This window comes from Sphingomonas sp. M1A8_2b, assembly GCF_053345535.1.
Window position 1 is genome coordinate 731130 of the sequence record NZ_JBKFAH010000001.1, and the last position, 57671, is coordinate 788800.

At 64.3% G+C, this 57671-nt stretch carries 43 protein-coding genes, 1 tRNA gene and 2 pseudogenes (2 of these 46 cut by a window edge); 29 read left to right on the top strand and 17 right to left on the bottom strand.

Features of this window, described 5'->3' with window-relative positions; genetic code table 11:
* Together ACLBWL_RS03520 and ACLBWL_RS03525 are read left to right on the top strand one after the other, a co-directional pair.
* On the top strand, nucleotides 1–4 hold the 3' end of the coding sequence (locus ACLBWL_RS03520) for a glutaminase (RefSeq protein WP_447791975.1). Its footprint begins 113 nt before the window's first position; the window shows 4 of its 117 coding nt (coding positions 114–117); its start codon lies beyond the left edge, outside the window; it ends in the stop codon at nucleotides 2–4.
* A gap of 69 nt (nucleotides 5–73) precedes the next feature.
* Complete coding sequence (locus ACLBWL_RS03525) at nucleotides 74–1105, top strand: hypothetical protein (protein ID WP_447790273.1); 1032 nt, start codon at nucleotides 74–76, stop codon at nucleotides 1103–1105.
* Nucleotides 1106–1131: 26 nt separating this feature from the next.
* Here ACLBWL_RS03525 and ACLBWL_RS03530 read toward each other — a convergent pair whose 3' ends face one another.
* The 4 genes from ACLBWL_RS03530 to ACLBWL_RS03545 form a co-directional block, all read right to left on the bottom strand.
* A complete protein-coding gene (locus ACLBWL_RS03530; RefSeq protein WP_447790275.1) occupies nucleotides 1132–1833 on the bottom strand; it encodes an HAD family hydrolase in 702 nt (233 codons plus the stop codon).
* Between the two features lie 863 nt (nucleotides 1834–2696).
* Nucleotides 2697–2942, bottom strand: a complete 246-nt coding sequence (locus ACLBWL_RS03535; protein WP_447790277.1) for a hypothetical protein — start codon at nucleotides 2940–2942, stop codon at nucleotides 2697–2699.
* Between the two features lie 46 nt (nucleotides 2943–2988).
* Nucleotides 2989–3393: a cyclic-phosphate processing receiver domain-containing protein gene (locus ACLBWL_RS03540; RefSeq protein WP_447790279.1), complete on the bottom strand. Its 405-nt coding sequence runs from the start codon at nucleotides 3391–3393 to the stop codon at nucleotides 2989–2991.
* Between the two features lie 26 nt (nucleotides 3394–3419).
* Nucleotides 3420–5177 (bottom strand): DUF262 domain-containing protein, encoded by a 1758-nt coding sequence (locus ACLBWL_RS03545; RefSeq protein WP_447790281.1) that lies wholly within the window; start codon nucleotides 5175–5177, stop codon nucleotides 3420–3422.
* Between the two features lie 519 nt (nucleotides 5178–5696).
* Between ACLBWL_RS03545 and ACLBWL_RS03550 the strand changes: the two genes are divergently transcribed.
* Nucleotides 5697–11258 carry a DUF3320 domain-containing protein gene (locus ACLBWL_RS03550; protein ID WP_447791977.1) on the top strand — a complete coding sequence of 1854 codons (5562 nt, stop codon included), beginning with the start codon at nucleotides 5697–5699 and terminating at the stop codon, nucleotides 11256–11258.
* 115 nt (nucleotides 11259–11373) lie between these two features.
* Here the strand turns inward: ACLBWL_RS03550 and ACLBWL_RS03555 are convergent, their stop codons facing one another.
* From ACLBWL_RS03555 to hsdR, 3 genes are read right to left on the bottom strand one after another with little or no spacing between them, the layout of a single operon-like run.
* The gene (locus ACLBWL_RS03555) at nucleotides 11374–13062 is read right to left on the bottom strand and encodes a restriction endonuclease subunit S (protein ID WP_447790283.1); all 1689 of its coding nucleotides are present in this window, start codon (nucleotides 13060–13062) and stop codon (nucleotides 11374–11376) included.
* Nucleotides 13059–14534, bottom strand: coding sequence for an N-6 DNA methylase (locus ACLBWL_RS03560; protein ID WP_447790285.1), 1476 nt, complete (start codon nucleotides 14532–14534; stop codon nucleotides 13059–13061). Before ACLBWL_RS03560 ends, ACLBWL_RS03555 begins: the two co-directional genes overlap by 4 nt.
* Nucleotides 14535–14544: 10 nt before the next feature.
* Nucleotides 14545–16908 (bottom strand): EcoAI/FtnUII family type I restriction enzme subunit R, encoded by a 2364-nt coding sequence (hsdR, locus tag ACLBWL_RS03565; protein WP_447790287.1) that lies wholly within the window; start codon nucleotides 16906–16908, stop codon nucleotides 14545–14547.
* Between the two features lie 142 nt (nucleotides 16909–17050).
* On the opposite strand from hsdR, the gene ACLBWL_RS03570 reads away from it, so the two are divergent.
* The 7 genes and pseudogenes from ACLBWL_RS03570 to ACLBWL_RS03600 all read left to right on the top strand — a co-directional run.
* Nucleotides 17051–18163, top strand: a complete 1113-nt coding sequence (locus ACLBWL_RS03570; protein WP_447790289.1) for a hypothetical protein — start codon at nucleotides 17051–17053, stop codon at nucleotides 18161–18163.
* Nucleotides 18164–18271: 108 nt separating this feature from the next.
* Nucleotides 18272–20329, top strand: a complete 2058-nt coding sequence (locus ACLBWL_RS03575) for a DUF3857 domain-containing transglutaminase family protein (protein ID WP_447790291.1) — start codon at nucleotides 18272–18274, stop codon at nucleotides 20327–20329.
* Nucleotides 20330–20382: 53 nt separating this feature from the next.
* Nucleotides 20383–20496, top strand: a tRNA-Thr gene (locus ACLBWL_RS03580).
* Nucleotides 20497–20629: 133 nt separating this feature from the next.
* Nucleotides 20630–21178 carry a hypothetical protein gene (locus ACLBWL_RS03585; protein ID WP_447790293.1) on the top strand — a complete coding sequence of 183 codons (549 nt, stop codon included), beginning with the start codon at nucleotides 20630–20632 and terminating at the stop codon, nucleotides 21176–21178.
* Nucleotides 21179–21467: 289 nt separating this feature from the next.
* Nucleotides 21468–21674 carry a Y-family DNA polymerase gene (locus tag ACLBWL_RS03590; protein ID WP_447790295.1) on the top strand — a complete coding sequence of 69 codons (207 nt, stop codon included), beginning with the start codon at nucleotides 21468–21470 and terminating at the stop codon, nucleotides 21672–21674.
* 529 nt (nucleotides 21675–22203) lie between these two features.
* Nucleotides 22204–22548, top strand: a pseudogene (locus tag ACLBWL_RS03595) (hypothetical protein); the annotation flags it as partial.
* 3 nt (nucleotides 22549–22551) lie between these two features.
* A pseudogene (locus ACLBWL_RS03600) lies at nucleotides 22552–22673 on the top strand (integrase core domain-containing protein); the annotation flags it as partial.
* 152 nt (nucleotides 22674–22825) lie between these two features.
* Here ACLBWL_RS03600 and ACLBWL_RS03605 read toward each other — a convergent pair.
* On the bottom strand, nucleotides 22826–23743 hold the full coding sequence (locus ACLBWL_RS03605; RefSeq protein WP_447790297.1) for a LysR family transcriptional regulator: 918 nt from the start codon (nucleotides 23741–23743) through the stop codon (nucleotides 22826–22828).
* 147 nt (nucleotides 23744–23890) lie between these two features.
* On the opposite strand from ACLBWL_RS03605, the gene ACLBWL_RS03610 reads away from it, so the two are divergent.
* The 10 genes from ACLBWL_RS03610 to ACLBWL_RS03655 all read left to right on the top strand — a co-directional run bounded on the left by ACLBWL_RS03610 (nucleotide 23891) and on the right by ACLBWL_RS03655 (nucleotide 29312).
* Complete coding sequence (locus tag ACLBWL_RS03610; RefSeq protein ID WP_447790299.1) at nucleotides 23891–24361, top strand: (R)-mandelonitrile lyase; 471 nt, start codon at nucleotides 23891–23893, stop codon at nucleotides 24359–24361.
* On the top strand, nucleotides 24348–24542 hold the full coding sequence (locus ACLBWL_RS03615; RefSeq protein ID WP_447790301.1) for a tautomerase family protein: 195 nt from the start codon (nucleotides 24348–24350) through the stop codon (nucleotides 24540–24542). Before ACLBWL_RS03610 ends, ACLBWL_RS03615 begins: the two co-directional genes overlap by 14 nt.
* On the top strand, nucleotides 24529–25455 hold the full coding sequence (locus tag ACLBWL_RS03620) for an SDR family NAD(P)-dependent oxidoreductase (protein ID WP_447790302.1): 927 nt from the start codon (nucleotides 24529–24531) through the stop codon (nucleotides 25453–25455). The genes ACLBWL_RS03615 and ACLBWL_RS03620 overlap by 14 nt, the downstream gene beginning before the upstream one ends.
* A gap of 104 nt (nucleotides 25456–25559) precedes the next feature.
* Nucleotides 25560–25826 carry a transposase gene (locus tag ACLBWL_RS03625; protein WP_447790304.1) on the top strand — a complete coding sequence of 89 codons (267 nt, stop codon included), beginning with the start codon at nucleotides 25560–25562 and terminating at the stop codon, nucleotides 25824–25826.
* Nucleotides 25814–26005, top strand: coding sequence for a hypothetical protein (locus ACLBWL_RS03630; protein ID WP_447790306.1), 192 nt, complete (start codon nucleotides 25814–25816; stop codon nucleotides 26003–26005). The genes ACLBWL_RS03625 and ACLBWL_RS03630 overlap by 13 nt, the downstream gene beginning before the upstream one ends.
* 137 nt (nucleotides 26006–26142) lie before the next feature.
* The gene (locus tag ACLBWL_RS03635; protein WP_447790308.1) at nucleotides 26143–26406 is read left to right on the top strand and encodes a hypothetical protein; all 264 of its coding nucleotides are present in this window, start codon (nucleotides 26143–26145) and stop codon (nucleotides 26404–26406) included.
* Nucleotides 26407–26419: 13 nt separating this feature from the next.
* Complete coding sequence (locus ACLBWL_RS03640; RefSeq protein ID WP_447790309.1) at nucleotides 26420–26908, top strand: methyltransferase domain-containing protein; 489 nt, start codon at nucleotides 26420–26422, stop codon at nucleotides 26906–26908.
* Nucleotides 26905–27168, top strand: a complete 264-nt coding sequence (locus tag ACLBWL_RS03645) for a hypothetical protein (RefSeq protein ID WP_447790311.1) — start codon at nucleotides 26905–26907, stop codon at nucleotides 27166–27168. The genes ACLBWL_RS03640 and ACLBWL_RS03645 overlap by 4 nt, the downstream gene beginning before the upstream one ends.
* Before the next feature lie 49 nt (nucleotides 27169–27217).
* Complete coding sequence (gene lysA / locus ACLBWL_RS03650; RefSeq protein WP_447790313.1) at nucleotides 27218–28450, top strand: diaminopimelate decarboxylase; 1233 nt, start codon at nucleotides 27218–27220, stop codon at nucleotides 28448–28450.
* Between the two features lie 97 nt (nucleotides 28451–28547).
* Nucleotides 28548–29312, top strand: a complete 765-nt coding sequence (locus ACLBWL_RS03655) for a dienelactone hydrolase family protein (RefSeq protein ID WP_447790315.1) — start codon at nucleotides 28548–28550, stop codon at nucleotides 29310–29312.
* Between the two features lie 52 nt (nucleotides 29313–29364).
* Here ACLBWL_RS03655 and ACLBWL_RS03660 read toward each other — a convergent pair whose 3' ends face one another.
* The 4 genes from ACLBWL_RS03660 to ACLBWL_RS03675 form a co-directional block, all read right to left on the bottom strand.
* The gene (locus ACLBWL_RS03660; RefSeq protein ID WP_447790317.1) at nucleotides 29365–30210 is read right to left on the bottom strand and encodes a TauD/TfdA dioxygenase family protein; all 846 of its coding nucleotides are present in this window, start codon (nucleotides 30208–30210) and stop codon (nucleotides 29365–29367) included.
* A gap of 44 nt (nucleotides 30211–30254) precedes the next feature.
* A complete protein-coding gene (locus ACLBWL_RS03665; RefSeq protein WP_447791979.1) occupies nucleotides 30255–30686 on the bottom strand; it encodes a DUF2147 domain-containing protein in 432 nt (143 codons plus the stop codon).
* A 148-nt stretch (nucleotides 30687–30834) separates the two neighbouring features.
* Nucleotides 30835–31980: a HAMP domain-containing sensor histidine kinase gene (locus ACLBWL_RS03670; RefSeq protein WP_447790318.1), complete on the bottom strand. Its 1146-nt coding sequence runs from the start codon at nucleotides 31978–31980 to the stop codon at nucleotides 30835–30837.
* The gene (locus tag ACLBWL_RS03675) at nucleotides 31965–32660 is read right to left on the bottom strand and encodes a response regulator (protein WP_447790320.1); all 696 of its coding nucleotides are present in this window, start codon (nucleotides 32658–32660) and stop codon (nucleotides 31965–31967) included. The genes ACLBWL_RS03670 and ACLBWL_RS03675 overlap by 16 nt, the downstream gene beginning before the upstream one ends.
* Nucleotides 32661–32835: 175 nt before the next feature.
* On the opposite strand from ACLBWL_RS03675, the gene ACLBWL_RS03680 reads away from it, so the two are divergent.
* Both ACLBWL_RS03680 and ACLBWL_RS03685 read left to right on the top strand, forming a co-directional pair.
* The gene (locus ACLBWL_RS03680) at nucleotides 32836–33510 is read left to right on the top strand and encodes an outer membrane protein (RefSeq protein ID WP_447790322.1); all 675 of its coding nucleotides are present in this window, start codon (nucleotides 32836–32838) and stop codon (nucleotides 33508–33510) included.
* A gap of 119 nt (nucleotides 33511–33629) precedes the next feature.
* On the top strand, nucleotides 33630–33872 hold the full coding sequence (locus tag ACLBWL_RS03685; protein WP_447790324.1) for a hypothetical protein: 243 nt from the start codon (nucleotides 33630–33632) through the stop codon (nucleotides 33870–33872).
* A gap of 167 nt (nucleotides 33873–34039) precedes the next feature.
* Here the strand turns inward: ACLBWL_RS03685 and ACLBWL_RS03690 are convergent, their stop codons facing one another.
* A complete protein-coding gene (locus ACLBWL_RS03690) occupies nucleotides 34040–37423 on the bottom strand; it encodes a class I SAM-dependent DNA methyltransferase (protein WP_447790326.1) in 3384 nt (1127 codons plus the stop codon).
* Between the two features lie 110 nt (nucleotides 37424–37533).
* Between ACLBWL_RS03690 and ACLBWL_RS03695 the strand changes: the two genes are divergently transcribed.
* The 3 genes from ACLBWL_RS03695 (at nucleotide 37534) to ACLBWL_RS03705 (ending at nucleotide 40490) form a co-directional block, all read left to right on the top strand.
* Nucleotides 37534–39330, top strand: coding sequence for a diguanylate cyclase (locus tag ACLBWL_RS03695; protein ID WP_447790328.1), 1797 nt, complete (start codon nucleotides 37534–37536; stop codon nucleotides 39328–39330).
* A gap of 158 nt (nucleotides 39331–39488) precedes the next feature.
* Entirely contained in the window at nucleotides 39489–39908 is a 420-nt protein-coding gene (locus ACLBWL_RS03700) for a globin domain-containing protein (protein WP_447790330.1), read from the top strand.
* A gap of 141 nt (nucleotides 39909–40049) precedes the next feature.
* Nucleotides 40050–40490, top strand: coding sequence for a DUF3617 domain-containing protein (locus ACLBWL_RS03705; protein ID WP_447790332.1), 441 nt, complete (start codon nucleotides 40050–40052; stop codon nucleotides 40488–40490).
* Between the two features lie 42 nt (nucleotides 40491–40532).
* On the opposite strand, the gene ACLBWL_RS03710 is transcribed toward ACLBWL_RS03705, so the two are convergent.
* Genes ACLBWL_RS03710 through ACLBWL_RS03720 form a run of 3 tightly spaced genes read right to left on the bottom strand, consistent with a single transcriptional unit; the run spans nucleotide 40533 to nucleotide 46458 of the window.
* A complete protein-coding gene (locus ACLBWL_RS03710; protein ID WP_447790334.1) occupies nucleotides 40533–42011 on the bottom strand; it encodes an efflux transporter outer membrane subunit in 1479 nt (492 codons plus the stop codon).
* Between the two features lie 4 nt (nucleotides 42012–42015).
* Nucleotides 42016–45231, bottom strand: a complete 3216-nt coding sequence (locus ACLBWL_RS03715) for an efflux RND transporter permease subunit (protein ID WP_447790335.1) — start codon at nucleotides 45229–45231, stop codon at nucleotides 42016–42018.
* Nucleotides 45232–45237: 6 nt separating this feature from the next.
* On the bottom strand, nucleotides 45238–46458 hold the full coding sequence (locus ACLBWL_RS03720; protein WP_447790337.1) for an efflux RND transporter periplasmic adaptor subunit: 1221 nt from the start codon (nucleotides 46456–46458) through the stop codon (nucleotides 45238–45240).
* A 140-nt stretch (nucleotides 46459–46598) separates the two neighbouring features.
* Between ACLBWL_RS03720 and ACLBWL_RS03725 the strand changes: the two genes are divergently transcribed.
* The 4 genes from ACLBWL_RS03725 (at nucleotide 46599) to ACLBWL_RS03740 (ending at nucleotide 55157) form a co-directional block, all read left to right on the top strand.
* Nucleotides 46599–47162 carry a TetR/AcrR family transcriptional regulator gene (locus ACLBWL_RS03725; protein WP_447791981.1) on the top strand — a complete coding sequence of 188 codons (564 nt, stop codon included), beginning with the start codon at nucleotides 46599–46601 and terminating at the stop codon, nucleotides 47160–47162.
* 238 nt (nucleotides 47163–47400) lie between these two features.
* The gene (locus ACLBWL_RS03730; protein ID WP_447790339.1) at nucleotides 47401–50340 is read left to right on the top strand and encodes a TonB-dependent receptor; all 2940 of its coding nucleotides are present in this window, start codon (nucleotides 47401–47403) and stop codon (nucleotides 50338–50340) included.
* 57 nt (nucleotides 50341–50397) lie between these two features.
* Nucleotides 50398–52869 carry a beta-galactosidase GalA gene (gene galA / locus ACLBWL_RS03735; protein WP_447790341.1) on the top strand — a complete coding sequence of 824 codons (2472 nt, stop codon included), beginning with the start codon at nucleotides 50398–50400 and terminating at the stop codon, nucleotides 52867–52869.
* Nucleotides 52866–55157, top strand: coding sequence for a DPP IV N-terminal domain-containing protein (locus tag ACLBWL_RS03740; protein ID WP_447790343.1), 2292 nt, complete (start codon nucleotides 52866–52868; stop codon nucleotides 55155–55157). Before galA ends, ACLBWL_RS03740 begins: the two co-directional genes overlap by 4 nt.
* Nucleotides 55158–55300: 143 nt before the next feature.
* Here ACLBWL_RS03740 and ACLBWL_RS03745 read toward each other — a convergent pair whose 3' ends face one another.
* A protein-coding gene (locus ACLBWL_RS03745) for a DUF5695 domain-containing protein (RefSeq protein ID WP_447790345.1) crosses the window boundary here: on the bottom strand, nucleotides 55301–57671 show its 3' portion. The gene runs 368 nt beyond the window's last position; 2371 of the gene's 2739 nt are visible here — the last part of the coding sequence; its start codon lies beyond the right edge, outside the window; it ends in the stop codon at nucleotides 55301–55303.

The following is a 57671-nucleotide window of genomic DNA, read 5'->3' on the forward strand; positions in this document are numbered from 1 at the left end:
CTGAAAGGAGCCTCCACACACGCTTGCCGCCGAAGCGAACCTCGCACATGATCCCCGAAAAGGGGGAACGCGTGTGAACAAGTGGGTGCTGATCTTGGCGCTGGTCATCGCGGCGCCTATCGAGGCGCGTGACCTTGGCGTCCCGGCTGACAAGGGCTGGAAACATGCTGAAACCGGCCTGATCCTCATGCCGCAACTGGCGGGTCTTTCGCGCACGACGCTTACCGATGCGACCGAGACCGAGCATGACGTGGCTGCGCAATACGACGCGGCGGACAAGAGCGTGTTCGCGACGATCTATCTCTTCCACCCGGCGATCCCCGCTGTGGCGTTATGGTTTGATCGATCGCAAACCGCGCTCGAAACACGCGACATCTTCCGCCATGCCGCGCCGGCGAGCGCCGATCCGATCGCCTTCGCCGCATCGAACAGCGGGACGGCGACGTCCCTACGCCAAGTCTATGCCACACCTGGCGGCGCATATCGGAGCACCGCCCTTGCGGTCGTGCCGGTCGGCGACTGGATCGTCAGCATCCGCATGAGTGCGAAGACGCTGACCGCGGATCAGCTCGACGCCAGCCTGCAACAGGTGATCAAGGCCGTCCGTTGGCCGCCCTCCACTACCACCGCGGCCATCGCGGTCGCTCCGGTCAAGACGTGCAGCACGCCGCTGACCTTCACCAAGGCCAAACAGGCCAAACCAAACGGTGCCGACCTGCTGATGTCCCTGATGGCAAGCACCATGGCAGCCAAGGCAAAAACGGAAGAGAAGCCGACTCCCCCCGTACCGCAACCGAGCTGGTGTCGTGACGGCGGCGCAAGCACCGAATACGGCGTCTATCGGTCGAGCGCGAGCACGGGTGGTTACATCATGGCACTCTACGATGCCGGTCGGGTCGTCAGCGTCTATCCCTCGCTGATGGGCCAAGTCGACAAGAGTGGGACCTATGCGGTGTCGCTGGTGGATGTCGAAGGCACGACGTCCGTCTTTCCGTCGTTCACAGCCCTGCCTTCGCCCAAGGAGGTGTGGGATCTGGTCGGAACCGGCAAACGCAGCGGTACGATGAAGGGCAAGCAGATGACGATCGACCCGAAGGCTTTCTGACCAAGGCGCCTGCTCGAACTGAAAGTTCAACCGCGATTAATGCGATCAACCAGCTCGGGCAGTTCGGCGAGGCTTCCCAGCGTCTCGAAGCGATCGGAATCCTCAGGGGGCGTCGCATGTTCATGAGCCCACGCGCCGTCCTGTGGAACATAGGCCGCCCATGCCCCAGCCTCCAGCGCCGGACGCACGTCGGAGCGCATCGAGTCCCCTGCCATCACCGCCTCGGCAGGCTGCACCTCATATCGATTGAACAGCCGCGTAAATGTATCGGCGGTCTTGTCGCTGACGATCTCAACATCCGCAAACCGATCGCCGAGGCCAGATGCGGCAAGCTTCGCCTCCTGATGCAATAGGTCGCCCTTCGTGACGAGGACAAGCCGACCGCGATCCGCCAAATCCTCCAGCGTCTGAGCGATCCCTTCGAACAGTTCGACCGGGTGCGCAAGCAGCGACCGGCCTGCCGCGAGGATGTCCGCGACCATCGTCGGCTTCAGATCGGCACCGCAAAGCTCGACTGCGGTCTCGATCATCGACAGCGTGAAACCTTTCGCACCGTAACCGTAAAGCGGCAGGTTGCGCGCCTCGCACGCTTCCAGTGCCGGGCGTGCAACATGCGCATTGGCGAACGGACGCAACATCTCCAGCAGCGCATCCTCGGCCTCATTGAAGTGCCGCATGTTATGCCAGAGCGTGTCATCGGCATCGAGGCAGATAAGGCGTATCGTCATGGCCACATTTTACACCCGGCGTTCTGTCGAGCCATACCAATTCACCTACTGCGCGCGCACTGGAAACCATCAAGCGAGATCGTCCAGGGTCATTCAGGCACGTCCAAGCAACGCGACTACCATTCACTCTCAAACCTAGAACAGCACCCGCGTGGTTGCGTTTAGTTGTCAAATAGTTGCGCGTTTTGATGATTTTAGACGCAACTCGATGCCACCCGCATCCCACCGTCAGGCATGCAATCACCGATCGTCAACAACGAACGAAGGTGACATTATGCTCGACAACTTACCTCCATCATCCGCGTCGCTTAGGCTCTATCAGGTGAGCTACGAGGCATGGATACCTCCGGTGATCGTGGCAGCTAGAGCGCCCGAGCGTGCTGCGGCAATCGCGACTTACGCTCGGCCCCCGTTGCCCGGTTCACCGGAGACCGTCGTTATCGACGTTACAGACGAGTTCGTGGCGCTTTCACCGATGGCCGCATCGCATGTTCAAGCCCTGATCTCGGGAAGGGTAGAAGGCGTGGTATCTTATGACGCGGAGGACGGCTGGGCATACGACGCCTTGCGCTAAATCAACGCTCGATCGAGGTGGCTGACGGCTGAATACCGCGGTGGTGATGTGCCAGGTTCCAGTCTTTGTGACGCTTGGCGCACTCCAAGCCACCCTCCGGCAAACGACGGCTTGGTATAGAAATAGCGAAAGTGAGGCGTGGCGGCTGGTTGCAACGCGCAACCGGCCGACCTTCGAGACCGTCCGCGCCAGAGGGAGGCTCGGAAATGGCGGGGCAAGGCTCGCAAGACAGCGCAAGCGCTGAACCCGCAAATATGCAGATACCACCGCGGATCATACAGTTCGGCCTTCAATGCGCCAGAACGATGAATTTCGTGAACAGCATGCCGAAAGAAAACAGCGCGATGCCGGCGATCATACCTATTCCCGAAAGGATCCAAGGGGACGCCTTCCATCCATCAACACTGTTTAGCGCTGCAAGATGCTGCTCGAGGGACTTCTCAACGATCTGCTGATTCAGGCGTTCAATCCGCTTCGCGCGGTCATGATCCTCGCTTTCTTCTCCCAGCCGATTAGTCCGCTCGAATTGGGTCATGGATCGCTTCTCCGTATCGCGCCGTAAATAGTCGAAAGTTCGTCGCTCATGTGATGAGCCATGTCGCCAGAGGATAGCTTGTCACCGGTAATTCGATAAGGCGGGCGGATCGCAGAATACCGTGCCGCTGTGCACTTTCCAACAGGCCACGCATGTTCGCACGGCCAACTGGATTGGCGCTGTGCAGCACGACCAATCTAAGATGCTCGAACGCTGCCGGCCGCTCCATAGCGTTTTCGATAAGCTGCCGCAGGCAATGCTGCCCACTGGGAAGCTCGGCACCACTCTCATCACAGCCCAGGTTATGATCTAACGAAATGATCGTCGGCTCGTGGTTCCTAAGCAACGCGCGGAACCGCGTGGCGTCACGCGCCACCAGCCAGTTGCCTGGAGGTGGCTCGCGTTCGTCATCAAGGAAGATCTTATGGCTGATGGAGAGTCCGTTCGTCACATGCGGAGTTGAAGGCATCAAACTAACTACGCCGCGTTGTCGATCACGTAGAGGAAGCGCTTGAGCGCGTTACGGATCAGATCCTCGCGCGCATCGATGAAGTCGAGGAAGCGATCTGGCTCCCACAGCTCGGGATCTCGGGGAATGAGATGCTGTTCGAAATACGTAGCGTCGCGAGTACGCAGCCATGATGGCAAATCGCTATCTGACTTGCCGAGATTTTCACGCTCGATCAGCAATTGAAGATTGCCGAGCCTGTTTATCCCGCTGCGAATGCGCTTGATCAGCGGGCTTGCCACGCCGCGCTCACGCAAGGCCTTTTCGCTGACTGCTGCCAGTGGAATGATGTGATCGACATGATAGCGCGACGAAGGCGACCTGCGACTATCGTAGAGCATACCTAGCGCGATCGCCGTGTGCTTCTGCCCATAGGTCATATCAAGGAGCTTCTGCGAACCCTCCTCGTCAAACGATAGGTGACTACCCCGGCGAGTCCGCATCTCTTCCGCCAGTCTCGCGAATGGAAAATCTCGCGACGAGCGTGTCGCTTCGCGGATGGTCTCGCGGCAAATCGCGATCGCGCCATCCGAGTTTCCGCCGAACGCGCCATTGAACAGCGAACTGAACAGCCAACGCCGGATACGCTCCCGATTAACCGCATCAAACGTCGACGTCCCATCGAGCCGATAGCCGTTAAGGCGCGAGATGTAATAGGCGATCGGAATGAGCGTATTCATGCTCGAAAGCTGGCGGGCATCAAGCCCGAACCGGGCCGCGAGTTCGACGGCGCCCTCCAGCGACGAGCGGATCAGCTTCCAGTTTTCACGGATGATCTGCATGTTGTGCGCCGTGAAATTGGCGACGTTGTAGACGTTCGGGAGATCGGAAATGACCAGGCAGGCGCGCATCACCAGATCCTTGTCGAAGTTGAACACCGCGCCCATGCCCTTGTTGAGCCGGTCAACCAAGCCGAGAATCTCGTCACGTACGTAGCTCTCCCCCCATGTTGTTGTGACGACGCTCATTAGTAGGTCAGCCTTCGACAACTTTACGCCACCTTCGTTCGCGCGAATGAATATTGCGAGAACGCGATCAATGTCCTGCGCCCGCTCCGTGTAATAGGATATTGGCTTATCAATCCAGACCAGCTCGTGCAGGCGATTGAGGTTGCGTTCTGCTATCGTCAACTGGTCTGTTCTGACGCGTTCGCTGACCTCTCCGAACAGCGTATCGCGATACGCTGCAAGGTGCTCAACATGCTCGAGATCAAGGATGTCACCAATTTTGACCCAAAGCTGCTTGTGGTCATTACGCGGACGGACATCGGCAAATTTTAGCCCGTAGCGGTTGGCGGTTACTTCATCGTCCTCGCCAATTTTCTCGGGATTTTTAAAGAGATCGAGATAGAGATGATGCGCACGAAAGCTCGTCGACTTGTCACGGCGGCCGTATTTCTCACGAAGCGTGTAAGAGCCCGACAGCCCAATCAGGAGTGAGGTGAGCCGCTGCTGCCCGTCCAACACGAATATCACATCGCGACCGTCGGGTTCGACCTTCTGTTCCCAAGGCTCGCCCTGACGATACGCTTCCTCGAACCGATAGATCGACCATTCCCTTCTGTTCTGCGGCTCGACCGCCCAAAACAGGAAGCTCGAGATCGGGTAACCCTGCATCAAGCTGTCAAACAGGCCAATGATCTGATCAGTCTTCCAGACATAGGGTCGCTGAATAGCGGGAAGGAAGAGGGAATGGTTCACGCGCCGGTGCGCTTCGGCAATGGTCATGGATAGATATGACATAAGCACGCTCCGTTGGGGGCGCGTGCCGAAGTCGGTCTTGGCACCCCATTGCAAGGAACGAGGCGGCTTCCAAAGCCGGGAGCTTGAAATTCATGACAACCGGTGAAAGTGGAGGTTCGGACCCAAAGGTCATTTGCTCTCTTACTATCACTCCGATCGAACACTCGACCGGTTTGGACCATGAGGTTTCGACGCCTCGACCCACGATTCGCTCGCGGGCCGTGACCTACTGTCCGACATCCCGCATGGTATGCAACTCACACACACTCTTTTCGACATGACGAGTGCGGATCGCGAGCGATCGAGGTCCTAGAAAAATTTGAAAAGGCTCGACCCGGGTGCTGCCTATCGCCGGCGTTAGAATTGCCCTGAAGCCATCCGCGGCTGATTAAGTTGTGGTAGACTTGGTGACCCTTTTCGCGCCTTATTGCCGCAAGTATCGCGAAGCGGGGGCGGAAATTGGCTACAGTACCGAGTATCGAGCAGGACGAGCCGACGCTTTCGGTGTTCCAAAGCGACCTTCCGATAGATGAGAAGCTGGATCGCGCGCGGACCGAGCTCCTCGATCTCTCAGCGAGGAACCGTCTGCTCAACATGCCTCGCGCGGCGAAAGGCGCGAAGGCGGTCGAAGTCGTCGATGAGGTCAGCAGCGAGATTTTCCGCATGCTCGTCGGTGAGGCGCGCCCCTTCTCGTTCCTCGCGGGCAAGTCGGCACCCGCCGGTGAGCAAACCGGTGAAGACGTGTTGGCGGAAGATTCGGACGAGATAGCCGATCTTGCGCAACCCGAGGATGACGTCGCCGATAAACGCGGTGTGTTTTCGCGCCACGTCGATACCCGTCTTCAGACCCGGCTGACGCCCAAGGGCCTGCAAAAGCGCCTGCTCGAGCTCTACTTCGATGCGCGTACGCTGGAGGAGGAGCAGGGCGTCAACATCCTCTATCTGACGCTTGGTGCGCTCAAGTGGATCGACCCTAACAATGCCGCGAATATCCGGTTCGCGCCGCTGGTGCTCGTGCCCGTGCAACTCGAACGCGGCAATGCGGGCGAGAAGTTCAAGCTGAGGATGCGGCAGGAGGACTATGCCTCGAACCTGTCGCTGGAGGCGTTTCTCTACCGCGCGCACGGCATCCGGCTGCCGACGTTCGAGGGCGGTGAGGATTTCGATCCGGTAGCCTATTTCAAGGACGTCGCCGAGGCCGTGTCGTCGAAGCCCGGCTGGGAGGTTCAGCCCGACGTCGTCGTGCTCGGCTTCTTCTCGTTCGCCAAGTTCCTGATGTACCGCGATCTCGATCCGCAGACCTGGCCGAACGGCGGCAAAATCACCGAGCGTGCGCTCGTCCGCGGGCTGCTGGCCGACGGGTTCCAGGGCAGCGTGGGCATGATCCCCGAAGATGCCAATATCGATCCGTTCATCCCGCCCTCCGAGATGCTGCATATTGTCGATGCCGACAGTTCGCAGGCGTTGGCCGTGCACGAGGTGCGCCGCGGTCGCGACATGGTCATTCAGGGGCCGCCGGGAACGGGCAAGAGCCAGACGATCGCCAACATCATCGCGTCCGCAATCGCCGACGGAAAGACCGTGCTGTTCGTCGCGGAGAAGATGGCCGCGCTCGAAGTCGTCAAGCGCAGGCTCGACGCGACCGGCGTCGGCGATGCGTGTCTCGAACTCCACAGCAACAAGGCGAACAAGCGCGCGGTTCTGGAAGAGCTGCGCCGGACGTGGGAACTCGGCGCGCCGAAGCACCAGGATGCCGGGAGCCTGCATGCTCGGCTGACGATCGCGCGGGATAGCCTGAACGGTCACGTCCAGCGGCTGCACACAGCGCACCCAGCATCCGGGCTGACCCCTTATCAGGTCATCGGCCAGTTGAGCCGTCTACGGCTGGACGGTGAGAAGCCTGGCGATCTGACGCTGGTCGAGCCGGAAACATGGTCGGTCGATGACTTCGCCGAGCGCCACAACGTGATCGGCGAGCTTGCCGAACGGATCACCTTGATCGGCCGCCCCGGCGAGCACGCGTGGCGCGGCGTCGGCCTGTCCTCGATCCTGCCGACCGAGGTCGAGCGGCTTGAGGAACGCCTCTCGGTAGTGATCGAGAAGCTCGCCGGACTTGACGCCGCACAGGGCAGTCTAGCGGCCCGTCTCGAACTGCCGCCGATGTCGTCGCTCGGCGACATCGGTGTCCTCGTCGTACTGGGGAACCGGGTTGCCCAGGCGCCCGCGATCGAGGGTGCCGCACTGGCGGACACGGTGTGGGAGCGCCGCTTCGAAGAGATCGATCGACTGCTCGTGACCGGGCAGCGCCACGCCTATCTCCGTGGCCATCTCGCGTCGTCTGTAACGGAGAGCGGCTGGACGACCGACCTGTCGGAAGCGATTGCAGCTCTGCGCGCGCTGCCGTCGACGTTCGCGCTCGCAGATTTTGAGCAGGTCGGTGCGCTGGCGACAGTGCTGCCCCGGTTGCAGGCCGAAGCGGGCGCGCTGGCACGGACGATCGGTCGTGATGCGCCCAATTCGGTCGACGAAGCCCGGAAACTTGCCGCGATCGGCGAGCGCGTCGCCAATGCACCCGATGCCGACGCTGACGCCTTTGCCTCCGACGTCTGGAACTCGGGGGTCGAACGCGCCGCCGATGTCGTCGATGCGGTTGCGGCGTACGAGGATGCGGTCGCGGCGACGACCGGAAAGCTGACCGATGCAGCCTGGGATCTGGACCTGACAGGTGCGCGGGTCACGCTCGCCTCGCACGGCAGCGGCTTCATGAAGATATTCAGCGGCGAGTGGCGGCGCACGAACCGGCTCATTCGATCGGTGCTGACGTCCCCGACGACGCCGCTCGACGAGACGCTGTTGTTGCTGGACGCGCTTGCGAAAGGACAGGCGGCGAAGCGGACGATCGAGCAGGAGAATGATTTTGCCCGCTCCGCCTTCGGGGCGGAATGGCGCGGCGAGCGCTCGACGTCGGCGCCGCTGTTAAACGTGGTCGAGTGGATGCGCTCGCTCCGCGGGCTCGGCGCTGAACCCCGCATCATCGCCGCGCGCCGGCCCGACCGCAGCGAGATCAGCACGCGCGTTTCACGAACGACGGCGTTGATCGAGCAGTTGGCACTTTCACTATCAGCCCTGTGGTCCGGCTTGGGCGACGCGCAGTCGCTGGCGTTCGGCGATGTGCTGGCAGCGGACCGTGCCGATCTCGAAGCCTTGATGACCGTCGTGACACGGCTGCATGCCGCCGACACAGCCAGTTCGGCCGTGCTGGTTTCCGCGCCTGCCAATCTCGACGATCGCCGCCAGATGCTCGACGAACTCGCCGAGCTTCAGCGCAAGGATGCCGCGATCGCCGAACTGACAGAGGTCGGCACCGCGGCGTTCGGAACGGCATGGAGCGGGACGGGCTCCGACTGGAGCGCTTTGCGCACCACCGCCGACTGGATCCAGGCCAATGGCGACATACGCCTTCTCAGCAGCAGGATCGACGATCGTGCGGAACCCGCTGCGGATGCGGCTTTGGCCGAAGCGAATGCCAAGGCCCTCCTCGAAGACCTCACCGCGATCAGCGAACAGCTTCGCCTCGATCTCGGCATCGCACTCGGCCGCGAGACGTTCGCCGCGACGCCGCTCGCCGATCTGCGCGCGCATCTGGAACGCTGGCACCAATCGGGCGAGCGCCTGACGCAGTGGACGGCCTATCGTGACCGCGCGGAGCGGACGTCGAAGCTCGGCTGCGACGATGTCGTCAAGCGGCTCGCCGACGGTCGCCTTGGAACGGACGGCGCCGTGCCCGCGTTCGAGATGGCCTATTACGAGGCGGTCTATGCCGACCAGATCAGGGCCGATCCAGACCTCGGCACGTTCGACGGCACGCTCCACGCTCGCTTGGCGCACGAGTTCGCCGACATGGACCGCCAGCGAATCGCGACCGCGAGCTTCGAAGTCGTGAAGGCGCATCATCAGGCAGTCCCGGCACGGGATGGAGGCGCGGTCGGTCCGCTCGGCGTGCTGCGCGCAGAGATCGCCCGCAAGCGTGGCCATATGCCGATCCGCAAGCTGATGGAGAAGGCCGCCCCCGCGGTGCAGGCGTTGAAGCCGGTCTTCATGATGAGCCCCTTGTCGGTGGCGCAGTTCCTGGCGCCCGGCCTGTTCGATTTCGACCTGCTGGTCATGGACGAAGCGAGCCAGATCCAGCCGGTCGACGCGCTCGGTGCGGTCGCCCGCGCCAAGCAGGTCGTCGTCGTTGGCGACCCGAAGCAGCTGCCGCCCACCGCCTTCTTCTCGAAGATGACCGGCGGCGGCACGGACGATGACGACGATGCAGGCACCCGCGTCACCGACATCGAGAGCATCCTCGGCCTGTTCACCGCGCGCGGCCTGCCGATGCGGATGCTGCGCTGGCATTGCCGCAGCAAGCACCAGTCGCTGATCGCGGTCAGCAACCGCCAGTTCTACGAGAACAAGCTGTTCATCGTGCCGAGCCCTTACACGGCTGAAGCGGGCATGGGCCTGCGCTTCCATCGGATCCCGCAGGGCGTATTCGACGCCGGCGCCACGCGCACCAACATGGTCGAGGCGAAGGTCGTCGCCCAGGCGATCGTCGCGCACGCCCGCGATCACCCCGAACTGTCGCTCGGCGTCGCCGCCTTCTCCGCGGCCCAGCGCCGCGCGATCATGGACCAGCTCGAGGTTCTGCGTCGCGGTCTCCCAGCGGAGGTCGAGACGTTCTTCCAGATGCACCATGCCGAGCCGTTCTTCGTCAAGAACCTCGAAAACGTGCAGGGCGACGAGCGCGACGTGATCTTCATCTCGGTCGGCTACGGACCGACCGTCCCGGGCGGCCGCGTGCCGATGCGGTTCGGGCCGCTCGGCATGGACGGCGGCGAGCGGCGGCTGAACGTGCTGATCAGCCGCGCCAAGCAACGCTGCGAGGTGTTCGCCTCGATGTCGGACGAGGACATCGACCCGGATTTCGCCGGCACCCGCAAGGGCGTGCTCGCGTTCAAGCTGTTCCTGCACTTCGCGCGCACCGGCAAGATGACGATGGCCGAGAGCACCGGCCGCGATCACGACAGCGTGTTTGAGGAGCAGGTCGCCAAGGCGCTGCAAGCCAGGGGCTATCAGGTCCACCGGGAGGTCGGCCTCGCGGGCTTCTTCATCGATCTCGCAGTGTCCGATGCGGACCGGCCCGGCCGCTATCTCATCGGCATCGAGTGCGACGGCGCATCCTATCACGACGCGCGTTCTGCCCGCGATCGCGACCGGCTGCGCCAGTCGGTGCTGGAAAGCCACGGCTGGACCATCCACCGCATCTGGAGCACCGACTGGTTCCAGCGACCCAGGGAACAGATCGACCTCGTCATCGCCCGGATCGAGGCGGCTAAGGCGGAACATGATTCCCAGGCCGCCGGCATGAAGGCCACGCGTGCCGTCAACGTCGAGATCACCACCCTCGAACGCGAAGGCTTCACCGAACTCGGCCTGGCCGCGCCGAACGTGGAGTCCGTGAACACCCTGTACGAAGAAGCCGAACTCACCCGACCCCAGCGTCTGTTCGGAGAGCTTCACGAGACGCCGCGTGGCGCGTTGTCGATGCTCGCGGAAGAGGTCGTGCGGATCGAGGGCCCCGTCCATGTCTGCGAAGTCGTCAACCGCATCCGCGACGCCTGGGGCCTGAAGCGCGCGGGTGGCCGGATCCAGGAGGCCGTCGAGGCGGCGATCGCGGTGTCGGTTCGCGAAGGCCGCATCACGGACGACCAGGACTTTCTCGACGTGCCGGGCCGGACGCCGAAGGTCCGGGATCGCAGCGCGGTGCGCTCCACATCGCTACGCAAGTTCGATACGCTCCCGCCGACCGAGCTCGAAATCGCGATCCTCGACGTCGTGCGGATCAACTATGGCGCGACCGACGACCAGGTGATGCAGTCCGCCGCGCGCGCGGTCGGCTTCAAGTCGACCAGCAGCCAGCTCCGCGACCTGCTGGCGGACGTGATCGCCACGGCCATCAAGCACGGCCGGCTGACGCGGCAAAGCGGTATGCTCGTGCTGGGGCCGGAAGCACCCGCCGTTTAGCGTCCGGTCACGGCGTCCGGGCGGATCGAGCAATGTCGCGTCGGTCGCGCCCGGCAAAGCGCGGTAGCGGTCGAGCCTGACAACCGCGATCCGACCGCCGCCTAACGAGCGTCGCTCATGCCCTCGCGCGCTGGGTTATAGCGTCGGCGAGATAGCGCTGGGTCTGCGCGGCATCGGTTAGCCGGGCTTTCAGCGCATCGCACAGCGCCATCAGCATATCGACCTTGGCGACGATACGCTGTTGTTCCGCGAAAGGTGGAAGAGGAATTAGAATGTTCTGGACGTCAGATAATCTAAAACTATTTTTAATTCCTCGCTGCGGCTCATTAAATTGCTTTTGCGCCAACGGAGACCGAAGTGCCTCGGCTACATATCTGCCTCGGATTGAAGGCAGCAAACGGATCATGGCCGTATGCTGGTTGATATAGGCCTCGCCGAAATCTTTCGGGATCAAGGCCATATTGCCGACGTCGCCTGTAATGGAGACCAAAATGTCGCCCGCCTGCAACGACGTTCGCATGCCTTCACGGGTATTGCCAATTCTGACAAAGTGCATCTTATTTAGGCGAATTTCGTAACCGCCGCGCGATAAGTTGCCCATTGTGACAAACTTCGCACCAGTCTCAGATAAGTATTTTGACCAGTCTCGAGAACCAGATGTGATTAGTTCAGATAGCTCGCCTAGGCGCGTCCAGACCCATCCTCTCGGGGCGGAAAAGGGCTCTTGATCGTTCAAGTCTCCTTGGCGTTGTCTCGTTAAACTAGCTTTTTTGGGTTTCTCCGCCGACAAGGCTCCAATTAAGGCTGCCGCCGGTTCATCATGCGCGTCTTGCTCCACCAGTTTGCCGCGCATGGCGAGGTCGAGAATGGCCTGCTTGAGGGCGTCGATGCTGGCGTCGGTGGTGAAGAGGGTGTCGAAATGGCGTTCCAGACGCGCCCAGTCGCGGGCAAGATTCGTCGCGTCTGCGCTGTTCACCAGCGTCGCGAGCAGGATTTCCACCAGCGCCTGGTGCGCGGCCATCGCCCCTGCGCTCTCACGCTCCAGCGCATCGCACAGCGCCATCAACTCATCCACTCGGGCCACAATCCGGCGTTGTTCTGCAAGGGGCGGTATCGGAACCGGAAAATCACCATAAGCTGCCGAATCCAGCCTGCACGTTCCGTGGCTCGATCGCTCCACTCTAGCGAGCATCAGCGGCTTTAACCCCTTCAGTGCGCGTAAAAGGTATTCCGCCGTTTCTGGTTCGTGGAGTTCTAGTGCCTTCATATCCTGATTGATCGTTACAGGCGCCTTGGAGATGGCAACGGGAAAGCTGTGGGCTAAGATCATGCCGCGAACCACAAACAACAGGCTCTCAGGGGCGATCATCTTTATCGAGGAGCCTTGAAGCGCCGCTTCGCTGACGCTCAGTTCCGCCTCGGTCAGATAATCCTTCTTCATGTCCTTGGGCGAAATCCAAGGGATTGGCCCTTCCCAAAAATCCATTCGAGACTTTGAAGGGGTTCCGCCGCCAACTTGACGGCCCAAGGATTTCAGAGGCCGGCACTGCCAACTTTGTGGGATCGCAAATGGTGGTGTCGATTGCGCATTCTTGGCGTTCCCCTTGGTGCTCGTTGGCTCATCTCCCGCATCCCGCGGCACGAGCTTCCCGCGCACCGCCAGGTCGAGGATCAGCGCGCGCAGCCGTTCGATCCCGTACAGGCTGATCCGCTTGCCGCCGCCGCGCCCGGCGCCGCTCTTGCGCTCGATCGCGCCGGTCCAGATGTCGAGATTGTCGGCCACCAGCGCCGCGATGTCGATCACGCCGGTGTCCCCGCCAGCGCCTCGGCCAGGATCGTCTTCAACTCGTCGCGCAGGCTTTGGATGCTCGCCTGCTGCTCGGCATAGGTGACGAGCAGCGCGTCGGGATCGTGGCTGATCTCGGCTGCGCGGTGCGGGTTCTTGCAGTCGAGGTTGTAGCCGCGCGCTTCGACGTCGGCGGCGCTGATCTTCCACGCCTGCTCGGTTTCCTTGCGGCTGCGAAAGCCATCGGCCTCGTCGCCCCACCAGGCTTGCTCGGCCGCGAACTCCTCGAAGCGCATCGGCTTGGTCTTGTTGTAGCTCGTCACGCCGGCCGGATAGGGGTGTTCGTAGAACCAGACGTTCTTGGTTGGCGTTCCTTTGGTGAAGAACAGAATGTTGGTCTTGATCCCGGTGTACGGCGCGAACACGCCGTTGGGCAGGCGGATGATGGTGTGCAGGTTGCACTCCTCGATCAGGCTGCGCTTCAGCGTAGTCTTCACGCCCTCGCCGAACAGGAAGCCGTCGGGCAGGACTACGGCGGCGCGGCCGTTGGTCTTCAGCAGACGGATGATCAGCGCCATGAACAGGTCCGCGGTCTCGCGCGTGCGCAGGTGACTGGGAAAGTTGTTCTCGATCCCGTCCTCCTCCATCCCGCCGAACGGCGGGTTGGTGGCGATCACCGCGACGCGGTCCTTCTCGGTATGGTCGGCATAGGCGCGCGCCAGCGTATTGCCGTGGCGGATGCCGCTGGGCGTATCGATGCCGTGCAGGATCATGTTGGTGATGCACAGCATGTGCGGCAGCGATTTCTTCTCCACTCCGCGGATCGAGCCGCGCAGCACCTCCTCCTCCGCGGTCGACGTCACCGATTTGCGCTTGTGCTCGATCGCGCACGTCAGGAAGCCGCCGGTACCGCAGGCGGGATCGAACACCACCTCGTTCAGCTTGGGATCGAGGCGGTTGACGATGAACTGCGTTACCGCGCGCGGCGTGTAGAACTCGCCGGCGTTGCCCGCACTTTGCAGGTCCTTCAGCACCTGTTCGTAGATCGCGCCGAACGTGTGGCGATCCTCGCTGTTGTTGAAATCGATCTCGTTGATCTTGTTGATCACCTGCCGCAGCAAGGTGCCCGATTTCATGTAGTTGTAGGTATCTTCGAACACGTCGCGGATCACCTGCGCGCGCTTTGCCACGTCGCCCTGCGCGGGCAGGTCGCCCTTCAGCTTGGCGAATAGCTGCAGATTGACGAAATCGAGCAGCTTCTCGCCGGTGTCGCCTTCCTTGTCCGCCGCCCAGTTCCGCCAGCGCAGATGCTCAGGGAGCGGGGACTGGAAATCGTCGTCGATCAGTTCGAGCTCGGCCTCGCGGTCGTCGAGAATCTTGAGGAAAAACAGCCAGACCAGCTGGCTGATCCGCTGGGCGTCCCCATCAACGCCGACATCCTTGCGCATGATGTCCTGGATGGATTTGATGACGCCGGAAACATTACTCATTCGTGCATTCTCATTCGTTCGCGGCGTACTCGTATATCTGGTCTTCGAGCGCCCTCAGCGCGGCCTCATAAGCGGGCTTGCCGCCAAAGGCACCCCTGATGATCTCCATCGGCGTGCCGAGCGCGGTGAACGGCGCGAGGCGGAGGACCTTTGCATCCTCGATCGTCTCGACGCCCTCGTCGGCGTATTTGTCGAGCAGCGCCTCGAGCACGGCGCGGGCCTTGTCGCCATATTGGGCGAAGTAATCGCGTTTCTTCACGCGCTCGGCGCGTTCGCGGCGGGTGAGCGGTGGAGCACCGAACGCGACATGGACCAGCAGGTCGAAGTCGCCGAAATCCTTTCCTACGGTTTCGGCGAGATTGGCGAGGATGACGCCGCGCTGCTCCAGTTCATCGATGATCGCCTGTTTGCGTTCGCTGGCGTTCCAGTGCCAGATGAACTCATCGAGAGACTTATATTCCTCGGCGATCTGCTTGCCGGCATAGTCGCGGTAGGACTCGGTCACCAGCTTGCCGTCGCTGCCGACATATTCGACACGCTCGTTCATCACGCGCGCGGTGACGCCGCTGACCACGAACTTGCGGCGCCCGCCGGTGTCGTCACCGTCATCGTCGGGATCACCCTCGCCGTCGGGATCCCCATCGTCTTCCGGGTCGGGCGGGACAGGATCGTCGTCTTTCGTGGGCTCGTAGATCACCACCGGCGCACCATCGAACGCATCGTCCCGGAACAGCTCGGTCGCGCGCTTGAAATCCATTATCGTGAAGAAGAACTTGCCGTTGTCCTCGTCGATCCGCGTGCCCCGTCCGATGATCTGCTTGAACATGGTCATCGAATTGATCGTGCGATCGATCACGACCAGCTTGCACGTCTTGGCATCGACGCCGGTGGTCAGCAGCTGGGACGTGGTGGCGATGACTGGATAGGGCTCTTCGGGGTCGATGAACCGGTCCAGCTGCGCCTTGCCCTCGACGCTGTCGCCGGTGATCCGCATGACGTATCGGCTGTTGTCCGTCGCCAGCTTGCCGGCGGCGTTGACGATCGCCTTGCGCATCCGTTCGGCGTGATCGATGTCCTCGCAGAAGATGATTGTCTTCGACATCGGATCGGTCGCGCGAAGGAATTTCATCACCCGCTCGGCAACCAGCTTGGTGCGCTGGTTGAGGACTAGCGTGCGGTCCATGTCCCGTCGATTATACTCGCGGTCCTCGATCACGCCGCCCAGGTCGTCGACCATGCCGGGCGGCGGGATCCAGCCGAGCACGTCGCGGTCGATGTCGATGCGGATGACCTTGTACGGCGCCAGAAAGCCGTCCTCGATGCCCTGCTTGAGCGTGTAGGTATAAACCGGATCGCCGAAATAGGTGATGTTCGAGACGTATTCGGTCTCTTTCGGCGTGGCGGTCATACCGACCTGCACCGCGCCGTCGAAATAATCGAGGATCTCGCGCCAGGCGGAATCTTCCGCGGCGCTTCCCCGGTGGCATTCGTCGATCACGATCAGGTCGAAAAAGTCTCGCGACACCGTCTTGAAGATCTTCTCGGATTCTTCTGTGCCGGTGATCGCCTGATACAGGCCCAGGTGGATCTCGTAGGCAGGGTCGATCTTGCGGTTCTTGATCTTCGTCATCTGCCCGCCAAACGGCTTGAAATCATTCACGAGCGTCTGGTCGATCAGGATGTTGCGGTCGGCGAGGAACAGGATGCGTTTGGCGGTACCGGCTTTCCAAAGACGCCAGATGATCTGGAACGTGGTGTAGGTCTTGCCGGTGCCGGTCGCCATCACGAGCAGGACCCGCTTCTGGCCCTTTGCTACGGCCTCGACGGTCCGGTTGATCGCGTCGGCCTGATAGTAGCGCGGCGCCTTGCCGGACGCGTCTATGTGGTAGGGTTGTGCGACCAGATCTTGCTCGTCATCGGCGATCTGGTGAAACCGCCTATAGCGATCCCAAAGGATGTCGGGCGGCGGGAAATCGTCCAGCCCATGATCGGTCTCCGTAGGCTGGCCGGCCAGTGCTGCGCGATCATGTCCAGCGAATGCGTCTCCGTTGGAACTGAATGCGCTGGGAACGTCGAGTATCTCGGCATACCCCAACGCCTGCTGAAGCCCGCTGCTGACCGAGTGAATATTGGCCTTGGCCTCCACGACGGCCAGAGCGAGTCCCGGTTTGAGCGATAGAACATAGTCCGCGAATTTGCGTTTTTTCTTGTTTCTCGAGGATAGGTTGCCGCGAACGACGATAGGTCCTGGCGCCAGCGTAACTTCTCGGCGAATTTGCTGCATCTGATCCCAGCCTGCCTGTTTGATGGCAGGGGTGATGAACAGGTCGCAAACATCGATTTCGCTGAGCCGCTTTTTTTCGGAAGGATCCAAGCCAACTACCCTATAAGCAAAATCGATGTGTCGGCTTCTCGCCGGTCGGATTTACTGACATCTACCAAACCATGAACTCGAGTCACCTCAATTCAAGCTTTGAGCCGCAACGCGGGCGTCGCGCGACGGCGGACGCCTGACCATGCCGATCCGACACAGTATCTGGAAGGTCGGCAGCGCGCCCGCGCCGCTCGGCGAGTCCGCACTGCCAAGCGAGGCACTGCTCGAACAGATGATCGTGGCCGCGCCGCAAATCCTTTCCGACGAGTGGATGATCATCGGACGGCAGGAGGATACCGGCTTTGGTGGCCGGATCGATCTGCTCGCGATCGCGCCTGACGGCGCTTTGATCCTGATCGAGCTGAAACGCGGCCGTACGCCGCGCGACGTCGTCGCACAGGCGATCGACTATGCGACTTGGGCCGAGGCGCTTGATGCGGAGGCGATCGGCCGCGTCTATTCTCGCTTCTCGAACGGCGGTAATCTCGCCGAGGATTTTCGCGCGCGGTTTGGCATGCTGCTCGACGAGGCGACGCTCAACCAGAGCCATCAGGTCGTGATCGTCGCGGCCAGCCTCGATGCCAGTTCCGAACGGATCGTCGGCTATCTCGCCAAGCGCGGGATCGCGATCAACGTGCTGTGCTTCCAGGTTTTCGACACCGATGCGGGCCAACTCCTGAGCCGCGCCTGGCTGATCGACCCGGTCGAGACGCAGGTCGCAGCGACCGTCGATACGCGACAGGGCGAGCGCGAGCCTTGGAACGGCGAGTATTACGTCTCGTTCGGTCACGGCTTGGGCCGAGATTGGGATGAGGCGCGGCGCTACGGCTTCATCTCGGCGGGCGGCGGCGCATGGTATAGCGGCACGCTTCGCCTGCTGGATCCTGGCGACCGCGTCTGGGTGAAGGCGCCGGGATACGGCTTCGTCGGTGTCGGTGTGGTCCGCGGCGAGCCGGTGGCGATGCGTGACTTCGAACTCCGCAGCGGTGAAGGCGCATCGGTGCCTGCGGCGGAGCTGCTCACTAAGGCCAGCTATCACCGCGAGTTCATCGAGGATCTCGACCGCTGCGAATATTTCGTGCCCGTCGAATGGATAGCCACCGTCGGGCTCGATGCGGCGATCCATGAGGTCGGCATGTTCGGCAATCAGAACAGCGTGTGCGCGCCGAAGACGCCCAAGTGGCGGCATACCGTCGATCGGTTGAAGACGCTGTTTCCCACTTGGAACAAGCCAAGCCTGAACAGCGCGACATAGGCTCGGGGAGGCTTGCGGCTGGCAGCCTGGTCGGTCAGATGTTGCGGTAAGTAGCGCGCTGGGTAAGCTATAGCGACGTTCAGGGGGATAGATTTGTTCAGGGGCTCAATGTGGCGCGGAATGGCGCCGATCGTCGCGCTGTGTGGTACGAGTGTTGTGTATGCGGCAGATCGAGCGCCGGTGCGTGTCGTGCGGTATGCGCCGGCAGCAGCATGGGTGATCGCGGCGCCCAAGGGAAGTGACGCGCCGACGCCGCCCGGCGCTCCGCTGCGCATCATCTTTGCCGACCAGCAGGTTCGCGTGACGGACCGCGGCCAAGAAGAATATCAGGCGACCAAGCTGGCGCTCTTGACGCCGGAAGCATTGGCCGCCGGCAATCTGACCATGACATGGTCGCCCGCGAATGAGGAGATGATCGTCCATCGTCTGGCGATCATGCGGGACGACCAGACCATCGACGTGCTCGCCACGCAGAAGTTCACGGTCATCCAGCGCGAAAACAACCTCGAACAGTCCGCGCTCGACGGTAACCTGACGGCGACGTTGCAGATTGCGGGTTTGCAGGTCGGGGACGTGCTCGAGTTTGCGATCACGACGGTCCGACGCCAGACCAGCCTCGGCGAGCGGCCGCAAGGTTTCATGCAGTTTCCGGTTGCGGGCGTTCGCGGAGCGTACCGGGTACGGCTGATCGCGCCGACGGGTGCAGGCATCGCCTTTAGAGCGTCACCCGATCTTCCCCAGCCGGTGGTCCGCGACATGGGCTTGGAAACCGAGCGCCAACTCACCTTGGCGGATCCGGCGTCCGTGACAATACCGGACGGTGCACCGCTGCGATATTCGATCGCGAGGCTGATGCAGTTCAGTGGTTACAGCGATTGGCCGGCAGTCTCGCGGACGTTCAGCGCACCGTTCGTGCGTGCAGGAACGCTCAGCCCGACATCCCCGGTGAAGGCGGAGGCGGCGAAGATCGCTGCCGCGACGAACGATCCGGCGCAACGCGCGATGGCGGCATTACAACTGGTCCAGGATCGCATCCGCTACGTCTATGTCGGCTTGGACGGCGGGAATTATCAACCGGCGAACGTCGACGAGACGTGGCGTCGCCGTTTCGGCGATTGCAAGGCGAAGACGGTGCTTCTGATCGCGCTGCTGCACGAGCTGGGTATTGCGTCCGAACCTGTGCTGGTCGCGAGCAAAGGCGGCGATGGCACCGACGAACGCCTGCCCACGCCTGCGGTGTTCGATCACGTCGTCGTGCGCGCGACGATCGGCGGCGCTTTGATCTGGCTCGACGGCACGAGGCTCGGCGACCGATCGCTGACTGGGCTCGAACCGCCGCCGTCGCGCTGGGGCCTACCACTGCGCGCAGGCGGTGCTGCGCTTGAGCGGATCGCGCCCATCGTGCCGCGTTTGCCGAGCCGTATCCAGGCGGTCGACGTCGATGCGTCCGCCGGTTTCGACAAGCCCGGCAAATATCGCATCCAGGTGACGCTGCGCGGCGACGAGATATTCGGGATGCGCGCGCAGCTTGCTGGCCTCGCACCGGCCGACGCCGACAAGGCGCTGGTCGCTTATTGGCGACAGCAATACCCCGTCGTCGAAGCGACCCGCACCAGCTGGCGGTTCGACGAGGCAAACCGGCTTCTCGTGCTCGGTGTCGAAGGAGAGGGCAAGGTCGACTGGGACGGTGACGCGACGGAGGGGCATACGCACTATCTCTTCGGCGCCGGCTTTCCGCCGCCTGACGAGATGAAGCGGCCAAAGGATCAGCCGCAGGATGTGCCTTGGGCGAACGAGTACCCGTCGTTCACCTGCTACGCGACGACGATCAAGGTGCCAGCGGTAGGCAAGGGCTTCCGCTGGTCGTTCTCATCCGATCCTATGGATCGGCGACTTGGCGGCATTTCCTATTGGCGGATCTCATCGTTCGACGGTGTGACGGCGCGCATGGTCAAGAGCCGCCGTGTCGAGGTGCCGGAAATCAGCGCGAAGGAGGCGGCCGCTATTCCGAACGCCGTCCCCAAGTTCGATAACAACAAGTCCTACGTCTGGGAGGTATCAAGCAAAGGGCGCAAGGATGCCGCGAAGGCCGCTGTCGATACATTGAGCAGGTTTGGCACGTTCAGCGATTTCGCGGGTGCGAATCCGCCGTGTCAAAAGCCGTAGTCGCCAGACGCTGAATCCTGGTATCGCGCTGGTATCGCAGATGCGTCGATTTTGGCGTTTTGATGCCCGTAATGCCGACAATAACCCACGGTTTTCTGGGGTTTTTGCCAGATACTGTCGCATTCGTAATGCGGGGGTCACAGGTTCGAGTCCTGTAAGCGGCACCACTTTCTTTATGGCACTTCCACAAGAGAACGGCGGCAGCTAGGGCTGAGCGGTCTTTCGAGATGGGCACGCGTTTGGGTCCTGCCTGGGGCGCTTTGGGTAGGGAACGGCCTCGACCCATGCTTGGGAGAAGGTATGACCCGTGCCGCGCGAGACGTGCTTTCGGACTGCCGGCTGGCGCTGGAAATGCTGCAAAGAGAAACAGACCCGGATCGCTGGCGCGTTCACTGGGCCGGCGGCGTAGCTTTGTTGCGTGTCGTGGGACACGTACTCCTCAACGTCGATCAGCCTACCAACAACGCTCTCGGCGCGATCGCTACAGTCGCTCACCGAGCGTGGAAGAGCGCCGATCCGGCGCATGCCGTGTATCGGGAGTTCATCCTGGAAGAGCGGAACAACATCCTCAAGGAGTATCGTTCGAAGGTCCACCCGCTTGCCGAGGTGCCGGTCGTGGTGCGGCTGACTTTGCTGCATCCGGAAACCGGCGAGATCAGCTACCTCGACCAACCGGCCAACTTCGACGAAAACCTTTTTAGGCCGATGGTTGAAGGCTACGGTGAGGGCGAGGACGCTCGCGACGTCTTACAGGAAGCGATTAACTGGTGGGAGTGCGAGCTTTCGGCGATAGAGGACGCATGCGTCGCAGCAAGCAAGCCGCCCTCGAGGCCAAGCACCCCCGCCTGACGAGCCTCTTGCTCGTTGAGGAAAAATTGGTCGAGGCGAAATACTTCATCGGTCGGATGATCCGCTGTCGTCATCACGAGTACGTCGCATTCGATCTCAATGCCTTTCTGTCCGCGTCTCGATCGGTTGCGTTCCTGATCCGTAAGGAATTCGGGCGGGTGCCCGTGTTCAGGGACTGGTGGAGCGATTACGATCTGCGCATGAACGAAGAACCGGCTACCGCCTTCTTTCGCGATCTCCGCAACTTTTCTCAGAAAGAAGGGCGCGTTCGGTTGGTCGGCCACGGACGATGGATTACGTCAGCTGCGAGCGTGCGTTCGATGCCAGCCTCGTCGGCGTGCCGGTCGTCGTGCTGTCGAACAATGACGGATGCGCGATCGCCCGTTCGGCCGAAGCCAAGGCGCTCGGTATCAAGATGGGGGATCCGATCCATCACCTGCGCGATGTGGTCCGCCGGCACGGTATCCGGGTCGTGTCCTCAAACTGCAAACAGTAGTAAGTTAGGTGGAATGCCCGTTTTCAGGTAGATCGGCAGCTGGATGGAGGACGTGTAAATGCGTCGAGCAACGTCATTGCAGGCTGCCCTTGATCGGCGCCCTCTCGTCAACGAATGGTTGCAACTGCCCGGCAACCTCGGGCGATCGCCGGCAACGTTGGATGCTTATGGCCGCGGGGTGCTGCATTACCTAGCATACTATACGTCTTCGAGTGTCGTCACCGAGGCGGCGACACTCGAAGACGTTTCTCGCTACGTTCGCGATCTGCTTCCCGGTCCCGGTGGTCGGGGTGCCATAGCGAACTCGATACTTCACCAAAGGCTGACTGCCATCAGGCTTTGGTACGATCATTTTGCGTATCAAGGGCTCTGTTCACGAAATCCAGTCCCACGAGGACAGATTTTGGCGTCCCGTAGAGTGCCGGATCGCGCCGGATTCACTCGTGGACCCGTGCCCCGCCCCGTCATATTGCCTCACGTGCCGACCGAGGAAGAATGACTTTCAATCCCGTAAGACCCCAACCAACGCTGTTCGCTCGACTTCGTGTCGGATGCGTTGGCCTGCGACCGGCGGTTCCGCTTGCTCGACGTCATCGACGACTACAGCCGGGAGTGCCGGGAGTGCATCGTCGGTACCTCGTTGTCAGGCCCGCGTGTTGTCCGCCAGTTGACCGCCATGGCCGAGCGTCGCGGGTTGCCGTGCATGGTGGTCAGCGACAATCCTGTCCTGAGCGAAGCCGAAGGGGGGACCGAACTGAACGGTCACGCCGTCCTTGCCTGGTACCAGGACACCGGCGTCGAGTGGCTACATCGCGCCCGACAAGGCTCTCCTGAGCTTGTCGAAGGGCCGCAGCAGCATGGCTGTGTGGAATAGCTCAACGATGGCTTGCGCGACACGTGCCTGAACGAGCAGCTGTTCCCTCGCTGGCTGCGGCGAGACGGATGATCGAGGCATGGCGGACAGACTACAACGCCGTGCGTCCGCACAATAGTCTCGGCGGCGTGAGTCTCGGCGGCGTGGCACCCGCCGAGTTCACCAAACGGCCCCGCCAGGGGCCCACGGACACCGAAACTAACGCATCAGCGGCCTGGAAATGGGCAGTACGTCAATAGACATACTGAGAGATGATGATCGCTGGGCGCCCCGTCGTTCAGCGCCGTAGCGGTTGTACCTCCCGGATGAGATCGATGAGCAGGCGCAGCCCGGTCGGGAGGTGCCGGCGTCCGGAATAATAGACATGGAAACCGCTACCAGCGGTCGACCAGTCCTCTAAAACCGGTCGTAAGGCTCCGCTGTCCAGATGCTGGCGAAGCGCGGCCTCCGTCGCGTAGACGATTCCTGCACCGCATAGCCCGAAAGCGATGGCGGCGTGGCTGGCATCGACAGTCAGCGGGCCAGGCGTAACAATGGAGACGTCGTTGCCGTCGCGCTCGAATTCCCAACGATATACCTGACCGTTGCCCAGGCGGATGCCGACGCTGCGATGGTTTTGCAGGTCCTGCGGGTCAGCCGGCGCGCTGAAACGCGCAAGGTACGTCGGCGAGGCTGCCGCGATCCAGCGAAGATCCGGGGACAGCCGCTGCGCGATCATGTCCTCGGGCACCGTGCCGCCATAGCGGATGCCGGCATCGAAGCCGCTGCCGACGACATCGATCATGCGATTGCTCACGCTGATGTCGATCGCGACCTCCGGATAGCGGTCCACGAAGATCGGCATGACCGGCTTGAGCAGTAGCTCGACCGCGTCTTCGAGGACGTTGATCCTGACGCGGCCTGCCGGGGCGTCGCGATAGCGGTCCAGGGTCTCGCTTGCGGCAGCGATGACCTGCATTGGAGCTTCGATGGTCGCCTGAAGCTCCTCGCCGGCCGCGGTCAGCGTGACGCTGCGGGTCGTCCTGTTCAAGAGTCGAACGCCGCGGCGCCCCTCCAGCGCCGTGATCGCGTGGCTGAGAGCGGAGGTGGTGACGCCCATCGCGATCGCCGCACCACGGAAGCTGCCGTGCCTGGCAATCGCCAGGAAATAGGCGAAGTCCGCCAGGTCTGCTCGGCTCATTTTCATCGCGACCATCTACACCATTGTTGAGCATCGTTCACCGGCTCGTTGCTGGCGGGGCGGCTAATGCCGGTGTCTCCGCCACCCTAGATTGCGGTTCGAGATGATCGTCATCCTGACGATAGGCGGATTGGAAGGGCGGCAATCATGATGAGGATCGGCATGGCCCTCGCCACGCTGTTGCTGCCCGTGAACGCACAGGCGCAGCAAGGAGCGACCGACATGAGCATTGAACGCAAAGCTGACATGAAGACCGTGGACGGCCCAGCAGCATATTTCACCGGCAAGGCAACGATCACCGGGCAGTTCCAGCGCGACGAGCCGTCGCGCGTATCCGGCGCCATCGTTCACTTCGAGCCCGGTGCGCGCACGGCGTGGCACACCCACCCAGCCGGTCAGACGCTGATCGTGACCGAGGGCGTGGGCTGGACGCAGATCGCGGGTGGACCAAAGCTCGAGTTCCACGCCGGCGATATCCTGTGGTGCCCTGCCGAACACAAGCACTGGCACGGCGCGACGCCGCATGAAGGCATGACCCACGTTGCCATCCAGGAAGCGATCAACGGGACGCCCGTTACGTGGATGGAGAAGGTAACGGACGAAGACTATCTCGCACCGCTTGGCGGCAAGTAAGGCCATGCCGCATGTCCTCGTAAAGCTCTGGCCCGGCAAGTCCGACGACCAGAAGCAGCGCCTGACCGAGACCATCACGCACGGCGTGATGGAAGCGCTTGGATACGGCGAGGACGCGCTGTCGGTCGCGAACGAGGAAGTCCGCTCCTGCCGAATGGACATCGAAGGTGTACGAGCCTGACATCGTTGGAAAATGGGCCAGTCTGACTAAGCAGCCTGGCTATGGCGAGCAGCCCCGCCCGGCCGTCGGATCGACCACGCCAGCCTTACAGAAAAGGCGCCTCATAGAAAACGGCGCCTTATCGGCTGTCCTTCCCCTTCATCTGAAAGGTTTTCCCATGTCTAATGCCCATCGTTTCACCGGCAAGGTCGCCTTCATTACCGGTGCGGCCAGTGGCATCGGCCGTGCCACGGCCATTGCCTTTGCGACCGAGGGCGCACGTGTCGCCATCCTGGATCGAACCGAGGATGCTCTGTCCGAAACGGCCGATGCGCTGCGGAAGGCGGGGGCCGAGGCGTTGGTCATCCCGTGCGACGTGTCGAAGCCGGATCAGGTCGAGGTCGCCGTTGGCCGGGTGGTCGAAACCTTCGGCCGGCTTGACATCGCGTTCAACAATGCCGGCGTCGAGAACAAGGCTGCGCCGGTCCACGAGATCGAGCTCGACGAATGGGATCGCATCCTCGACATCAACCTGCGCGGTGCCTTCGTCTGCATGAAGCACAAGCTGTCACAGATGGTGCGTCAGGGGAGCGGCGTGATCGTCAACACGTCCTCGGGTGCCGGCGTTCGCGGCGTCGCGGGTGGCGCCTCCTACACCGCATCCAAGCACGCCATTATCGGCCTGACCAAGGCCGCCGCACTCGACTACGCCAAGCAGAACATTCGCGTGAACGCGGTCCTGCCGGGTAACATCGAAACGCCCATGATGGATCGCTTCACCAACGGCGACATCCAGAAAGCGATAGATCTTGAACCAGTCGGGCGCTTGGGCAAACCCGAGGAGATAGCGGATGCCGTGCTTTGGATGAGCGCCAATCTGGGTGCGTTCGTCACGGGCGCCGCGGTGTCCGTCGATGGGGGCTGGTCTCTCTGACCGGAGTTGATGGTGCGAGTCACTTTCGCCTGAACCATCCGATCAATCGGGGCTGACTTGCAAGACCGCAAACCAGTGTCGCAGCGACGTGTTTCCCAGAAATATTGATCCGGCGAGGCCAATTTACAGAGGATCAGATCATTGGCGTGCTGCGCGAGCATGAGGCTGGCGTGAAAACGACTGAGCTATCCCGCAAGCACGGCACCGGCGATGCGACGTTCCCCGACTGGAAGTCGATGTACGGCGGGATGACGGTGTCGGAGGCGGCGCGGTTACGGACGCTGGAAGAGGAGAACCCTCCGGCTGAAGAAGCTGCTGGCGCAGTCGATGCTAGACGTGTCGGCGCTGAAGGATCTGCTTGGAAAAACTGACCCGGTCTGCCGAGCGCTACGCTGCGGTGGAGAGGCTGATGGGGGACCACGGCTTCTCCGAGCGTCGCGCCTGCAAGCTGACCGGGGTTAACCAGTCGGCATGGCAATACCAGTCGGCATGGCAATATGAGCCGCTCCGCGGTCAGGATGATGCTGTCCGCGCGCGTATGCGCGAGTAATCAAAATCACGCCCAACCGAGCGAACACTATGCGCGCACTATGCGATCGCCGTGGATCAATCTCGAATCACTATGCCGTGCGCCGTAGATGGTCCGGGCGGGCAGCACGCTCGCGTCACGAAAGGCAGCAGGGCGACATGTCGTCTGAACCCATCTCGGAACCCGACCCTAGCGGGCTCGTCATCTATGTCGGCCAGGATCGCGCGGGGCATTGGCTCGTCCAGGACAGCAAGCGCACCCTTGAAGGCCGCTTCATCTCCTACGCCGCGGCGTTGCACTATGCGCAGGCCGAGCGGGATATCTACCATGCGAGCGTCGAGATCGCCGACCGGCCGCTGACGCCGCTGGTGTCCTTTGCTCCCGTCGGCCGCGACGAACGCGCGCTGCCGCGGGCGGCGTGAGGGAGACAGTGTCATGAACGTTCATACTCTGCCGGTCCGGTCGCGCGCTGCCGTTACGGGAGCGAGGACGGTGATCCACGATTCGCGCTGGCCGCAGATCGTGGCTGTCTTGTCGGCATTGCGCACCGGTGGCCGGCACGCCGTCCGGATCGTCGATGCCGAGTGCGGCGCCGGAACGCTGTTGCTGCAGGCAGCGCACCATGCGCGGGCGCTCGGCTTCACCGCGATCGAGGCGCGGGGAATCGATCGATCGCCCTCGTCGATCGGGCGTGCGCGGGCCGCCGCAAACCGTGCCGCCGACCCGGCGATCGGCGTGTCGTTCGAAGTCGCCGACCTGGTCGTGGCGTTGCAGACCGAGCACGACCTGCCCGCCGACATCGTCCTGTGCCACGGCGTTGCGGCGCACGAATGGCGGCCGGACGCGGTTGCGGCGTTGCGGCAGGCCGGGCGGCTGGTGATCGACGATCGGGCGGCGTCTTACGCGCGTGGCGTCGCGGCATGACGCGACGCGATACCGTGTGGCGGGGGATCGGCGTCGTGCTGACCGTCGGCGCGTGCACGGTCGCCGCGGCGCTCAACGAGTCGGCGCTGGCGATGCTGCTGTTTCCGATCGCGCTGCTCGGCCTGACGCTGGCGATCAACGGCAAGCGCGTCGTCGTCGCGCTTCGCGCCGAACGGCATGGCCATTGTCACACCGCCGAGGCGATCCACGCCGTGCGTTTGCGCCGCCTGCGCCGGCGGCTCGACCCGCCGCATTCCTGAGCCCCACCGGCCTGATCGCGTGATAGCGACAGGCGGATAGCGAGTGACCATGACCTGTTTCGAACCGCAGAACGGCGTGCTGTGCGCCGAAGACGTGCCCTTGCCCGCGATCGCCGAGGCGGTGGGGACGCCCGTCCATGTCTATTCCGCCGCCGCGTTGCGCGATGCGGCGGGGCGGTTCAGGGCGGCGCTATCGATCCTGCCGCGCGTGCGCGTCGCGTTTGCGGTCAAGGCGAACCCGAACAGCGCGGTGCTGTACCTGCTCGCCGGGTGCGGGTTCGGTGCCGACATCGTCTCGGGTGGCGAGATGCGGCGTGCGCTCGAGGCCGGGATCGCGGCGTCGGATATCGTGTTCTCGGGCGTCGGCAAGACCGACCGCGAACTCGCCGACGCGCTCGCCGCCGGGGTCGGCCAGTTCAACCTCGAACTGGAGGAGGAAGGCCAGGTGCTTGCCGCCCTGGCGCGGGCGCGGGGCAGGCGGGCGACCGCGGTCCTGCGCGTCAACCCGGACGTCGATGGCGGCACGCACGCCAAGATCTCGACCGGGCGGCGCGGCAACAAGTTCGGCGTCGCGATCACCGATGTGCCGGCGATGTACGACCGGCTGTCGCGTCTCGACGGGCTCGACCTGGTCGGAGTCGCGCTCCACATCGGCAGCCAGTTGCGCGATCTGGAGCCGCTCGAACATGCGTACGAGCGGATCGGCACGCTGGTGGCGGATCTGCGCGCGCGGGGGCATCGCATCAGCCGGGTCGATCTCGGCGGCGGGCTCGGCATCCCGTACCGCGCCGACGATATCGTCCCGACGCTGGACGCCTATGCCGCGATGGTCGCCAAGGTCACGCGCGACTGGGACGTCGAGCTGACGTTCGAGCCGGGCCGGGTCGTCGCGGGGCTCGCCGGCGTGCTCCTGACCCGGGTGATCTGGGTGAAGCCCGGCGCGGATCATCCGTTCGTGATCGTCGACGCGGCGATGAACGACCTCGCCCGGCCGGCGCTGTACGATGCGTTCCACCGGTTCGAGGCGGTCATCCCCGATGGCGAGCACATGGTCGCCAATATCGCCGGCCCGATCTGCGAGAGTGGCGACGTGTTCGCGGTCGCGCGGGACATTGATCGCGTCCGCCGCGGTGACCTGGCGGTGCTGCACGCAACGGGGGCGTATGGCGCGGCGATGGCGTCGACCTACAACTGCCGCGCATTGTGCCCCCAGGTGCTGGTCGACGGCGATCATTTTGAGATCGTCGCCGATCGCTATCTGCCCGAGGAGTTCGCCGCGTAGCCGTGACGATCGATCACTGCCTGCGGCTCTACTGGATTCGCCGGATCCGCTCTATGGCGGCTAGAAACCTGCCCAGCACCGGCATGAGGATGAGCGGATGATTTTGCGCAGCGACGAAACCCTGGATGTCACCGTACCCGGGGTCGAGGGGAGTGGCGAAGGGGGCGGCGCGATGCGGATGCATCTGTTCCGGCCGGCGATCGAGGGGCGGTTTCCCGGCGTGCTGCTCTATTCCGAGATCTACCAGGTCACCGCGCCGATCCGCCGGCTGGCGGCGATGATCGCGGGCAACGGCTATGTCGTGGCGGTGCCCGAGGTCTATCACGAGTATGAAGCGGCGGGCACGGTGCTGACCTACGACCCGGTGGGCACCGACCGTGGCAACGCGCTGAAGATCACCAAGCCGGTCGCGGCGTTCGATGCCGACGCGGCTGCCGCCCTGACCGCGCTGCTGGCGCATCCAGCCTGCAACGGCAGGCTCGGGAGCTTCGGCGTCTGCCTCGGCGGACACCTGGCCTTTCGCGCGGCGCTCGATCCGCGCGTCTCGGCGGCGGTCTGTTTCTATCCTACCGATATCCATTCGGGGACCTTGGGCGCCGGGCGGTCGGACGACAGCCTGGCGCGAATGGCCGAACTGAAGGCGCGAATTCTGTTCGTCTGGGGGCGGCAGGATCCGCATGTTCCCTTTGCCGGTCGCGAGGCGATCCGCGCGCGCCTCGAAGCGGTCGGGGCTGCCTATGAGTGGCACGAGCTCAACGCGCAGCATGCGTTCCTGCGCGACGAGGGGCCGCGCTACGATCCCGCGCTGTTCCTGCAGTCGATGACGTTGACGCTCGACTTCTACCGCAGCGCGCTGGCGTGACGGGGGTTGGCGTGACGGGGGTTGGCGTGACGGGGGTTGGCGTGACGCGCGATCAGTCGAACGCCTCGTCACCCTCGAGCTTGGTCCGCAGCATCAGCCGGCCGCAGGCGGGGTCGTAGGCTTCGGCGCGGTGCATCGTGCCGGTGTTGTCCCACATCACCAGATCGCCGGTCTGCCATACGTGGCTGTAGCTGAACGCGGCGCGTGTCGCCCATTCGCGCAAGCGGACGAGCAGCGAGACGCTCGCCGCATCGTCGTGGCCGACGACGTTGCGCGCGGTGCAGCCGAGGATGAGCGACTTGCGCCCCGACCCGTGCGTCCACACCAGCGGCAATTCGCGCTCGCCCAGCGCCTGCATCGTGGTCAGCATCGCGAGGCTCGGCTCGGGCTGATAATAAAATAGCGAGGCCCAGGGGGCGTGGACGACGCGCAGCCCGTCATAGGCCGCCTTGTCCGCCGCCGAGAGCGCGTCATACGCGGCATAGGTGCTGCAGAAGCCGGTATTGCCGCCGCTCGGCGCGGGCACCACGCAGGACAGGAGCGAGGCGAAGATCGGCACGTCGCTGTTGGTGCCGTCGATGTGCCAATACAGCGAGCCCTTCAGGAACGCCGCCGCCGCCGGATTTTCGCTCGCGTCGAGCGAGATCTTCGCGGTCATCCGACCATCGCTCCCCTCGGCCGCAAGCCGTCCCAGCGTCTGCGTGAACGCGATCTGTTCGGCTTCGGTGAAGTGGATCTCGGGAAAGACCAGCACGCCGCGCGCCTCCAGCATGGCGCGGATGTCGCCGGCCAGATCGCCGCCGAGAAGTTCGCTCTTGTCGTTGAGGACGCGGCTGCCGATAGCGTCCTTTACGCGCTCGCTGCGCAGGCGCGTGCCTGCGGTCGTCGATGTCGTCATGATCTGCTCCTGGATTGGGCCCCTGGGTGTGGGTTGCGCGCGGCTCAGCGTGCGGGCTGCCAGGTCGGGCCACGGCACAGGAACGCGACGCAGCCCTCGACCTTGAGCGTTCCGTCGGGATTTTTCGCGAGCTTGGCGGTGTAGGTCTTGCCGCTGTCGGGGTTGTAGATCTTGCCCTTCCAGATCGATCCGGCGTCGGTGAACCCGTTCAGGATGACCGTGCCTTCGATCGGGTTGCTGCGCTTGGACGGATCGGGATTGGCGCTATCGGTGGTCGGTTTGCCGGGCTCGTGCTTCAGAACCTTGACGATCGTGCCGCAGATCGCGTCGCCGCACGGTGCGATCCGGACCAGAGCCTTGCCTTCGTCGGTGATCCACGTGCCCGTCACCGGTGTGGCGGCGATCGCGCTCGACGCAGTCCCGATCAGCGCCCCAATCAGCGCCGTCGCCATAACGGCGAGGCGTCCATCCTGCATCTTCGACATTCTTCAATCTCCCGCGTGCGCCACCGATGCCGGGGGCGCCGTTCCTCGGCCGGGACGATCCCCGACGGAGCCTTTGAACAGCGGACGATGGAGGCCGGATGGAGGGCGGATGGCGAGCCGGTCGAGAACGCGACTCAGGTCAAAGCGGAATCCACACCGAGAAGCAGGCGCCCGATCGGTCGATGCGGTTCTTCGCCATGATCCGCCCGCCATGCGCCTCGGCGATCTTCGCGGCGAGCGTCAGCCCGACGCCGCTGCCGGGGCGGCCGGCCAGCTTGTCGCTCCCGGCGCGCCAGAACGGCATGAACATGCGCCTCTCGTCGGCCGGCGCGAAGCCCTCGCCTTCGTCGGTGACGCTGGCGATCGCCTGGCCGCTCGCGGTGAACACGACGACGTCGATGCGGCTGCGATCGGGCGCGTGCTTGATCGCGTTGGTCAGGATGTTGGTCATCACCTGGGTCAGCCGGACCGGGTCGCAGTGGATGGTCACCGGCTCGTAGGATTCGACCAGCACGACGTCGCGCTCGGCCGCCGAGGCCCGCAGGTCGCCGACCGCCATCCCGACCAGCGCGGCCAGATCGACCGGCCGCCGATCGAGATCGAGCTCGCCCGCATCGGCATGCGCGAGCGTGCGCAGGTCCTCGACGAGGTGCGACAGATGCTCGACCTGGCGCAGCAGCCGATCGGCTTCGCCCGTCGCGGGATCGATCACCCCGTCCGCCAGACCGTGCAGCCGTCCCTTCAGGATGGTCAGCGGCGTGCGGAGTTCGTGCGCGATGCCCGCGGTCAGCACGGTGCGCTCGCGCTCATAGGCGTCGATGTCGGCCGCCATCCGGTTGAAGCTCTCGATCAGCGCACCGGTCTCGCCCGAAGTTCGGCCACGCTCGACGCGGACCGAGCGATCACCCGCCGAGACCAAAGCCGCGGCCTTCGCCACCGCGGTGATCGGCCGGCTGATCCGCCGCGCGAAGATCACCGCCACGCCGCCGCCGACCAGGATCGAGACGAGCGCGATCGTCGCGACGAACCCCAGGTCGGTGATCGCCGGAGCCTTGGCGCCGTAGCGGTCGAACAGGTCGAAATACCGATCGCTGCCCTCCTGGTGCGTCCGCACCAGATACTCCAGTTGCTCGCGCGCCTTGGGCGGCATGTGCTGCGTGGTGACGGTGAGCCGGTAATGGATCGCGGCGATATACGCGACCAGCCCGAGCAGCATCGTGATGATCGTCGTCGCGGCGGCCAGCACGACCATCCGCGTGACGATCCGGTTCAGGAGTCCGACCATAATCGATACCCCATGCCCCGGACCGGCTCGATCATGTCGACGCAACCCGCGGCGGTCAGCTTCTGCCGCAGTTTCGAGAGATGGCTGTCGACCACGCGGTCGTACGCCTCGCTGTCGGGCGAGGCCGCCTCGAGCAGTTCGGCGCGCGAGAACGCGCGCCTCGGATGCCGCGCCATGTGCGCCAAGATCTCGAACTCGCTCGGCGTCAGCGCGATCCGGACGGCATCCTCGCCCTCCGCCGCGCGGCAGCTGACGACCCGCGCATCGAGTTCGATCCGCAAACTGCCGACCGACAGCGTTCGCCGGTTCGTCGCGCCCTGCGTCCGGCGCAGCACCGCGCGGATACGCTCGACGACTTCGGACGGGTTGAACGGCTTCACCACATAATCGTCCGCGCCGATCCGCAGCGACGACAGCTTGGTCACCTCGTCGTCATGCGCGGTGATCATGATCACCGGCGTATCCGCGCGGCGGCGGATGGTCGTCAGCACGTCGAGCCCGTCGCCGCCCGGCAAGCCGATATCGAGTAGCATCAGCGCGGGGTTCGACTGGGCATGCGCGCGGATCGCCTCCTGCACATTGGTCGCCTTGATCACCGCGAACCCGGCGCGCTCGACATAGGCCGCGAGCAGCTCGGCGATCTCTCGCTCGTCCTCGACGATCAATATCCGGTCGGTCACGTGAGGGTCCTTATCGTCGCTGGTCGTGGTCGGCCATCGCCTCGGACTGTGGACGAACGATGGAGGCGGCGCTCCATCGTCTCTACACCAACCCCACGACGCGCCTTCATCGTGCTCCGCCATCAGCCTGTTCGACACCGCCCGGAACGGCGGGATCCACTCGAAAGGCTTTTCCATGACTCGTTTCGTTTTCGCCAGCCTGATCGCGTTCGGCGCGGCCGCATCGCTGACCGCCGCCGCCCAGGCGCAGGACGAGCCCGCCCGCGGCATCTACGCGGTCGCGCGCGCCGGCGCTTCGGTCAATTCCGAGCAGAAGTTCGACGTCGACACGCTCCCGTCGCAGTTCGACGACAAGACCAAGTACAAGACCGGGCTGACCGGCGAGATCGGCGGCGGCTATGATTTCGGGATGTTCCGCGTCGAGCAGACGATCGGCTACAACAGCAACAGCCTGAACCTGAAGGACCTCGGCACCGACGCTCTGCCGGCGTCGGGGCGCACCCGCGCGTACAACGTCAGCGTGTCGGGGTATGTCGACATTCCGCTCCACGCGGTGTTCGTGCCGTATCTCGGCGGCGGCATCGGCGCCTCGCGGGTCGATGCCAACCTGTCGCGGGTCGGCGCGAGCGGGATCAGCAGCAGCTATTCGGGCAAGGACTGGGGGATGACCTGGCACGGCGATGCCGGCATCGGCATCAACGTCGCACCCAAGACCACGATCGAGGTCGGCGGCCGCTATTCGCAGACCAGCAAGCTCGCCTTCGGCGGCCAGGATGCCGGCGTCGCGACCCGGTACGAACCGACGCTGCGCACGCTGTCTGGCACGATCGGCGTCCGCCACATCTTCTAGGCGCCACATCTTCTAAACGCCACATCTTCTAACCGCCGCGTCTGCCCCCTCGACCTCCCGCCCTCGCACGACAGGGCGGGAGCGACGGTGCGCGGCAATTTCTCATGGAGGACACCGCCATGCTGATCCCGATTCTGCCCGGCACCGATCGGACGATCGCCGCGCCGCGACCCCGCCGGTCTCGCTGGCGCACGATCGCGGTGATGATGGTCGCGGCGGCGATGGGCGCGTTTGCCTGGGCTGCGGAACACCGGCTGGCGGACGCGATCGACGACCACATGATCGCGACCCTGCTCATGTTGATCGTCACGATCGTCCTGCTCGCGCTGGTGTCGCCGATGGTGGCCAGGCTGTGCCGGTAGAGCCGCGCGGGCGCGGGGCGTGGGCGTGGAGATGTAGCCGCACCCGCGTTTTGCAGAGGGAGCGTGAAGCCTGTTCTGAGCCGACGGCACCGCTGCTGGGGCTATCGACCGCGAGGCACGAAAGGGCAGGGATTCCGGCACCCCGCCCCCTGCTCCCGACCCCGCGCTCAAGCGGCGCGGCGCAGCGTGTAGCGGCCGTTCTCGACCGCGGCGTGGCCGAGGCGGACCAGCGCGGCGAGCGTCGCGGCGATCCGCGGTTCGGCCTTCAGCCCCTGCGCATAGCGGCGCGCGATATCGGCGCTGGTGAGCGCGGTGGCGCCGCGCAGGTCGGCGAGCACCGCGGCGGTCTGGCCGATCGGTTCGCGCGGGAAGGCGGGCTTCTTCGCCTTGGCCTGGGGCAGCAACGCCTCGATCTGCGCGGACTTGGCGGCGACCGGCAGCGCGGTCAGGCCGGCACGGGCGATCTGGTAGTCGGGTCGCAGCCAGCGGACCTTGCCCGCCTGTTCCTCGGCATGGCGCTCGGCGTTGAGCGCGACGAGGCGCGTGACGATCTGCTCGTCGGTCAGGTCGCGCGGCCAGCCATAGGCATCGGCGACCGCATCGTCGATCCGGTCGTGCAGCTCGGCGATGATGTCGATCCGGCCGCGGCGGCGCTGGTCCTGCTCGCCATCGGTGAACGGCCCGTGCTGGCGCAGTTTCTCGCGCAGATTGTAGAGCCCGGTCAGCGTCAGGTCGGTGTGTTCGGCGAGCACGTCCTTGCGCGTCGCGTCGAGTTCCTCGGCGAGATCGCCGATGATCGTGCGCTGTTCGGGTGAAGCGTCGGGGAAGGGGAACGGGTCGAAGCAAAGCGATGGGGTATATCTCGGCCGATCCTCTAAAGTACTCCCCGTTTGGCGAGCCCATGAGACGTGCGCGCACGAATTCATGACGCCCAACATAAAGGCGTCCCGAAACGCGAACGCGATTAATGCGTCATCGGGTAAAATAGTGGTCGGCAGAAATGTAAAAACGCGGTGCTTAGACGTCACGGGGGTCACGATAAACCTATCAAGACTGTCTAGCGCAGGGCGAATATCTTTCCGAGGTTCACCAAATAACCACCAGTTTTCTCGGTAGCTGGCCCTATTATTCAAGTCTCTCTCGGGTTTTACCCGAACGAGCAGATTTTGATATGCTTCGGGGAATCGCGAGCGAACTTCATGTTCAGTTAGGCCCAAGAAATCTAGAACTAAGAGGCCTCTAGATTGAGACATTATGTCTCTGCCGTTAAGGTATGGGCGGAGATGCTTTTCCAGTTCAGGGCGGCGGCTCAAACCTAAATGCTCCACCATATTCGGGGCCACCATAAAGCCGGAGCCGAATAAAGTTACACCTCGGGAGGAGACGAAATCGTTGGCACGAAGAGGCTTCAGTTTCGATGCCGAACTGTCCACACGCAGCATTGCATCAAGCCTGCCAAATTTCTCCTCAATTTCGATTGATGGAGCGTCGGTGTTCAGGCCACTTTCTCGTATTAGCTCCGCTAATAAGCCTACGGTCGATCCTGCTTCTGCAACTGTCATTGCGATCCTTACCGCCGCCGCGTCGCTGGTGGCCTTGGTCCACGGATGATCTGGGATCGCCATCACCAGGCTGATTGGCGCGCGCGCGTCCATCCGCGCGGCCATCACCCGGCGGCTGAACTCCTGCGTGATCGAGTTGGTCGTCACGAAGCCGAAGCGCTTCAGCCGCGTACCTTTGTCGGTCAGTCGTTCCGCCGCGCGATCCCACCAGTACATCACGAAGTCGGCGGACTTATTGATCTTGGGATGCGCTTTCCACAACGCAGTCGCGTAGCCATCGCCGAGCCGTTCTCGGAACCACTTCGCCCCAATGAAAGGCGGGTTGCCCACGATGTAATCCGCCTCCGGCCACTCCGGCCGGCGCGGGTTGGGGTATTCGTCGAGCGTGCCGTCGTCGCGCCTCCGCGGCGCGTCGTGCTTCAGCACCGCGTCCATCGCCTTGATGTTGCTGAGCCGTTCGAGCACCGGGTCGGCGATCTGGCCGCCGTTGCGCATCTGCCATTGCAGATAGCCGAGCCACAGCACGAGCTCGGCGATCGCCGCCGCGCGCGGATTGAGTTCGAGGCCGAGGAAATTGCGCGGGTGGACGGTGGTGGTCTCCAGCGCCAGCGCCTCCTGCCCGCCGAGATCGGCGAGCACTTCGAGCACGTCGCCCTCCAATCGTTTCAGCAGTTCGAGCGCGACGTACAGGAAATTGCCGGTGCCGCAGGCGGGGTCGAGCACCCTCGTGCCTGCCAGCTTGACGTGGAAATCATGCACCGCGCGGATCGCCCCCACCGGATCGGTGGTGCGCTCGCGCTCGACCGTGCCGAGCACTTCGGTTTCCCATTCGCGCTGCAACGGCTCGATGATCGTCGCGATCACCAGCCGTTCGACATAGGCGCGCGGCGTGTAGTGCGCGCCGAGCCGCTTGCGGTCGACCTTGTCGAGCGCCTGTTCGAGCAGCGTGCCGAAGATCGCCGGCTCGACCTCGGTCCAGACGTGCTTGGCGGCCTCGTACAGTTCGCCGATCTCCTCCTTGTGGAGCGGGATCGCGGTGCGCTCGGCGAACAGCCCGCCGTTGAATTTGCGCACGGTCTTGCGCAGCACCGGCGAGAAGCCGCCGGTATCCATCGTCCGCCACAGATCCTCGAGCATCGGCGCGAAGCTCTCCGGGTTGGCGCGCGCGTCGGACAGCACGTCGGTGAAGCTGCCGGGGTCGAGCAGGCCGGTATCCTCGGCGAACATCGTGAACAGGCAGCGCATCAGGAAATGCGCGACCGGCTCGGGCTGGTAGCCGCGCTCCTCGAGCAGCTTGCTGACGCTGGCGAGCCGCTTGGCGATGTCGCGCGTGACCGCGGCGGCATGGCGGGCGGGATCGAGCGCGTGCGGATCGAGCCAGATCGCGCGCAGCCGCGCGCGGATCTCGGGATCGCGCAGGTCGTCGAGATAGATGCGGAAGCCCGACCGGTCGGGGAACTGGCGGTAGTTCTTTCCCTGGCCGGAAAAGTCGGCGAACACCTCGATCGCGTGGCCGACATCGACCACCAGGATGAACGGCGGCCAGCCATGCTCGGGCGGCAGGGCGCGCGCGTATTGCTCGGCCTGTTCGCGGGCGTTGCGCATCAGCACGTCCCAGCCGCGCTGCGCGCTGCGCCGGCCGCGGGTCGGGGCGGTGGCAAATCCGGGGAGGGCGGTCTGCTCGGGCGGGAGGACGACTTCCTTGGTACCGCCGGGCTCGCGGCTCTGCTTGGCTTCGAGGACGAAGCTGCCGCGCTTGTAGAGGTCGATGCGGCCATGGCCCGACTTGCCGGCTTCGTCGTGGAAGGTGACGGCGCGTTCGAACACGTAATCGTTGCGGTGGTGGCTGGCGGCGGCGGGCTCGGGGTGCGGCAGGTCGAGCAGCGCGCACAATTCGGTCAGGAACAGCGGGAAGTTGGCGCGCTCCGCACCGCCCTCGTTGGCCAGCCAGCGCGCGATGAAGCGGTCGAGTTGCTCGGTATCCCCCATGGCGCAAGGCTTAGGGCGGGCGAGGCGCGCTCGGCAACCGAAAGCTGGGCGCAGTGGTGGTTTCGCGGCGGTAACTACGCCGTTAACGATTTCGGTGCTAACGCTTGCGCATGCGCCGCATCTTTGCACGGTTGGGAACGTCGCCGCTCGGCCCGGTAATGCTCGGAATCGCCTATTTCGCGTTCGCGCTGGTGTCGTTGCTGGTGACCCGCGGCGTCCACGGCATCGCCGCGATCTGGCCACCGAGCGGGATATTGCTCGCGACTCTGCTGATCGCGCCGCGGCGGGCGGTGTGGCGGTTTGCGGTGGCGGCGATCGTCGCGAGCTTCGCGGCCAACCTGCTGGCCGGATCCGGCATCCGCGTCGCCGCCGGGTTCAGCGCGGCCAACGGGCTGGAGGCGCTGTTCGCGATGGTGATGCTGCGGCGGCGATCGGGGCGGCGGGTGTCGTTCGTCGATCCGTCCGGCTTGTCCTCGTTCTTCGTCGCCTCGTCGATCGCCGCGCTGGGCAGCGCGGCGGTGGCGACGTGCATCGCGCCCGCACCGGCATTCGACTTCATGCTGTCGTGGTTCAGCACGGTGTGGCTCGGGATGCTGCTGGTGACGCCGCTGTTGCTCGCGATCTTCGAGATCGGGGTGTCGGCACGGCACAGCGTGTCGCGGCGGGAGACCCGAAACCTGATCGGGATCGTCGTGCTGACCGTGGTGGCGAGCGTCACGACCTTCGTTCAGAGCCAGTACCCGATGCTGTTCGTGCCGATGATGGTGGTGGTGATCGCGGTGCTGCGCGGCGGCATGCTGGGCGGGATCGTCAGCATCGTGGTGGTGGTCGTCGTCGGCTCGTCGGCGCTGTGGTGGGGGACCGGCCCGGTATTCCTGATCCGCGCGTCGCAGGAAACGCGGCTGCTGTTCCTCCAATTCTATCTGTTGTCGCTGTTCGTCTCGGCGCTGCCGATGGCGACTCTGCTCGCCGCGCGCGATCGGCTGCGGGTCAATCTGTCGGAGCGTATCCGCCTGCTCGATCAGGCCGAGGCGGCGGCGCATATCGGGCATTGGCGGGTCAATCCGTCGAACCAGACGATCTTCTGGTCGCCGGAAGTCTTTCGTATCCACGGGCTGCCGGAGGGCACGCCCCCCGCGCTGGAGCAGGCGATCGACCTGTATCATCCCGACGACCGCGGGCGGGTGGCGGATATCGTTGCGCGCGCGCTTGCGGATGGCCTGCCGTTTGCGTTCGAGGCGCGGCTGGTACGCGCGGACGGTGCGGTCCGGCATGTCGCGACGCAGGGCGAGCGCGATTATTCGTCCTGCGACGAAGCGATCGGCCTGTTCGGCCTGATCCGCGACATCACCGAGCAAAGCGATGCGCGGCAGGTGTTGCGCGATGCGCGCGATGCCGCCGATCGCAGCGCGGAGGCGGCGATGCTCCTTGCCTCGACCGATGCCCTGACCGGCCTCGCAAACCGGCGGCGGATCGTCGAATATCTGGATTGCAGCCTCGCATCCGACCCTGAGGACGACCGGGCGCTTTCGGTCATCCTGTTCGACATCGACCATTTCAAGGCGGTCAACGACCGCCATGGCCACGATGTCGGCGACGAGGTTCTGAAACGGATCGCCGCGTCCGCCGCCGAGGGCTTGCGCAGCACCGACCTCATAGGCCGTTACGGCGGCGAGGAGTTCGTCATCGTGTTGCCCGATACCGATGCGGACACCGCGTTGCAGGTCGCCGAACGCGTCCGCACCAAGGTCGAACAGTCCCGGCATGCACGGCAACCGATGGTCACCGTCAGCCTCGGCATCGCGTCGACGCGCGGCGAGGATTCGGGCCAGGCCATTCTCAAGCGTGCCGACATCGCACTGTACGAGGCGAAGCGTGCCGGCCGAAACCGGTTGCGCTCGGCCTGAATGTCGCGAATAATCTGATATCGTACGGCTTTAGTGTCGGCGGGAGTGTCGGCGGGGATTGGGGCTTCCGCAGCGGTTGCCGGCGATAAGGTACGGTCAACGCGCACCGACCGAGATACTCGGCGTTGCGTGCAGTTCATCCGGTGTGGGAGGGTGACGTGTCTTTGACGGCAAATCAGGTTCGGCTCGTGACGGACAGCTATACGGTGATCGGCCGCTCGCCCCGCCCGTATTCCGAACTCTTCTATCACCGCCTGTTCCTCAGTCATCCGTTCGCACGGGCGCTGTTCCCCGACGACATGACGCATCAGACGATCGTGTTCGAGAAGACGATCGATGTCCTCGTGCATAATGTCGCGGACATCGACCGGTTGAAGCCGACCTTGTCGAACCTCGCCAGGAAACATCTCGAATACGGCGTGAAGGCGTATCAATACGAAGCCGTCGGGGCTGTCTTGATCGACACATTTTCGGAAATTCTGGGAAGCCGGTTTACGCCCGAGGTCCGCAAAGCGTGGGAGTCTGTCTACGCCGAAACGGCTGGCGTGATGATTTCGGCAGCGTATTTCGACGACTAGCGCTCCGCGCCCTATTTCGCTCACTGGCGCTCCGCGCCTTATTTCGCCGACTGGCGCTCCGCGCAACGTGTGGCGGCGCTCGGGAGCTACCCGAGCTTACTGCGGTCTGGTGGAGAACCGGGGTGGCGGGTAAGCGGGGCCATGGTCAAAAACCTTGCCGCTGCGCTTCTCCTCGCCGCTCCTGCCACCGCCGCCGATCTGCCGACGATCGCGGCGGGGCGTTGGGATATCACCTCCACCGTCGTCGAGCTGTCAATTCCCGGCGTTCCGGGCTTCATCATGCGGATGATGCGCGGCAAGTCTAAGGCCGAGCGCAAGAGCATCCCGACTGCGCAGGCGATCGACGTGCTGTTCGTCCCGGATCCCAAGGCGCAATGCCGGGTCGATGGTCAGCGCGTCGCCGACGGTCATTACGTGCAGTCGCTGACATGCCCGCAAAAACGCGGGGAGCCGATGCATATCGCCCGCGTCGGAACATATGACCGCGCGGGCTTTGTCGGTCAGGCGATCGTGACCGGCGTGACGCCCAAGGGGCCGATGAAGATCGTGCTCAGCCAACGCGCTGCGCACGTCGCCAAATAGCGAAGACCGAGGGGCGCTCGAAGCCGGAGCGCCCCTGGGCCGTTACCGAAGACCGCCGCCCAACGCGCGGTAGAGTTCGACCGAATTGCTGTCGCGGGTCAGGCGGGCCGCCAGCAATGTCTGCTGCGCGCTGTAGAGCGAGCGCTGCGAATCGAGCGTGGTCAGGAACGTGTCGATCCCGGCACGGAAGCGCAGTTCGGACAGGCGGAAGGCACCTGCGGCGTTGTCGCGGAGCGACGTCTGCGCCTGGAGCTGCGCACCGATCGTACCGCGTCGCGCCAGCGCATCGGCGGCCTCGCGGAACCCGGTCTGGACGCTCTTTTCGTAGGTCGCGACCGCTGCATCGCGCGATGCCTGCGCGTAGCGGAGATTGCCCTTGTTCTTGCCGAAGTCGAACAGCGTCTGGCTGACCGACGGTGCGACCGACCAGTTCTGGCTACCGTTGCCGAACAGGTTCGACAGCCCGAGGCTGATCGTGCCGAATGCCGCGGTCAGCGAGATGTTCGGGAAGAACGCCGCGCGCGCCGCGCCGATATTGGCGTTGGCGGCGATCAGCTGATGCTCGGCCGCGGCGATGTCGGGGCGGCGCAGCAGCACCTCCGATGGCAGGTTCGCGGGCAGGTTCTCAAGCGTCGGTGAGGGGCCTTCGAGTGTCGACGGCAGCATGTCGGCGGTCACCGTCGTGCCGGCCAGCAGGTTCAGTGCATTCTGGTCCTGCGCGATCAGCGTGGTCGCATCGGCGATGTCCGAGCGCGCCTGATCGTAGCTGGTGCTCGCCTGGCGAACCTCGAGTTCGGAGGCGATGCCGATCCGGAACCGATCCTGCGTCAGCTTCACGGTCTGGCCATAGGCACGGGCGGTGTCCTGCGCGATCTTCAGCTTGTCCTGATCCGCGGCCATCGTCAGCCACTGCGTCGCGATTTCGGCGATCAGCGAGACCTGGGCGGCGTTGCGGTTTTCCTCGGCTGCGAAATACGTTTCCTGCTGCGCCTTGGTCAGATTGCGGACGCGCCCGAACAGATCGATTTCCCAAGCCGATACGCCGACGCTCGCCGAGTAGATATCGGTCCGCCCGCTGCCTGCGGCGACGGTGCCAGTGCCGGTTCCGGTTCCGGTTCCGGTTCCGCCGGTGGCGGTACCACCGATGGCGTTGAACGGCGACTTCGCATAGCTCGCGCTGCCGCTGGCGGCGAGCGTTGGGAACAGCTCGGCGCGCTGGACGCGATATTGCGCGCGCGCCTGAGCGACGTTGGCGACCGAAACGCGCAGGTCGCGATTGTTCTCCAGCGCGGTGCGGATCACGCGACGGAGGCGGTCGTCGGTGAAGAACGTCTCCCAAGACGTATCGGCCGGCATGATCGCGCCCGCCGCATCGGTCGCCGCGTACGCGGGACCGGTCGGTGTGGCCGCCGGCACGGACAGTGCGGGTCGAGCATATTTTGGCGCGAGGTTGCAACCCGCGAGCGTGAGCCCGGCGGCGAACACGAGCGCGGTCTTGCGCGAGAGCATGGGGGTCAACATCGGATCAGGCCTCCTGCGGCCGCTGGTCGTTGGGCGCGTCGCGGTCATTCCTGCGGGCTTCGTCGCGCGCGCGGTCACGGTTGTCATCGTCATGCGAGCGGTCGTCGCGCGCATCCGTCTTGTCCTGCTTGAAGACGCGCTTCACGAGCAGGAAGAACAGCGGCACGAAGAAGATCGCGAGGATGGTCGCGGACAGCATGCCGCCGACCACCGCCCAGCCGATCGCGTTCTGGCCACCGGCGCCGGCACCGCTCGACAATGCGAGCGGCAACACGCCGAAGATGAACGCGAACGACGTCATCAGGATCGGGCGAAGGCGAAGCTTCGCCGCCTCGACCGCGGCATCGGCCGCGTTCATCCCGTCGCCCATCTTCTCCTCGGCGAATTCCACGATCAGGATCGCGTTCTTCGCCGCCACGCCGATCGTCGTGATCAGGCCGACCTGGAGGTAGATGTCGTTGTTCAACCCTGCGAGCGTCGCCGCGAGCACCGCGCCCAGCACGCCGAGCGGCACGACGAGGAGCACGGCGATCGGGATCGACCAGCTCTCGTACAGCGCGGCGAGGCAGAGGAACACGATCAGCAGCGACAGCGCGTAGACCGTGGTCGACTGGCCGGCGGACAGGTTTTCCTCATAGCTGAGACCGGTCCACTCATAACCGATGCCGGGGGGCAGCTTGGCCGCCATCTCCTCCATCGCCTTGATCGCGGTACCGCTGCTGACGCCCGGTGCCGGCGAGCCCATGATCTCGAACGAGGCTACGCCGTTATAACGTTCGAGTCGTGAAGGGCCGTACTGCCACTGCGTCGTCGAGAAGGACGAGAATGGCGCCATCGCGTTGCTGGTGGTGCCACGGACGTAGAAGTTGCCGAGATCGGCGGGCGAGGTGCGGAACGGTGCGTCGGCCTGGACATACACCTTCTTCACGCGACCACGGTCGATGAAGTCGTTGATGTAGGCGCCACCGAACGCTGTGCTGACGGTGGTGTTGATGTCCGCCTGGCTGAGGCCGAGCGCGCCGGCCTGTGCCTGGTCGACGTTCAGTTTCAGCTGGGGCGCATCCTCGAGGCCGTTCGGGCGGACCTGCATCAGGCGCTTGTCCTGGCTGGCCATGCCGAGCAGCATGTTGCGCGCTTCGAGCAGCTTTTCGTGACCGACGCCGGCATTGTCCTTCAGCATGAAGTCGAAGCCGTTGGCGTTGCCAAGCTCCTGCACGGCCGGCGGCACGAAGCCGATGACCATGCCGGCGCGGATTCCGGCGAGCGCCTGGTTGGCGCGGGCGGCAACCGCGGCGACGGTGTTTTCGGCACCGCTACGATCTTCCCACGGCTTGAGCTGGATGAAGGCGAGGCCGACATTCTGGCCCTGGCCGACGAAGCCGAAACCACTGATCGTGAAGATGCCCGAGATGTTCTTCTTCTCGTCGATCAGGAAGTGATCGCGCAGCTTGTCCATCGTCCGCGCGGTTTCCTCCATCGGCGTGCCGGTCGGCATCGAAACCTGGGCGAACATCAGCCCCTGATCTTCCTCGGGGAGGAAGCCCGAGGGCAGGCGCAGGAAGATGAAGGCCATCGCGACGACGATCACGGCATAGACCAGCATCGTCCGGAGCCAGCCCTTCTCGACGCGGCGCAGGCCGTTGCCGTATTTGCCGATGCCCTTGTCGAAGGTGCGGTTGAACCAGCCGAAAAAGCCCTTCTTGTCGCCGTGATCCTGCTTCGACGGCTTCAGGATGGTGGCGCAGAGTGCCGGCGTGAGGATCAACGCGACCAGCACCGAGAGCACCATCGACGACACGATCGTGATCGAGAACTGGCGGAAGATCACGCCGGTCGAACCGCTGAAGAACGCCATCGGCAGGAACACCGCGGACAGCACCAGGCCGATACCGACCAGCGCGCCGCTGATCTCGTCCATCGACTTCTTGGCGGCTTCCTTGGGGGAGAGCCCTTCTTCCTGGATCAGTCGCTCGACGTTCTCGACGACGACGATCGCGTCATCGACGAGCAGACCGATCGCCAGCACCATGCCGAACAGCGTCAGCGTGTTGATCGTGAACCCCGCCGCGTACAGCACGCCAAGCGAGCCGAGCAGCACCACCGGCACGGCGATCGTCGGGATCAGCGTGGCGCGGAAATTCTGGAGGAACAGGAACATCACGAGGAAGACGAGGACGATCGCCTCGACCAGCGTGTGGACGACCTGCTCGACCGACAGCCGCACGAAGGTCGAGTTATCGACCGGATAGGCGATCTTGACGTCCGACGGGAACTGCTTGGCGACGCGTTCGACCTCGGCCTTGACCAGCTTGACGGTATCGAGTGCGTTGGCGCCGGGTGCGAGCTTCACGCCGAAACCAGCCGCCTGCTTGCCGTTGTAGCGCGCCTGGAAGCTGTAATTCTCCGAGCCCATCTCGACGCGCGCGACGTCGGACAGCTTGACGGTCGCGCCGCTGGTCGCCGAGCGGACGATGATCGCGCGGAACTGTTCGGGCGTCTGCAACCGCGACTGCGCGGTGACGGTGGCGTTGAGCGACTGACCCTTCATCGCCGGCAGGCTGCCGACCTGACCCGCCGAAACCTGCGCGTTCTGCGCGGTCAGCGCCGACGTGATGTCCGCGACGGTGACGCCGAGGTTCGACATCTTGAACGGATCGACCCAGATCCGCATCGCATATTGCGCGCCGAACACCTGCGTGTCGCCGACGCCCTTGATGCGGCTGAGCGGATCCTGAAGCTTCGAGGCGATCAGATCGCCGAGATCGACCTGGTCGTGCGCGCCGTTTTCCGAATAGGCGGCGATCACGAGCAGGAAGTTGGCGGTCGCCTTGGTCACGCGAAGACCCGCCTGCTGGACTTCCTGCGGCAGCAACGGCGTCGCCTGCTGCAGCTTGTTCTGCACCTGGACCTGCGCGATGTCGGGATCGGTACCCTGCTCGAAGGTGAGCGTGATCGCGAGATTGCCCGAGCCGTCCGAGGTCGAGGCGAAGTAGCGAAGGTTGTCGATGCCCTTCATCTGCTGCTCGATGATCTGCGTCGTCGTGTTCTCGAGCGTCTGCGCGTCGGCGCCCGGATAGGACGTCGCGACCGTCACCTTGGGGGCGGCGATCTCGGGGAACTGGGCGATCGGCAGCTGACGGATCGCGAGGATACCCGCCAGCATCAGGATGATCGCGATGACCCATGCGAAGATGGGGCGATCGATGAAATAGCGTGACATGGGCGGTTACTTCCCGGCCTGTGTATTGCCTGCTGCCGGGGCGGCGGCTGGATCAGCAGCCGATCCGGCATTTGCGGCGCCGTTGCCTTCGGGCTTGCCGATCTGCTGCGGTGCGCCGGGCTTGACGGTCGTGCCGGGACGCAGGTTGAGCAGCCCCTCGACGATCAGCTTGTCGCCGGGCTTCAGGCCGCTGGTGACGATCCACTTGTCGCCGATCACGCGGTCCGTCGTGACGGTGCGCTGCTCGACCTTGTTCTGCGCGTTGACGACCAGCGCGGTCGCACCGCCGCGCGGATCGCGCGTGATGCCGGCGGTCGGCGCCATGATCGCGTTGCGGCGCGTACCCTCGACCAGTTTCGCGCGCACGTACATGCCCGGCAGCAACAGGCCGTTGGGGTTGGGGAAGCGCGCGCGCAGCGTGACCGCGCCGGTGGTCTGGTCGACGGTCACTTCGGCGAACTGGAGGCGGCCCTCGATCGGATAGGTCGTACCGTTCGGGAGGAGCAGTTGGACGCGCGCACTGCCGTCGCCGCGGGTCACGCCGCCGCTTGCCAGCGCCTGCTTGAGGTCGAGCAACTGCGCAGCGGACTGGACCACGTCGACATAGACGGTGTCGGTACGCTGGATCGTCGCGAGCGGATCGGTCTGGCCGGTCTGGACCAGCGCGCCGACGGTCACGAGCGACCGGCCGATACGGCCCGAGATCGGTGCCTTGATCCGCGTGAAACCGAGATTGACGCGCGCCGACTGGACCGACGCCTGTTGCGCCGCAACATTGGCGCGAGCCTGTTGCGCCGAGGCCGTGGCGTTGTCCGCTTCCTGCTTGCTGACCGCGTTCAGCTGCACGAGCTGGCCGTAGCGCTGCGCCTGGAGACGGGTCGCGTTAATCTGCGATTGCGCGGCCGCGAGCTGGCCCTGCGCGCTGGCAAGCGCCGCGCGATAGGGGGCATCTTCGATCGCGTAGAGGACCTGCCCCTTGCTGACCATGGTGCCTTCGGTGAACAGGCGATCGCGGATCACGCCGCTGACCTGCGGACGGACTTCCGACGTCTCGACGGCGGCGATCCGGCCTGGAAGCTCGGACGTGAGCACCACCGGCTCCTCGGCGACGCTGACGACGCCGACCGTCGGGGTCGGCGGGGGTGGTGGCGCCTGCTCCTTGTTGCAAGCCGACAGCAGGGCGAGCGCGGCCAGTGCCACAGATCCCTTGAGGTTCAATCGCTGCATGTTGAGCATCCCGACGTCCGTGCAGATAGGTTGACCGGAATGAACGTTCATTCCGCTTGCTTGCCCGCTAGGATTGTGCGAGCGGCGGGTCAACCAAAAAACGCATCGGGAATATGATTTTGAGTGCAGTGCAGCATGAGATGGGAAGCCGGGAGCGTATCGTCGCCGCAGCCCGTCATCTGTTTGCGACCCAAGGGTTTCATCAGACCCCGATGTCAGAACTCGCCGTCGCGGCGGGGGTTTCGGTCGGTCAGATCTATCGCCTGTTCACCGGCAAGAACGCGGTGATCCAGGCGATCGTGATGGAAGACGCGGTAGCCAGGATGGCCGAGCTGCAGACGATGAACGACTCGGTCAAATCCGAAGGCCTGGCGATCGAGGAGGGATTCGTCGAGCTGGCGCGCCGCGCGCTGTCGAAGGGCGACGAGGCGTTGTCGTTCGAGATCATGGCCGAGGCGCATCGCAATACCGACGTCGCCGACACGATCGCCGACCTGTGCCGCGGGTTCCGCCAGATGATCCGCGAACTGGCCTGTGTCGCGAATCCTGAGTTGGAGGAGAACGAGCTTGAAGGCGCCGAGGAATTGATTCTCGCGTTCATGTTCGGCCTCGGCCATCGCACGTTGTCGCGGCCGCGCTTGTCGGAGGACGAGACCGCGCGATTGACCGGCCGGATGATTCTGGCCGCCGTCCGCGCGCTTTAGGCGACCGTGGCGCGCCGCGTTGCCCATGCGGCGCCACGAGCGCGCGCTTACGCGGTCGGTCTTTACGCTCGTATCCGAGGATGCCGCCAGGGGGGCGGGTTTCCGGCACGTTTTAGTCCGGCTGCCGTCCCAGGTTCACACATCACAATGTGGATATCAGATATCGTATATTATATTTGACTTAGTTTCGGAGACGTGATGGATTGCGCGCAACATCCAAACAGGGGCGCGGGCAGTCATGACATTTTTGGTCGGCAAATGGCGTAATCGGTCGAGCATCGGGGCGTTGGCTGCGATGATGCTTTCGTCGGGCGCGTACGCGCAGGTAGCGCCCGTGCCGCAGCCCGGCACCGATACGAGCCCCGACGAGTCCATCACGGTCACCGGCACGCGCATCCGTCGCCCCGATCTCGCGAGCAACAGCCCGATCACCTCGGTCACAGACCAGGAGATCAAGTATCAGGGCGCGGTCAACGTCGAGAACGTGCTGAACCGCCTGCCGCAGTTCACCGCCGACGCGAACGAGAACGTCTCGAACGGGTCGGACGGCACCGCCAACATCAATCTGCGCAACCTAGGATCGAACCGCACGCTGATCCTGCTCAACGGCCAGCGACTGTTGCCGCAACAGGCGATGGACTTGAATTTCGTCCCGTCCGTGCTGGTCGACCGGATCGACGTGGTGACGGGCGGCGCGTCCGCGGTGTACGGGTCCGACGCCGTCGCGGGCGTCGTCAACTTCGTGTTGAAGGATCACCTCGACGGATTGCGGATCGACGTCCAGTCCGGGCTCGGCCTGCATACCAACGACAACAGCGCGATACGCAACATCCTGACCACGCGCGGCTACGCGAACGCGCCGGGCCGCGTTGCCGATGGCGGCAAGCAGGATCTCAACGCGGCCTATGGCAAGAATTTTGCCGACGGGCGCGGCAACATCACCGTCTATGGCGGCTATCGTCACACCGATCCGGTGTTGCAGGCCAACCGCGATGTCTCCGCCTGCGCGCTTAATCCATCGGATTCGGCCGGCAACGGCCTGGTCTGCGGCGGCTCGAGCAACACGCCGACCGGCACGTTCGTCCCGCTTGGCGGGCCCAATTCGGGCAAGACGCTGACCAACAACGCCAACGGCACGCAGACCTGGGTGCCGTATACCTCGGCCTATGCGTACAACTACGCGCCGACCAACTACTTCCAGCGGTCGGACGAGCGCTATACCGGCGGTGCCTTCGCCAAGTTCGAGATCGCGCCGATCGCCGAAGTCTATGGCAGCTTCATGTACATGAAGGACCACACCTTCTCGCAGGTTGCGCCGTCCGCGCTGTTCCTCGGCACCACCTTCACCGTCCCCTGCAACAATCCGCTGATGAGCGCGTCGCAGCAGCAGTCGCTCTGCGGCGCGGCGGCGGGAACCGCGGCGACGCAGGATACGCTGATCGGCTATCGCCTCGGCTCGGGCCAGTCGCGCCGCGACGACCTGCGCCACCAGGACTATCGCTATTCGGCGGGCATCCGCGGCGATCTCGGTCACGGTTTCCGCTATGACGTGAACTATCTGCACTCGCTGGTGCGCTACAACGAGACATATCTGAACAACGTCGACAATGTGAAGGCGCAGCGCGCGCTCGACGTGGTCAACGTCAACGGCGTGCCGACCTGCCGATCGGTCGTGAACGGTACCGATCCGGCTTGCGTGCCGATCAACGTCTTCCAGGCGAATGCGATCACCGATGCGCAGGGCGCCTATCTGTTTTCCGAGAGCAACACCGCGTCCCGCAACGTGCTCGACGTCGTCTCGGCGAACGTGAACGGCGACCTCGGCACGTTCGGGATTTCCAGCCCCTGGGCGAAGCGCGGGGTCAGCATCGCACTGGGTGGCGAACATCGTCGCGAGACGCTGAACTTCACCGCCGATGCGATCGCGCAACAGGGCGGCACGACCAATTCGGACGGGCGCATCACCGTCAACGAAGGCTATGGCGAGATCGAGATCCCGATCCTGCAGGACCTGCCGTTCGCGCACGAACTGACGCTCAACGGCGGCCTGCGCTATTCCGCGTATCGCAACGGCCAGCAATCGACCGGATTGAAGTCGAAATACAACGTCTGGACCTACAAGGGCGAGGCGACGTGGGCGCCGGCGAAGGATGCACGCTTCCGCTTCAGCTATAACCGCGCGATCCGTGCGCCGAATATCTCCGAGCTGTTCGGATCGCGATCGATCGGCAATGTGTCCGCGCAGGATCCGTGCTCGGGCACGTCGCCCTCGGCATCCGTCGACATCTGCCGCCTGACCGGCGTGACGCAGGCGCAATATGGCAACATCGTCGAATGCCCATCGGATACCTGTTCGGCGCAATATGGCGGCAACTCAGCGCTGAAGCCCGAAAAGGCCGACACCTACACAGCGGGCCTCGTGCTGACCCCGCGGATGGTGCAGCACCTGACGCTGACGGTCGATTATTACCGGATCAAGGTGAAGGACTATATCAGCTCGGTCGACCCGTCGCTGGCGATCAGCCAGTGCGTCGCGGCGAGCGATCCGTTCTATTGCGGTCTTTTCACGCGGGATCCGCGTTCGGGCGCGCTGTTCGGCAGCAACGGGTATATCGTCTCGACGACGTACAATACGGGGTCGCTTAAGACCTCGGGGATCGATTTGACCGCGGATTACACGTTGGGGATCGGTGCGCTCGGCAAGCTCAACCTCAACATGGTCGGCACGCGTCTGATCTCGCAGGAGTCCGAGCCGCTGAAGGGTCTCGGCAGCTACGACTGCAAGGGGTTGTACGGGTACACCTGCGGTCAGCCCAATCCGAAGTGGCGGCACGTGATGCGCACGACATGGTCGATGCCGCAGGGCGCGAGCATCTCGGTGTCGTGGCGGCATATCGACCAGGTCAAACTGTCGTCGCTGTCGGACAACACCTTTCTTTCGGGGACGCCGAGCGTGATCAACCGGAAGATCTCGGCGTATAACTACATCGATCTCGCGGGCACGGTCGCGGTCGGCGAGGGGCTCCAGCTTCGTGCCGGCGTCAACAACCTGTTCGACAAGGATCCGCCGGCGATCGCCTCGGGTATCCTGTCGTCGTTCGGCAACGGTAATACCTATCCGGGTGTGTATGATGTGCTGGGGCGGACGCTGTTCGTCGGCGCGACGGTGAACTTCTGACGCTTGGACGGGCTGGTCGCGGCGTTGACCGACCCGTGATTATCTCGGGATGACACTATGACGTATCTTGGCCGCCGCGACCTGTTGAAGACCGGCGGCGTCACGGCCCTCGCCGCGGTCGTTCCCGCCGTGCCGATCGGTGCGGCGGGGACTGTTTCTACGGCCAGCCCGCGAGAGGTCGTTTCGCTTGAGACGGGATGGCGATTTCATCTCGGCCACGCGAGCGATCCGGCGAAGGATTTCGGCTTCGGTCGCTCGCACGACACCTATGCCAAGTCGGGCGATGTCGGCACGCCGGTCGCCGAGTCCAAGTTCGACGACAGCAAATGGGAAGCAGTGACGCTGCCGCACGACTGGGCAGTCGACCTGCCGTTCGAACAGTTCGGACCGGCGGGGAGCGAGGCGGACCGGACCGGATCGTTCCAGGGGTTCAAGCCGGTGGGACGGATGTGGCCGGCGACCAGCGTTGGCTGGTATCGACGGACGATCCGGCTCGAGAAGGCGGATTCGGGGCGGCGATTGCTGCTTCGGTTCGACGGGGTCGCGCGCGATTGCCTGGTGATCCTCAACGGCTTCGTCGTCGGCGCGAACGAGAGCGGCTATGCGCCGTTCGAGATCGACGTCACCGACTTTGCCAGGCCGGGCGAGGACAATGTGCTCGTCATCCGCTGCGACGTCAGTCTCGGCGAAGCGTGGTCGTACGAGGGGGCGGGGCTCTACCGCGACGTGCGGCTGGTGAAGACTGCACCGGTGCATGTTCGACGATGGGGGGCGACGATACGGTGCTCGGTCGGTTCGGATGGCGCGATCGTGCGGGTCTCGACCGAGATCGACAATGACGGTCCCGTTGCCAGTGCGCGCGTGCGGTCCACGGTGGTCGGGCCGGACGGGACGACGGTCGCGGTGCTCTTTGCGGATCCGCTGGACTTGCCGGCCTGGGGAAAAGCGATCGCGGCGCAGGACACGCGCGTCGCTGCGCCCGCGCTCTGGTCGCTGGAGACGCCGCACCTTTATACGCTGGTCACCGAGATTCTCATCGACGGCGCGGTGGTCGATCGCGACACGTCCACCTTCGGTATCCGCACGATCCGGTTCGATGCGGCGCGCGGCTTTTTCCTCAACGGCAAGCCGGTCAAGATCAAGGGTACCTGCAACCATCAGGACCACGCCGGGGTCGGCTTCGCGGTGCCCGACAGCCTGCACGTCTGGCGGCTCGAGCAACTGAAGGCGATGGGCAGCAACGCGTATCGCTCGACGCATCATTCGCCGTCGCCCGCGATCCTCGACGCGTGCGACCGGATGGGCATCCTGATGATCGACGAGACGCGGCAGATGTCGAGCAACGCCGAGGGGCTGGGGCAACTCGAACGGATGGTGCGGCAGGGGCGCAATCATCCCAGCATCATCCTGTGGAGCATCGGCAACGAGGAGATCCACCGCGGTACCGAGACCGGCGCGCGGATCGCCGAGACGATGAAGCGCAAGGTCTACGAACTCGATGGGACGCGGCCGGTGACGGAGGCGTTCAACGGCAAGTTCGGCGAGGGGGCGTCGCGTGTGCTCGACGTGATGGGATGCAATTACTACCTCGACGCGATCGATCCGTATCATGCGGCGCACCCCGCCATGCCGATGATCGGGACCGAGACGGGCAGCACGGTGATGACCCGCGGCGAATATGCGCGCGATGACAAACGGGGTTTCGTGCCCGCCTACGATCGCGAGTTTCCCAAATGGGCGACGACCGCGGAGACATGGTGGAGTTTCTACGACGCGCGGCCGTTCCTGAGCGGCGGGTTCGTCTGGACCGGGTTCGACTATCGCGGCGAACCTACGCCGTTCGAACGCTGGCCGGAGAACGTCTCTAACTTCGGGCAGATGGACCTGTGCGGCTTCCCGAAGGACAATTTCTATTACTACCGCGCGTGGTGGAGCGGCGAGCCGGTGCTGCACCTGTTCCCGCACTGGAACTGGGCCGGGCGCGAGGGCCAGCCGGTATCGGTGTGGGTGCACAGCAACTGCGAGGCGGTCGAACTGGTCCTGAACGGGCGGAGCCTCGGGCGGCAGGCGGTGGTGAAGAACAAACATCTCGAATGGCAGGTGGCGTACGCGCCGGGGCGGATCGAGGCGTACGGGTATCACGGCGGCAAGCGCGTGATGCACGCGGTGCGCGAGACCACCGGTGCGGCGGCGCGGATCGGGTTGTCGAGCGATCGGCGGCACTTGGCGCCGGGCGAGGTCGCGGTGGTGCGGGTCGCTATCCTCGATGCGAAACGGCGCGAAATGCCTACCGCGTCCAATCGCGTGTCGTTCACGCTGACGGGTGATGCGACACTGCTCGGCGTCGGCAATGGCGATCCGCGGAGCCTGGAGCCCGATCATGCGACGTCGCGCTCGGCGTTCAACGGCTTGTGCATGGCGCTGGTGCAGGCGGGTGCGAAAGGCGGGCCGATCCGGCTGGAGGCGCGTGGCGACGGCCTCGCGCCGGCGATGCTGCCGCTCATCGGTCTGACCAAGGATATCCGATGACTACACGTCGTTCGTCGCGGGCGCTCGCGCTGATCCTGTTGTGTGCTTCGGCGGCGGCGCAGGCCGCGCCCGACGAAGCCGCGTTCCGACGATCGATCGGACTGCGCCGGGCTTGGCAGGATTTGACGCGCGACGTGGCGTGGCCCGCGCGCTGGACACCGGACGGGCGGCGTTTTTCGTATCGCAAGACGGTGGCGGGCGGGTTTGCATTCGAGACGGTGGATGCGAAGACGCTCGCCAAGTCGCCCGCATTTGATACCGCCAAGCTCGCGGCGGCGCTCGGCGATGCGCGGCACGATGCGGTCGATCCGATGCACCTGCCGTTCGCCGAGTTCGACTACGTGGACGACGGCAAGGCGATCGCGTTCTCGCTGGACGAGACGCGGTGGCAGTGCGGGATCGTCGTCTATCGCTGCGAGGCGGCGGTCGATCGCAGCCGCCCGCGCGGCTTTGGCGTGGTGCGGGATATGGCGGTGCCGGCGGACAACACGCCGCAGGTTTCCCCTGACGGCAAATGGACGGCGTTCGTGCAGGGCGACAACCTCGTCGTGCGCAAGATCGGCGACACGGCGATCGTGCCGCTCAGCGTCGATGGCAGCGCGGGCGATTTCTACGATCCGGAAACGCTGCGCTGGTCGCCCGATAGTCGCCACATCATGATCTACCGCGTCCGGCCGGGCTATCAGCGGCACGTGCTGCGGGTCGAATCGTCGCCGCGCGACCAGCTCCAGCCGAAATTGCAGAGCCAGCTTTATCCGAAGCCGGGCGACGCAATCGACCAGGAACGGCCAGTGCTGTTCGATATCGCGGCGCGGCGGCAGACGGTGATCGACGACGCGCTGTTCCCCAATGCCTACGAACTCTCCGCGCCACGCTGGCGGAGTGACGGACGGAGTGTGGCGTTCGATTATGTCCGGCGCGGTTTTGGGCAGGCACGGATCGTCGCGGTCGATGCGGAGACGGGCGCTGCGCATGCCGCGATAACCGAGAACGCGAAGACGTTCGTCTATGCCGATCGCCGCTACGCGCACGATGTCGGCACGGACGGTCGCGAGATCGTCTGGGCGTCGGAACGCGATGGCTGGAACCACCTGTACCTGATCGACGGTCGCACGGGGGCCGTGAAAAACCGGATCACCACTGGAAACTGGGTGGTGCGCGACGTGATCGCGGTCGACGACGCCAAGCGCCAGATCGTGTTCGCCGCGAGCGGGATGAATGCGGGTGAGGACCCGTATTTCCGCCACGTCTACCGGATCGATTTCGACGGGCGACATCTGAGCGCGCTGACGCCGGCCAAGGCCGATCACGACGCACGGTTCTCGCCGGACGGGACGCAGTACGTCGACACCTATTCGCGCGTCGACCTGCCAACCGTTAGCGAATTGCACCGATCAAGCGACGGCGCGCTGATCGCGACGATCACCAAGGGCGACGATAGTGCGTTGCGCGCGGCTGGGTTCCGGCCGCCCGAGGTGGTCGTCGCGAAGGGTCGTGATGGCAAGACCGACATCTGGGGCGTCGTCGTCCGCCCGCGCGATTACGATCCACGCAAGAAATACCCGGTGATCGAGAACATCTATGCGGGGCCGCACGACAGTTTCGTACCCAAGCAATATTGGCCATTCGGGTTCCATTCCGGTGGCGACAAGGTCGTCGGGATGCAGGAACAGGCGGACCTCGGTTTCATCGTCGTGCAGATCGACGGGATGGGGACCGCCAACCGCTCCAAGGCGTTTCACGATGTCGCGTGGAAGAACCTCGCGGACTCAGGCTTCCCGGACCGGATCGCCTGGCACCGCGCAATAGCAGCGAAGGACCCGTCCTACGATATCGGCCGGGTCGGCATCTACGGTGCGTCGGCGGGCGGGCAGAGTACGCTGAACGCGCTGCTGTTCCACGGCGATTTCTACAAGGTCGGGGTGGCCTATGCGGGTTGTTACGACAACCGGATGGACAAGATCAGCTGGAACGAACAGTGGCTCGGCTGGCCGGTCGATGCGAGTTATGCCGCCGCCTCGGGCGTCGATCACGCCGCGCAACTGACCGGCAAGCTGCTGATGATCGTCGGCGAGCAGGACAGCAATGTCGACCCCGCCTCGACGATGCAGGTCGCCGATGCGCTGATCCGTGCGGGGAAGGATTTCGAGCTGCTGGCCGTGCCGGGGGGCGAGCATAGCGTCGGGCGCTCGACCGGGCCGATCGACTATGTCGCGCGGCGGCAGTTCGGGTTTTTCGTGCGCCAGCTTGCGGGGGAAGCGGTGCCGGATTGGAATGGGGTGCGGTGAGGGCGGCTAACGTCCCTAGCTCGTGAACGCTCCACCCCGGCGGAGGCCGGGGCCCAATTGGGGGACGTTGCTAATGAAGGGTAGCGCTTCATCACGTTGACCTTTCCAATTGGGCCCCGGCCTTCGCCGGGGTGGTGTTCGAGCTATCGGGGCGCCAGACTGACCTCGATCGGTGCCGAACCTAGCGGGACGGTGTAGCCGCCGCGTTCCAATTGCGCTCCTGCCACGGTGTACGGGCGGCCAGCCTTCGTTGTCGTTTCTACGAAGACGCGCGCTACCGGATTGATCTTAGTCGCCGCATCGAGCGTCAGCGCGACCGCGCCGGTCGCCGGCACATACGTCGCGCGCGCGATCTTCCCGGCCTCCAGCGTGATCCACAATCTGGCGGGGGCGATGAACAGGCGGGTGCGGGCGCCGTCCTTCGGGGTGATACTGACCACGCCCGCCGCTTGGTCGACATTGCCGCCGAAGCCCAGCCAGCCGAATGTCGGGTCGTTCACCAGATAGCTCGCGGCGGTGATCGCGTGGCCGTAGAAGCCCATGCCGTAGTCGCCGCTATATGGGTCCCACTTCATCATGTCGGGCGCGGAGTGGAACGCGGCGGAGGAGAAGCCGTCGCGATCGATGTTGGTGATGCCACCCATCATGCCGCCGTACGCGATCCGCAACAGCCGCAGGTCGCTCGGGTCAGCGCGGTAGGCGTCGAACAGCGGGACGGCGTTGAGGGTCGAGCCGTAATGGTGGAGCTGACGCTCGATGCGCGGGTATTTGCCGCCGTAGAGGAAATCCCAATAGCGGCGTGCGTTGCCGTTATAGCCCCAGCTCGGGATCGTCGGGTCATAGGCGAGGATCACTTTCCGCGTCACGTCGGCCTGAGGCTGGTAACCGAAATAGCGCATCCACGCGTAGACCTCGGGCTGGCCGGTCGAGTCCCACGCCATCTCGCTGCCGAACGGATAGCGTAGCGTACGCCAGTGATCGGCGCGCTGCTTCATCAGGCGCTCCATCTCGGTCGCCTCCGCGGTCAGCCCTTCGCGCTTCAGGTCCTTCAGGATGTCGACGAACACGTCGCCCTCCATCAGCCCGAACTGCGTGTAATAGGGCGCGTCGCGCATCATCGCGGTGGTGGTCTGGTAGGCGTGGTCGAGATACCAGCGCCACGGGTGCGCGGTGACGAGTCCGGGGTGATTGCGCGCGACGCGGTACAGCACCCAGTGGCCGATCGCGACATGCGGGTAATTGTACGCGCGACCGAGATCGCCTGCGTCCTTCTTCGACCAGGAGGTCCAGGTCTTCCAGTCGACGGTCGGGTCGTAATAGCCGGGATGTGCGGCGGGGTCGTAGTAGAACAGGCTCTTCCGCACCGCGCCGGCGTGCGGGCCGTCGGGCACTTGCAGGTCGCCTTGAATGGTCTCGTCGACGAGGCGTTGCAGCTTGGCGATCTCGGCCGGGTCGGGGTTGTCCAGCTGCTTCGCAATCGCCGCGACCCAGCTGCCCGCGCCGCCTTCGTCGCTCATCCCCGAGATCCAGACGCGCGGGTCCTGCGTGACCACTTTGCCGGCCTCGCGGTCGTAGGTGAGGATCGCGGGATTGCGGCCGAACGGGTCGGCCTCGTCCTCGTACCATTGCTGCGTCGTCGAGAACCGGCCGAGGTCGGCCATCGTCTGGTCGAGCGGCTTGGTGATGTAATAGCTGACCGTCTGGACGCTGCCGTCGGCGTAGGTGATCGCGAGGCTTGCGCGGCCCCAGCCCTTGCTGCGGACGGTGTAGCGGGCCCAGCCTTTCGCGCTGGCGGCCGGCGTTGCGACGAGTGCGCCCGCGGGGAGGCTTTCGACCTTGGCGACGGGAAGCGGCGTCTTAAGGAACAGCGAGGCGTCCTGGTCGGTCGGGACGACATAACCCGGGATGCCGACCGCGACCGGGCGGTGGTTGGCGAGGAGCGTGTCCTCGATGGCCGCGATCGACGGCGCGGTGACGAAGCGGACACCGATCGTGCGCGTGGCACCGGGCGCCAGCGTGAAGCTGGTCGGGACGTTCCATTGTTCGCCGGCCTTCGCCCATTCCCTCGCGGCGAAGGCCTTGCTGGCGACGGTCCAGTCGTAGAAGCCTTCGGAGGTCTGGCCGCGCTTGCTGCGATCGGTGAAGATGTCACCCGCCGGCGCCTTGGCGGCTTCGAGGATCGGGCGGTAGGCTTCGAGCGGCGTGCCCTTTTCGGGGAGGACGAGCAGTGCGGGGCCGGCGCCGTTGAGGCGGGTGACCTGGAGATAGCCCGCGTCGCGGCCGATATAGGGGTCGACAAAGCTCGCCTGCGCATGCGCCTGTTCGAGGCTGCGGTCGGTGATGATGTTGTCGAACACCATCGGCAGCCCGAGCGCGCCGATCTCGACGGGAGCGCTCGTGGTGTTGGTCAGCGTGAAGCGGAGCGCGAGGACGCCGTGGTCGTCGACCCAGCGACGCTCGACGTGCAACGGGCTGGTGGCCCCGAGCGAGGTGGTGATGTCGGCGGCGGCGAGC

What these genes read in the sequence shown, in the direction of transcription:
- ACLBWL_RS03730 (WP_447790339.1), top strand. Translation starts at nt 47,401, where the DNA reads ATGACATTTTTGGTCGGCAAATGGCGTAATCGGTCGAGCATCGGGGCG.
- ACLBWL_RS03695 (WP_447790328.1), top strand. Translation starts at nt 37,534, where the DNA reads ATGCGCCGCATCTTTGCACGGTTGGGAACGTCGCCGCTCGGCCCGGTA.
- ACLBWL_RS03635 (WP_447790308.1), top strand. Translation starts at nt 26,143, where the DNA reads ATGTCGTCTGAACCCATCTCGGAACCCGACCCTAGCGGGCTCGTCATC.
- ACLBWL_RS03670 (WP_447790318.1), bottom strand. Translation starts at nt 31,980, where the DNA reads ATGGTCGGACTCCTGAACCGGATCGTCACGCGGATGGTCGTGCTGGCC.
- ACLBWL_RS03720 (WP_447790337.1), bottom strand. Translation starts at nt 46,458, where the DNA reads ATGCAGCGATTGAACCTCAAGGGATCTGTGGCACTGGCCGCGCTCGCC.
- ACLBWL_RS03715 (WP_447790335.1), bottom strand. Translation starts at nt 45,231, where the DNA reads ATGTCACGCTATTTCATCGATCGCCCCATCTTCGCATGGGTCATCGCG.
- ACLBWL_RS03660 (WP_447790317.1), bottom strand. Translation starts at nt 30,210, where the DNA reads ATGACGACATCGACGACCGCAGGCACGCGCCTGCGCAGCGAGCGCGTA.
- ACLBWL_RS03665 (WP_447791979.1), bottom strand. Translation starts at nt 30,686, where the DNA reads ATGCAGGATGGACGCCTCGCCGTTATGGCGACGGCGCTGATTGGGGCG.
- ACLBWL_RS03640 (WP_447790309.1), top strand. Translation starts at nt 26,420, where the DNA reads ATGAACGTTCATACTCTGCCGGTCCGGTCGCGCGCTGCCGTTACGGGA.
- ACLBWL_RS03570 (WP_447790289.1), top strand. Translation starts at nt 17,051, where the DNA reads ATGCCGATCCGACACAGTATCTGGAAGGTCGGCAGCGCGCCCGCGCCG.
- ACLBWL_RS03545 (WP_447790281.1), bottom strand. Translation starts at nt 5,177, where the DNA reads ATGACCATTGCCGAAGCGCACCGGCGCGTGAACCATTCCCTCTTCCTT.
- ACLBWL_RS03610 (WP_447790299.1), top strand. Translation starts at nt 23,891, where the DNA reads ATGGCCCTCGCCACGCTGTTGCTGCCCGTGAACGCACAGGCGCAGCAA.
- ACLBWL_RS03710 (WP_447790334.1), bottom strand. Translation starts at nt 42,011, where the DNA reads ATGTTGACCCCCATGCTCTCGCGCAAGACCGCGCTCGTGTTCGCCGCC.
- galA (WP_447790341.1), top strand. Translation starts at nt 50,398, where the DNA reads ATGACGTATCTTGGCCGCCGCGACCTGTTGAAGACCGGCGGCGTCACG.
- ACLBWL_RS03575 (WP_447790291.1), top strand. Translation starts at nt 18,272, where the DNA reads ATGTGGCGCGGAATGGCGCCGATCGTCGCGCTGTGTGGTACGAGTGTT.
- ACLBWL_RS03535 (WP_447790277.1), bottom strand. Translation starts at nt 2,942, where the DNA reads ATGACCCAATTCGAGCGGACTAATCGGCTGGGAGAAGAAAGCGAGGAT.
- ACLBWL_RS03645 (WP_447790311.1), top strand. Translation starts at nt 26,905, where the DNA reads ATGACGCGACGCGATACCGTGTGGCGGGGGATCGGCGTCGTGCTGACC.
- ACLBWL_RS03655 (WP_447790315.1), top strand. Translation starts at nt 28,548, where the DNA reads ATGATTTTGCGCAGCGACGAAACCCTGGATGTCACCGTACCCGGGGTC.
- ACLBWL_RS03690 (WP_447790326.1), bottom strand. Translation starts at nt 37,423, where the DNA reads ATGGGGGATACCGAGCAACTCGACCGCTTCATCGCGCGCTGGCTGGCC.
- ACLBWL_RS03740 (WP_447790343.1), top strand. Translation starts at nt 52,866, where the DNA reads ATGACTACACGTCGTTCGTCGCGGGCGCTCGCGCTGATCCTGTTGTGT.
- ACLBWL_RS03705 (WP_447790332.1), top strand. Translation starts at nt 40,050, where the DNA reads ATGGTCAAAAACCTTGCCGCTGCGCTTCTCCTCGCCGCTCCTGCCACC.
- ACLBWL_RS03605 (WP_447790297.1), bottom strand. Translation starts at nt 23,743, where the DNA reads ATGGTCGCGATGAAAATGAGCCGAGCAGACCTGGCGGACTTCGCCTAT.
- ACLBWL_RS03680 (WP_447790322.1), top strand. Translation starts at nt 32,836, where the DNA reads ATGACTCGTTTCGTTTTCGCCAGCCTGATCGCGTTCGGCGCGGCCGCA.
- ACLBWL_RS03590 (WP_447790295.1), top strand. Translation starts at nt 21,468, where the DNA reads ATGGATTACGTCAGCTGCGAGCGTGCGTTCGATGCCAGCCTCGTCGGC.
- ACLBWL_RS03560 (WP_447790285.1), bottom strand. Translation starts at nt 14,534, where the DNA reads ATGAGTAATGTTTCCGGCGTCATCAAATCCATCCAGGACATCATGCGC.
- ACLBWL_RS03585 (WP_447790293.1), top strand. Translation starts at nt 20,630, where the DNA reads ATGACCCGTGCCGCGCGAGACGTGCTTTCGGACTGCCGGCTGGCGCTG.
- ACLBWL_RS03530 (WP_447790275.1), bottom strand. Translation starts at nt 1,833, where the DNA reads ATGACGATACGCCTTATCTGCCTCGATGCCGATGACACGCTCTGGCAT.
- lysA (WP_447790313.1), top strand. Translation starts at nt 27,218, where the DNA reads ATGACCTGTTTCGAACCGCAGAACGGCGTGCTGTGCGCCGAAGACGTG.
- ACLBWL_RS03725 (WP_447791981.1), top strand. Translation starts at nt 46,599, where the DNA reads ATGGGAAGCCGGGAGCGTATCGTCGCCGCAGCCCGTCATCTGTTTGCG.
- ACLBWL_RS03685 (WP_447790324.1), top strand. Translation starts at nt 33,630, where the DNA reads ATGCTGATCCCGATTCTGCCCGGCACCGATCGGACGATCGCCGCGCCG.